26 protein-coding genes (1 of these 26 running past the window's edge) are annotated in these 57,671 nt (G+C 37.4%); 22 read left to right on the top strand and 4 right to left on the bottom strand.

The window, feature by feature from the left end; translation table 11 throughout:
* Nucleotides 1–203 precede the first annotated feature (203 nt).
* Nucleotides 204–1,835: a tetratricopeptide repeat protein gene (locus KEM10_RS18940; protein ID WP_212218076.1), complete on the bottom strand. Its 1,632-nt coding sequence runs from the start codon at nt 1,833–1,835 to the stop codon at nt 204–206.
* A 319-nt stretch (nt 1,836–2,154) separates the two neighbouring features.
* Between KEM10_RS18940 and KEM10_RS24585 the strand changes: the two genes are divergently transcribed.
* From KEM10_RS24585 to KEM10_RS18975, 8 genes are all read left to right on the top strand, one after another.
* Nucleotides 2,155–2,289: a hypothetical protein gene (locus KEM10_RS24585; protein ID WP_262897941.1), complete on the top strand. Its 135-nt coding sequence runs from the start codon at nt 2,155–2,157 to the stop codon at nt 2,287–2,289.
* Between the two features lie 20 nt (nt 2,290–2,309).
* Nucleotides 2,310–9,947, top strand: a complete 7,638-nt coding sequence (locus tag KEM10_RS18945; RefSeq protein WP_212218079.1) for a S8 family serine peptidase — start codon at nt 2,310–2,312, stop codon at nt 9,945–9,947.
* Between the two features lie 103 nt (nt 9,948–10,050).
* Complete coding sequence (locus tag KEM10_RS18950) at nt 10,051–12,183, top strand: T9SS type A sorting domain-containing protein (protein ID WP_212218082.1); 2,133 nt, start codon at nt 10,051–10,053, stop codon at nt 12,181–12,183.
* Nucleotides 12,184–12,348: 165 nt separating this feature from the next.
* On the top strand, nt 12,349–12,777 hold the full coding sequence (locus KEM10_RS18955) for a DUF4625 domain-containing protein (protein ID WP_212218084.1): 429 nt from the start codon (nt 12,349–12,351) through the stop codon (nt 12,775–12,777).
* A gap of 89 nt (nt 12,778–12,866) precedes the next feature.
* The gene (locus KEM10_RS18960; RefSeq protein WP_212218087.1) at nt 12,867–15,785 is read left to right on the top strand and encodes a SusC/RagA family TonB-linked outer membrane protein; all 2,919 of its coding nucleotides are present in this window, start codon (nt 12,867–12,869) and stop codon (nt 15,783–15,785) included.
* A gap of 20 nt (nt 15,786–15,805) precedes the next feature.
* Nucleotides 15,806–17,338 carry a RagB/SusD family nutrient uptake outer membrane protein gene (locus KEM10_RS18965; RefSeq protein WP_212218090.1) on the top strand — a complete coding sequence of 511 codons (1,533 nt, stop codon included), beginning with the start codon at nt 15,806–15,808 and terminating at the stop codon, nt 17,336–17,338.
* 16 nt (nt 17,339–17,354) lie between these two features.
* Nucleotides 17,355–18,167, top strand: a complete 813-nt coding sequence (locus tag KEM10_RS18970) for a DUF4843 domain-containing protein (protein ID WP_212218093.1) — start codon at nt 17,355–17,357, stop codon at nt 18,165–18,167.
* A gap of 80 nt (nt 18,168–18,247) precedes the next feature.
* Nucleotides 18,248–18,607: a hypothetical protein gene (locus tag KEM10_RS18975; RefSeq protein WP_212218096.1), complete on the top strand. Its 360-nt coding sequence runs from the start codon at nt 18,248–18,250 to the stop codon at nt 18,605–18,607.
* A gap of 397 nt (nt 18,608–19,004) precedes the next feature.
* On the opposite strand, the gene KEM10_RS18980 is transcribed toward KEM10_RS18975, so the two are convergent.
* Nucleotides 19,005–20,654 (bottom strand): tetratricopeptide repeat protein, encoded by a 1,650-nt coding sequence (locus tag KEM10_RS18980; protein WP_212218098.1) that lies wholly within the window; start codon nt 20,652–20,654, stop codon nt 19,005–19,007.
* Between the two features lie 307 nt (nt 20,655–20,961).
* Here KEM10_RS18980 and KEM10_RS18985 point away from each other — a divergent pair, with 307 nt between their 5' ends.
* From KEM10_RS18985 to KEM10_RS19025, 9 genes are all read left to right on the top strand, one after another.
* Nucleotides 20,962–21,108: a hypothetical protein gene (locus tag KEM10_RS18985; RefSeq protein WP_212218101.1), complete on the top strand. Its 147-nt coding sequence runs from the start codon at nt 20,962–20,964 to the stop codon at nt 21,106–21,108.
* Between the two features lie 8 nt (nt 21,109–21,116).
* Nucleotides 21,117–28,751 (top strand): S8 family serine peptidase, encoded by a 7,635-nt coding sequence (locus KEM10_RS18990; RefSeq protein ID WP_212218104.1) that lies wholly within the window; start codon nt 21,117–21,119, stop codon nt 28,749–28,751.
* A 62-nt stretch (nt 28,752–28,813) separates the two neighbouring features.
* On the top strand, nt 28,814–30,763 hold the full coding sequence (locus tag KEM10_RS18995; protein WP_212218107.1) for a T9SS type A sorting domain-containing protein: 1,950 nt from the start codon (nt 28,814–28,816) through the stop codon (nt 30,761–30,763).
* Nucleotides 30,764–31,400: 637 nt separating this feature from the next.
* Nucleotides 31,401–31,832: a DUF4625 domain-containing protein gene (locus KEM10_RS19000; protein ID WP_212218110.1), complete on the top strand. Its 432-nt coding sequence runs from the start codon at nt 31,401–31,403 to the stop codon at nt 31,830–31,832.
* Nucleotides 31,833–31,890: 58 nt separating this feature from the next.
* Nucleotides 31,891–34,815, top strand: coding sequence for a SusC/RagA family TonB-linked outer membrane protein (locus KEM10_RS19005; RefSeq protein ID WP_212218113.1), 2,925 nt, complete (start codon nt 31,891–31,893; stop codon nt 34,813–34,815).
* Between the two features lie 63 nt (nt 34,816–34,878).
* Nucleotides 34,879–36,321, top strand: a complete 1,443-nt coding sequence (locus KEM10_RS19010) for a RagB/SusD family nutrient uptake outer membrane protein (RefSeq protein ID WP_212218116.1) — start codon at nt 34,879–34,881, stop codon at nt 36,319–36,321.
* 17 nt (nt 36,322–36,338) lie between these two features.
* Nucleotides 36,339–37,157: a DUF4843 domain-containing protein gene (locus KEM10_RS19015; protein WP_212218119.1), complete on the top strand. Its 819-nt coding sequence runs from the start codon at nt 36,339–36,341 to the stop codon at nt 37,155–37,157.
* Nucleotides 37,158–37,388: 231 nt separating this feature from the next.
* Nucleotides 37,389–39,062, top strand: a complete 1,674-nt coding sequence (locus KEM10_RS24805) for a pseudouridine synthase (protein ID WP_212218122.1) — start codon at nt 37,389–37,391, stop codon at nt 39,060–39,062.
* A 236-nt stretch (nt 39,063–39,298) separates the two neighbouring features.
* Nucleotides 39,299–41,569, top strand: a complete 2,271-nt coding sequence (locus tag KEM10_RS19025) for an ATP-dependent helicase (RefSeq protein WP_212218125.1) — start codon at nt 39,299–39,301, stop codon at nt 41,567–41,569.
* A 9-nt stretch (nt 41,570–41,578) separates the two neighbouring features.
* Here KEM10_RS19025 and KEM10_RS19030 read toward each other — a convergent pair whose 3' ends face one another.
* Both KEM10_RS19030 and KEM10_RS19035 read right to left on the bottom strand, forming a co-directional pair.
* Complete coding sequence (locus KEM10_RS19030) at nt 41,579–42,676, bottom strand: methyltransferase (protein WP_212218128.1); 1,098 nt, start codon at nt 42,674–42,676, stop codon at nt 41,579–41,581.
* 269 nt (nt 42,677–42,945) lie between these two features.
* On the bottom strand, nt 42,946–45,639 hold the full coding sequence (locus KEM10_RS19035) for a DEAD/DEAH box helicase (RefSeq protein WP_212218131.1): 2,694 nt from the start codon (nt 45,637–45,639) through the stop codon (nt 42,946–42,948).
* 506 nt (nt 45,640–46,145) lie between these two features.
* Between KEM10_RS19035 and KEM10_RS19040 the strand changes: the two genes are divergently transcribed.
* From KEM10_RS19040 to KEM10_RS19060, 5 genes are all read left to right on the top strand, one after another.
* A complete protein-coding gene (locus KEM10_RS19040; RefSeq protein WP_212218134.1) occupies nt 46,146–47,822 on the top strand; it encodes a tetratricopeptide repeat protein in 1,677 nt (558 codons plus the stop codon).
* Between the two features lie 353 nt (nt 47,823–48,175).
* The gene (locus KEM10_RS19045) at nt 48,176–48,313 is read left to right on the top strand and encodes a hypothetical protein (protein ID WP_212218137.1); all 138 of its coding nucleotides are present in this window, start codon (nt 48,176–48,178) and stop codon (nt 48,311–48,313) included.
* 27 nt (nt 48,314–48,340) lie between these two features.
* Complete coding sequence (locus KEM10_RS19050) at nt 48,341–55,870, top strand: S8 family serine peptidase (RefSeq protein WP_212218139.1); 7,530 nt, start codon at nt 48,341–48,343, stop codon at nt 55,868–55,870.
* 64 nt (nt 55,871–55,934) lie between these two features.
* Nucleotides 55,935–56,360 carry a DUF4625 domain-containing protein gene (locus KEM10_RS19055; protein WP_212218142.1) on the top strand — a complete coding sequence of 142 codons (426 nt, stop codon included), beginning with the start codon at nt 55,935–55,937 and terminating at the stop codon, nt 56,358–56,360.
* A 142-nt stretch (nt 56,361–56,502) separates the two neighbouring features.
* Nucleotides 56,503–57,671, top strand: partial view of a subtilase family N-terminal domain-containing protein gene (locus tag KEM10_RS19060; RefSeq protein WP_212218145.1) — the 5' end (the start) only. The gene runs 6,433 nt beyond the window's last position; 1,169 of the gene's 7,602 nt are visible here — the first part of the coding sequence; it begins with the start codon at nt 56,503–56,505; its stop codon lies off the right edge, out of view.

Here is a 57,671-nt window from a genome sequence, read left to right on the forward strand (position 1 = left end):
CAAAGCTTGCTAATTTCCACTTACAAACAGCAATTTTCTTCGTGCAATCGACTCAAAATAGCCCGCTATTCTTTCGTCAATATACACTTGAAACTAACTATTTGTAAGCGTTCTGAGTTCAAAATTTTACGTCGAACTCAGGTTAATAAGCAATTGGTAAATTGCTGTGTTTTCAACTATGTGCGCATATAGCTAAGAGCGCATTATAAATCTGACAGATAACTCACCAGGTTAATATCAGTACCTGTAAGGTTTAACTTTTTACGTAGTCGCCCTCTGGCCACTTCTACGCTACGTACTGTTTGATGTGTTATGGTTGAAATTTCTTTAGAACTAAGGTTAAGTCGAAGTAATGCAGCCAGCCTTTCTTCCGATGGAGTAATGTCGCTATGTCGGTATCTGAGTTTTTTATAAAAATCGGTATGTACCATTTGAAAACGGTATTCAAACTCATTCCATATCTCATTGTCCGATTCGGCATTTAAATTATAAATAACTTCCTGTATACTTCTCTGATTTTCTTGTTTTAGATTCTTTTTTAGATTTAGCAGGCTTTTGGCCACATTGTTGATCAATTCGTTTTTCTGAACCAGGTACATTACGTTGGTGGTTAATTCTCTGTTTTTTGTGTCAATTTCCAATTCCAGATTCTTGTTTTCTAAATCAACTCTCTTTTTTTGATTTCTGTAGGTAATAGTTCCCAGCAGTGATACAATTAAAATGGCTGATAAGGCCACAATCATAATTGTATATTGACTCTTAAGTTCTGCTTTCTCCAGAATAGCTTGCTCTTCAATCTTTTCCAGTTCAAATGATATTTGCATCTGAGCCAGTTGATTCATCTTTTTTTCATTCAGAAGGCTGTCGCTAAGTGTTTTGTATAGTTTGTGTTCCTCCAGTGCTTTGGCCAATAATCCTTTGTCTTCATAAATTTGATATAAAAACATATGAGCCACTTGCTGCGATTCTAATAATCCACGCTGTTTAGCCAGTTCAAGTGATTGTTTGGCAGCCCACTCTGCACTATCCAATAAATTAATATGGTTGTAATAATCAGATAGAAAATAATAAGATTTGACAAGCCCTTCGGTTAAGCTCTTTTCTTTTCTAATTTCAATGGCTTTATCAAGATATTCTTTACCCAAACCAAAATTTCCATTCTGAACTTCAATTTTTCCGAGGTTATTATATATCGAACTTGTAATATCAGGAAAATAACCGGCTTCAGCCGCCTTTAATGCTTTCTCATAATATTCAATAGCTCTTTTGTCTTCACCTAACTTTTCATATGCACTGGCCAGGTTATTATATATTTGAGATAAATACTTGTAATATTCTGTTTTTATCTCTTCGGGTGTTTCGTTAAATAATTGAATACATAGTTGATAATAGTTGATGGCTTTGTGGAAGTTTTCTATTCGATCGTATACTGCACCTATGTTGTTAAGCGTTCGTAAACTGCCAATAAAATGCTTTTCCTTTTCAAATGCCGCTAAGGCTGAGAAATACAGTTTTAAAGTAGCATCGTAGTTTCCTAAAAAGTAATTGGTAATGCCTGATTCCAACTGAAATAAGGCAAATTGTATAATGTCATCGTTGTTATTGGCGAGTTCTTGTCCCTGATTACTATATATTATGGATTTTTTGTAATCGTATTTACGTGTTAGCTTCACAATCTGAGTAAGTATATCAACCTGTTTTTCGTATGCATTCGCATTCATCAGCAAATTACTTAAGCTGTCTTCTTTGATGATATCCGTGTTTTGAGATTGGATAAATTGAGTTGAAAACAGAAAAATCAGGATATATATAAATGCTTTGTATCGGCCCATCATCTGTAAATTTTAGGTGTACAAAAATAACGATTATTTGTCCATTTTAAGGTTGCGTTAAATATATCTAAAAGAAATAGAGCAATAGGTTAAAATCCAAAAAGAGAGGTGTTAAAAATCATATAACCAGTCTGTAAGAGTGTTAAGTGAGAGGTGGAATGTTCGATTATGTTATCTAATTATGCGTTATGTTGAGGTTTAATTGGAGGGGGGTGTGAGGTATGGTTGAGCTATAAAACCTTAAAAAATAATAAAAAATAAACTCATTTGCATTTAGTCTACAATCCTAAAATGGAGTACGCTGACATTAATCTGATCAAGTATGAAGGAAAATATATCTGAAAAAGAAATTAAGCGCCTTATAAAACGACGCGAAGAGGAGAACGAGGTTTTTAAGAAACTCTTAAAACGTTTAGATGAGAGTTCTAAAAAAGCAAAGGAAAAAGGGAAAAAATAACAATAAAATCCTATTAAAGAATGAATATTACTACCCAATTAAAACAAATTTTATGCCTTATCCTGATAATGCTGTTATCTGTAACAGCATTATCTCAGGAATTACAGGTATATAAAAACGGTGTACTTCAAGGCGAATTTAAAGTAAAAATTAAGCCACAATTGGTAGTATCACCTGTTGGATTAAAATCAACACAGATTAACGGTTATGCTAATACAGGTATACAAGGTATTGATGATTTAAATTATCAGTACGAAGCCGTTAGTTTTGAACGTTTAATTCCCTATTCCCCCAAGCACGATATTAAACATCAAAAACATGGTTTGCATTTATGGTACAAGGTAAAGGTAAATACACAAGCCGAACTTGATCAGGTACTAAAAGCCTATAGTAATACAATAGAAATAGAAAGGGTTGAACCTTTTTATGAGAAAAGTCTGGTGCCACACACACTTACAAAGGCTGATATTACATCTGCTGCAGGTTTGAAATCGACTTCCAGTTCGCCTTTTGATGATCCCCAATTTGATGAACAATGGCATTATCACAATACCGTTGATAACCCGGGTACGCCAGGAGCAGATATAAACCTGTTAAAGGCGTGGGAGCGTCAAACTGGTCATCCTGATGTGATTGTGGCAGTAATTGACCAGGGGGTTGATTATAAGCACGAAGATTTGGCGGCTAATATGTGGGTGAATGAAGCAGAGCTTAATGGCACGCCAGGTGAAGATAGCGATGGTAATGGCTATATCGATGACGTTTATGGTTATGATTTTGTGAATATGGATGGCGATGTTAAAGCATTACCACATGGAACGCATGTTGCTGGAACTGTTGCTGCTGTTAATAATAATGGTATTGGTGTAGCTGGTGTTGCCGGTGGATCGGGCAATGGCGATGGTATACGCATTATGTCCTGTATGATTATGTCGGAAAGTGCGACAGGAAGTGCTGAAGCAGCATTTGTATATGCAGCAGATAATGGTGCTGTTATTGCTCAAAACAGCTGGGGATGGAATATCCCGGGGGTTGTAGAGCAATCCATTTTGGATGCTATTGATTATTTTATTGAGGAAGCCGGTCAATACGAGAACAGCCCGATGAAAGGCGGGGTTGTAATTTTTGCTGCCGGAAATAATGGCGATGAGGGAGAATACTGGCCGGGTTGTTACGAACCAGTGATAGCAGTGGCTTCAACAGGACCAGATAATGAAATAACATCCTACTCCAACTATGGTGACTGGCTGGATGTGTCAGCTCCAGGAGGTAATGTTAACAATGGACAAGACCATGGGGTGTTAAGCACCATGCCTGATAATAGCTATGGATTTTATGATGGTACCTCAATGGCTTGTCCCCATGTATCGGGAATTGCAGCGTTAATTGCATCAGAATATAAAGGACCTGAATTTGATGCTGGTCAGTTAACAGCCCGCCTTTTAAGTGGAGTTAATGTAATAGATACCATGGAAGTTAATTCGTCATGGGTTGGTAAAGTTGGACTCGGAGCTGTTGATGCTTATCTGGCTTTACTGGAAGATAACGGGATAGCACCGGATGCCATCACAGATTTAAGCTATCTAGGGGTGTCTGGAGAGTTTGTATTGTTAAATTGGACTGTGCCAGCCGATGAGGATGACGATGCCCCTCGCTATTTCCATGTTTACTATGCTGATTACTCATTTGATAACAGCATGATTGATACAATCAGTTATGTGCGCGTCAACAGTATTCTGGATGCAGGAACAACATTTGCATATGAGCTAACCAAATTAATGCCTAACACCAATTATCATGTAGGTGTTACAGGTGTTGACCGCTGGGGTAATGAATCCCTGTTATCAAATATGGTTAGTTTTTCCACCAATGCAGGTCCGGAAATTACACTTGATAAAACCAGTATCAACTTCAATGTTGATGTAAATAATGATACTTTATCGCATCAGCAATTTACTATTTCTAACACAGGTGAAGGCTTGTTAAAGTGGAATATTGCCTCAAACCATGTTGAAAACATTGATATATACGACAATCAAAATGAGCGCGTGCTATATAAGGTCAATTATACCGGAGGACAAACCGGTATTGACTCGCAGAATCTCAAGGATAAAGCATCCATTGAGCCATTTGCACAAAAGCCATCGTTGCGCTATATGTATTATTATCATCCTGATTATTTAAATGAAACACTTGTTAAACTTGGTGAATCAAATGAAGAGCTGCCCAGCTCATCAGCAACCTATTTTAAAGTAGTTAATTCCGAAGGTTTTAACCTAACCAGCGTATTGGTAGGTGTGAGTTTTGATAAGATTACAGATGATCCGCTTTATGTTGAAGTATATAAAGGAGGTGACATTAACACTGCTAAACTGGTTCATTCGCAAATTTTTGAGATTGGATACGATAACTATTACATTGATCAAATTGTATTTGATAAGCAAATGCAGTTTAAGGAAGGTGAAGAATTTTTTATTGTATTTCATATGCCTCCAGGTCACAGGTATCCGTTGTTGGCCGCACAAGCCTATAATCTGGCCGGCACTGATCATTCTTATTTTAGTAATGACCAAGGAGTTACCTGGGTTAAATTAAAAGATATTTACTACGACTACACCAAGGTATGGGTGGTTGTAGCAGTTAACGATTTGGAACCTTTAGAAAATTATGTTGAATTATCTAATACTTCTGGCTATTTAAATCCAAATGAATCGGAAACAATTGACCTGACAGTTAATGCCGCTAAGTTAATTAATGGTGATTACGAAACTAACCTTCAGGTTTTCGGTCAAGGCTATACAAATTTATGGAAAGATGTTAATCTGAATTTTGATGTTACTGGCCAGACCAGTAAAATTGAAAGTGATGATGTGGTTAACTTTGGTAATGTATTTATAGGTACAGGAAAAGAGGAAACCATTACTATAAGTAATGTTGGACTAGGCGCATTTGATAATGGATATAATGCACTTAATATAGAAATTAGCCATCCTGACTTTAAGCTGGTCGGAACAGGTCCTAAAGTAATTCCGGCTGAACGTTCGGAAGAGCTACGCTTTTACTTCAAACCTACCACAGAGGGAGCCATTAATGCTACAGTTAAAGTCAGCGATAAAACAGGTAAAGTGCATACATTCAGTTTGTATGGTGCTGGAACCTGGCCAGCTAAGGCGGTTGTGAGTCCACCTGTATCTAACTATGCCGACATGAATCTGGGTGATTCCTTCGAAGGAAGTTTTTTCCTACGAAATGATGGAGATTATCCGCTAAGATATTATGTGCCAAAATTTGCCGATGGTTCTAATATGCCTGATTTTGACACAAAGTCGATTCATAACTTTGGCTATGTGTCCGGGGAAAATACTCCGGCACCGGGAGAAGAAGCTTTCGAATGGGACGATATTCAATTCACTGGCACAGATATAACAGATATCTTCCGATTGGATGGTAGCGTAATGTTAACCGATGCCCAGATTGGTTTCCGCTTTCCATATTTTGGTAATAACTACGACACCTGTTATATCTCCAACTGGGGAGCTGTATCGTTAGCCAATAATGGCTGGTTTAATGCCAAGCCGGCTGGTTATAAAAATCCTGCACAGCCTTCTAAGTTAATATCGGCCTGGGGCATGCCTTTTAGTCTTAATCTGGGCGGAAAAATTTACTATCAGGCACTACCGGGTAAGTTTGTAATACAGTATCAGGATGTTGTGCACGAAAGCTACATTTACGACAATACTATCAGTTCAGGTATTGGCTGGCTTGAGGAGCCAATAACCTTCCAGATTGTATTACATCAGAATGGTGATATAGATTTTAATTATAAGGATTTGGGAGAGGTGCTTGGTACCAGAGACCTGGGTTTTAACAGAGCTTCTACTTTAATTATGATCGAAGATCAGGCCCTGGATGACCGAATTGTGTTAAATGGTTATGGTACAATTGTAGGTAGAGATCCATTTATACTTGGTACATATCCAACTACCGGGCATCAGATATATTTTAAAAATCCGGGTTATGGAGTCTTGAATGAGTTAAGTAACTCGTCTGGAACCATAGCTGTAAATGATTCAGTTGAAATTCATTTTAAAGGATCAACAGAGAATCTGTTTGTTGATGATTTTGAAGAGCGCATTAATATTGTAAGTACCGATCCGGTAAATAATCCGGTGGCGCACACCATTAAAATGAATATTACATCTGGGGGTACCGTAGGCTACGTCTTTGTTCCTGAGGAATTGGATTTTGGCAGCGTATTTCAAGGTGCTATCACCGACCTTACGCTGCGCATCACCAATAATGGTTCGGCAGTGGGTACATTAACTAATGTAGTGTCGGAAAACGGAATGTTTACCGTAGACGGTTATTTGCCAGCGGAACTAAAGCCTGAAACTGTTTCCGACTATACAGTTACAGTTAATGCTACTGATCTTGGGGTTGTTTCTGATGTTATTGTAGTAATTGATGATAAGGGGCAAACATTCCGCATTCCTGTTACCTGCAATGTCGTGGAAGCACCTTTTATCTCATCCGGAAGGACTGAAATAGATGAATCACTTCAATATGGCACATCCAAAACTTTAAGCATAGATATTGTCAATGATGGGAATAACCCTATGGAAGTTACACCATCGGCTAACGAATGGTTATTTGCATGGCCTGATGACGGAACAGAAGTAAGTGGTGGTGCCGATTATGTATACACCATAGAGCATAATACAGAATCGCCATATTATAACTGGAGTAATGCCATCAAAGAAGGCACTAAGCTGGATGTGACGGAGGAAATATTTAATCCTGAGAAATTCTGGATGACTATACCTCTGCCTTATGAAATATCTTTCTATGGCGAGAAGTACGATACTATTTATGTGGGACATACAGGTGTAATTACCTTTTTGCATGATCAACCATCGCGTGAGTGGGGACCTGATCACTTTATACCCAATGAAGCATTAATTAATGGATACCTGGCACCTTTATTTGGGTTTAATGGGGTGTCGAATCCAAACTTTTATCCTGAAACAGGTATTTATACCATGGAATACAACGATAAGTTTGTGATTCGTTTTCAGGACTTAGGTTCAAATGGCGGTGGATCACCAGTATCAGTTGAAGTATGGTTGTTTAAAAACGGCATTATTAAGTACCTCTATGAAGTCAATGAACCTGAGACTGCCATGATTCTGTCTTCTTTAATTGGTATTGAAAACCAGGATGGGACTAAAGGTATTCAGGTATCGGCCCGCACAATGGGTATTATTCAGAATGGAACAGTAGTGACTTTCCTGCCTCAAAAGTCATTTACCATACCTGCTAACACTACACAAGCCTTTAATGTGTTCCTTAATGCAGAATCGCTGTATGATGGCGTTTATACTGATAAATTGATTTTTGCCAACAACACGCCTTCAGATCCTGAGTTTAGCATTCCGGTGAACCTGCAGGTAGTGGGTGAGAACAATGTGTTTGTTGAGGATACCCTGGAAATGGGTGAGCTGATGATGATTGATCACGACAACTTGGGTTATACCTCTCCTTACAAAAGGTACGACTTTGATTTTACAGTGAAAAACACAGGTTCGCGTGTTGTAAAGATCAGCAATGTAAAGCTGCAAAAAGGCTTTAATTATGGAATCACTATGGGTGATGATAATAAGTTTGGTACGGGTAATGCCGTTGATGGATGGGTTGATATCTCACGTAAATTTATCAACTATAATCTGAAGCCTTTGGCCGAAGAAACATTCAGGTTACGTGTATATCCCTTGGCTGAAGCAGAAGTGACAGATACCATACTGATCAACTGCGATATTGAAGGTGGTGTAATAAAAGTACCTGTATCTGGCATATTTACAATGCCACCAGTTATTAATGTGCAGACTGAACGCATCGATTTATATACGGATACAATCAACTATGTTGATAACCGAACTATTGTGTTTGATAATTTGGCGGGTTCAGCTAATCTGAATTACGAAATTGGCATTAGCTTTAAGCGTGGTTCATCGCCTCAGCCTGCAGTAGCCAGCGTTACGCCTATGGCCTTACCATCAGAGTATGCCGGGCAGCTTAAAATTAGCAAAGCCGAAGATAGTGCGCCTGCAGCAGTGTTAAAAGCAACGGCTAATGACTTTAACCGCGTGTTACAGTATGAAAATCTGGTTACCAACGAAAGTCTGGTGGGATTCGGAGAAAGTACGTTGAATTTTACGGCTGCTACCGGGTTTTATGCGCCTGAAGATGGTTTTAACCTGTCGCATGTACAAACCTGGTACGCCTGGGGTGATGTGCTGGAGAGTGAGATAAAGGTGCAGATTCTGGGAGGTGCTGAAAAACTCGCTGACTGTCAGTTGTTATACGAGCAAAAATATCAGCATATAGCCGAAAGTGGCTCGTCAGCCGGAGCGTTTATAACCATTCCGCTTGATGATAATGTATTCTTCTTCCCCAACGAGAAATTCTTTGTGGTATTTGTATTCGACTTTAGTATTACTTATCCCTTAGGAACTTTTACAACATCTGAGCCTGTTTCAAACCGCTACTACTTTGGCGATGGCGAAACCATGTTCGAAACCGTTGAAGCCGGATATACCACATTAGGATGGATGGTCCGTGCAGCCGAATCTGAAGCAGGTGGTTTAACCTGGTGTACTATTGAATCGGAAAAACTAGGTAAACTTATGCCAGGTGAGGAATCGCAAATCGACCTTTCGTTTAACTCTACCTACGCTGAGCAAGGCGTTAATCAGGCCTTTATTATTGTGAAGAGTAACGATCCATACACGCCAACTGTTGAAGTGCCTGTAACACTTAGCCGTAATAAAGGACCTCAATACGCTGGTGGTAACGAAAGGCGTTACAGCATCAATGAAGCTGATACTTTAAGTTATGTTCTGAAAATTCATGACGAAGAAGGCGACAGTTTCACCATTAATGTGCCAGAAGAGAAGGACTACTTCACTTATACTGTCTCGGAAGATAAGGTTTATATTGAATTTACGCCTGATTACGATGGAGAAGGGCAGCATACATTTTCTGTTGAAGCCACAGATAGTCATAGTAATCAAACAACATTCCGTTTAATTGTAGATGTCGCTAATGTTAATCGTGCTCCCTATGAGTCGGTCGAAATAGGAGAACAGGTTTTCCCTCTTGAAACCGAAGACGGTTACCTGATTCATTTGAGTCATCACATTATTGATCCGGATGGAGATGAGTTAAGTTATGAAGTGGAGGTGGATAATGAAGAAGTTGTGGAATTATTCCACAATGGTAATACAGCCATTTTTATGCCTATAAAACTTGGTTACACCACAATCAGGCTTAAAGCTACTGATCCGGAAGGAGCTGAATTTGAAATGATAGTGCCAGCCTTTGTTGAACACCGTGTTGGTATCGACGATGTTGAGCAAAATGCCATTCGCTTATATCCTAATCCAGCCGATAAGGAGGTGAGATTGACACTTGATCTTACATTGGATGTGGCAACGCGATGTGATGTATTGAATACTACTGGTGAATTGGTTAAAAGCTTTGCTTTAAAGGGTATTAATGGAACTAATATGCTTAATATAAGTGACCTTAATCCGGGACTTTATATGCTGAAGGTATATACCAAATCAACTTCTTATATGAAAAAACTCATTAAAAACTAATCATTTGGCTACCGGCTGATAAGCTTTGGCCGGTAGCTACATGTATAGCTTTATCACAAGGTTGCAACGGCAACAATTTTTGTTAACCATTAAATATTAAATCATGAAAAGATTTACTTCATTATTACTGGGAGCATGTTTATTCAGTTTCTCAACGATTGCACAACTTGCGCCACCAACTAGCGATGTATCAGCACCTGTTACTAAAACAGGTACTGTTAGTAGCGTGGCTAACTATGGAACAGGTCTTGTATTTGTATCGAACACAAGTACTAACGATGTTATTTCAATTACTACCGACGGCAGTAGTTTTACAGATGTTGAAAGTCTTGAGGCAGGAACCGTAAGCGGTATTAACGGCTGGTCTGATGGTAATATAGCCTTTTATCTGGGTGATGATGCTTCAGGAGTAGGTTTGCGCAAGCTGGAAGATGGGACTGTGACACTTATTGATGGTCCTAATCCAGTTAATCCTACCCAAAAACCCGGATCAGGCGTATTGCGCTATACAGGTGACAACGGGCCACTTTATTTTTATAATTACTATGATAGCTTTGATGCGATAAACGGTGATGTGTATTTGCCATCCTATACTGACGGTACAAGCCCAAGTACAGCAAACTACACATCTTATGATGCTTCAACCAGAAACAGTTTGCCATTAGGTGCCATGTTTAATGGTAATCTTTATTTGGCAGGTGCTACTGGTGGTTTCTTTCCAACCCCAAAACTTTATGCTTTTGATGGAACAAACTTAACCGAGGTTCATAGTGGAACTGAACTGTCTTTTTATAATTTTACCTCAACTTTTAAACACCTGTTTTTTCTTCAGGGGCTTTATGGTGATTTCTCAGATGCAGCATTATATACCTTAAATACAGATGGTGTTGTAGAACGCTTGACTATTAATGGCATGGACGTAATGGTTGATGATTCAATGCCATTGCAAGTTCTTAATAACAAAGTTTACGCAGTTGTTGAAGATAAGTTAACATCCATTGCCTGGGATATGGATTTCGCAACAATGTCTTGGGGATGGAAAATTGAAACTTATCATGTTAATGCTCAAGATGAATCAGATAATATTAGTGATTTTGTTATTTCTGGAGATAATATCTATGTATTGGCTGCTAAAACAGAAGGTGAAGCTGAATTGTATGCTTTAAACCCTAATGAAGGAGAGTATGTTAGTGCCATGCCTGATAATATTGCTCCAAGCGATGCATTTCACTCGTTAACAGCTATTGAAGGCGGTGTTGCCTTTTTAGGTAATAATGGTACATCAGATGTGGTATATGTATCGGATGGTAATGATGGTAATACTAAGCAATTGCTTTTTGAAGGACAACCAACTCTATCAATTAATGAAATGTACAGTGCTGGAGGTAAAGTATATATGTTTGCCGAAAACGGAACAGATACAGATATTTACCAATATACTCCTTCGTTTTCTACGCAAACGGTAACCGTAACTATTATTGATGAGGCAACTTCCAATCCAATTCAGTATGCAAACGTAGTATTTAATACTGGTTTAAAAAGGTATTCAGGAACAACAGATGAAAACGGACAAGTCGTTATCGAAAATGTACCAAACGGATATTTGAATGTAACTGTAGATGCAAGTGGAGCCGGTTCTTATGTTGCGATTAATGAAGAATACTATGTAGGTGCATATACCACAGAAGTAACCTATTCTTTACTAACAGGAAAGCAGTTTATGATTACAGTTCTGGATTCCAATACCAGTTCAGAAGTATACGATGTAACTCTTACTTTTGAAGATCAAACAGATGGCTCTACTTATAGTACAACTATTGTTTATAATAGTATGACATGGATGGTAATAGGTAACACACCTATTTTACCGATGGGTACTTATACTGTAACTATTGTATGTGATGGATATGATACATATACTGAAACTGACTTTTTAGTTGATGACAATATAAGTTCTGTCTCTTTTACAATTTCTGAAATATCAACAGGTATGGATAAAACCAAAGATAATGGTATATCAATTTATCCAAATCCAGCTTCAGATGTGATTAATATTACTACAGATAAAGAAATTGTATCCGTTGAAGTTATTGCTATTAACGGTGCAAAAGTGAAACAATTTACAAGGGGTAATATCACTCAAATCAATATTTCTGATTTAGCTAAAGGAATTTATATAGTAAGAACCACTGATGTAAATGGAGCTAAAGCATGGACAAAGGTTAATAAGCTCTAAGGAGTTATTGTGTCGGATTGAAGTACCCGCCAACGGGCGGGGCTTCTTTCTTTTATATACTATTGAAACAACATTCAAATTAACAATAACAGCCTAACGTGCCATCACGAACAGATTTGTCAACCCAAAAAAGAATTACAACCCATCAATAAATATCCAAAGAAGATGATAAAAGTGAATAGGAAATTAATGCTATTGGCAATGAGCCTTCTGTTATTTGTGGCATGTGATAAAGATGAAATAACAGACACTACTGCACCTGAAGCTATAGTTACGGCACCTCAGGCTCAAACCTATTACAGGGGAAATACCCTAATGTTATCAGCTACATTCACCGACGATACGGATTTGAAAGAATGTACTGTATATCTTACCCAACAACAAACAAAAAATACCAGGGGATGGGATGATCCCTATAATCCCGACGCAGTTACTTTTCCATTATCAGGAAAAGAAGATGTAATCAACAATCAACATTTATTTGAAACATCTATCCCTTTCGACATTATGTCGGGCGACTATTACGTGGTAGTTGTTACGTCCGATCAGAGTTTAAATTACAGTACACTTCAGATACCCATATATATAAAGTGAATCCAATATATTTAATAGCAAAGGCAAAGGCAGTTCATCATTTGAGGTGAACGATTATATAAACTCAAAATCTACAAAATTACATTATAATGAGGCAATTATTAATTTATTTGTCATTGGTTTTATTTATCTCAACAGGAACGGTTTGGGCGCAAAATACGTCTCTTACCGGTACTATAACAGATAAGACAACTAGTGAACCAATGATTGGGGTTACCGTACTGGTTAAAGGCACTACCATTGGTACTGTAACCAATTACGACGGTGTCTATAATTTACAGGTTCCTGATAATACTGAAATGCTTGTTTATTCTTTTATAGGATACCAAACGCAGGAAGTAGCCTATACAGGACAATCAGTTATTAATATTCAATTGCAGGATGATTCAGAGAATCTGGACGAGGTGGTTGTTACCGGATATGGTATTCAGAAGAAAGGTACTTATACCGGATCTGTAGAAGTTGTGTCAGCCGAAAAGATTGAACAAGTACCTGTAGCCAGTTTCGATCAGGCCCTTCAGGGACGTGCTCCAGGGGTTGTTTCAGTTGGATCATCAGGTCGACCGGGTGCAGCAGCCACCGTTCGTATTCGTGGGGTAAGCTCCATTAATGCGGGTAACGATCCTTTGTACATAATGGATGGTATTCCAATCACGGCCGGGCAGTTTAGTGCTTTAAATCAGAATGACATTGAAAATGTATCTATATTAAAAGATGCAACAGCTACATCTCTATATGGAAGCCGCGCAAGTAATGGAGTTATTGTTATTACTACAAAACGGGGTAAATCCGACGGGCGCACAAGTATACAATATCGTGGTCAGTTTGGTTTAAACACCATAGCACGCGATAACTTTAATATGATGAATACGGCTCAGAAAATTCAATATGAAGAAGAACTGGGTTTGAAAACCTATACTCCTGAAGAAAAACTGGATTTGATGAAAACAAATACTAACTGGTTTGATGTAGTCCTTCGTGATGCCTTAACACAATCACACGAATTATCAGCCAGAGGCGGGAACGAAAATACGCGTTTTTACATGTCAGGGGGCTATTATTTTCAAGAAGGTATTCAGTATCGCTCCGATTTTGAGCGTTTCACATATCGTTTGAATCTTGATAATAAAGTTTCTGACCGAGCTAATTTGGGTGTCAATCTATCGTTTGGCTACGAGAGTAATAACAATACAGTAAGCGGAGGTGCAGCATCAACCAATGTATATAATCCAATATTTGCAGCTCGTTTACTTAATCCTTATTTAGCTCCATATACATCTGATGGAAGCTATAATAATGAAGGTTTTCCGTTTGCAAATCCAATTGAGCAAATAATGCTGAATGAAAATAAGAATAATACTCTTAAAATTGTCGGTGGTGTTTTCTTTGATGTGGAATTGGCCAAAAATTTGGTGTTTAAAACTAATTTGGGAGCTGACTTCTATGATTATAGATCCTATGGTTTTCTTCATCCTGATTCGGAGTGGGGGCGCGGATTTAACGGTAAGATTACAGAAGGATTTCGCCGCAATTTTCGTCTAACCCCTACTAATACTCTAAGGTATAAGTTTCAAATTGCCGAGAAACATGATTTTAACGTATTGGCTGGTCAGGAAATAATTTCAAACACCAATAGAGGATTTAGTGTAGGTGCCAGAAATATTCCAACTGATAAGCTTCGAGTGCTTGCTGTTGCATCTGAGATTGACGGATGGGGAGGTGATGGGTATGATTATACCGTAGCTTCTTTCTTCGGTAATATGGCATATAGTTATAATTACAAATACCTGGCTGACTTAAGTATTCGTCGCGACGGTTCCTCACGTTTTGGTGTTGATAACCGATGGGGGACCTTTTGGAGTGCGGGTTTGGGTTGGAATATTCAGGAAGAAGAGTTTATTAAAGGTATTGGTTGGATTGATCAGTTGAAAGTCCGTGCTAGTGTTGGTGAAACTGGTAATTACAATATTGGTAATTACGAGCATCAGGCACTTTATGGTTATACTACTTATATTGAGCAAAGTGCTGCCTTTTACGCGCAGGCTGCTAATGATGAGTTAACCTGGGAGCGTAAGTTCAAAGCTAATGTTGCTTTGGAGATGGCTTTTTTGCGAAAATATAGAGCTAAGGTTGATTTCTATAGCGAAACCACAAAGGATATGTTATTTGTTGTACCCAGATCAATAACAACCGGAATAGGTGGCCGTTTGGAGAATATTGGAGAGATGAATAATAAAGGATTTGAAGTTGAGTTAGATGGTCAGCTTATTCAAAAAGGTGATTTTGGTTTTCACTTAAATGCCAACCTTTCGTATAACCTTAATAGGGTTACCAAGTTATACAATAATTTAGAAGAGATTGATCAAGGATATACTAAAATTACCTTGGATCAACCTTTAGGAACCTTTTATATGGCACGATGGGCCGGAGTGGACGAATCTACCGGGAAAGGATTGTGGTATACTGCCGATGGTGAGGTAACCGATACTTATTCTGATGCACATCGGGTACTACTTGAAGGTAAAACTTATTTACCACCATTAACTGGAGGTTTTACCGGCACTTTTAGTTACAAGAGTCTTCAATTATCTGCTTTTTTCTCATGGATGGCTGATAAATGGTTGATTAATAATACAAGGTTCTTTACAGAAAGCCATGGTATGTTTGCCTCGTACAATCAAAGTGCCGACTTACTTGATTACTGGAAACAGCCTGGTGATAAAGCTAAACATCCGAATCCTGAATATCAGGATAATGAGTTTGATACACGATTGTTGGAAAATGCCTCTTTCCTTCGGTTAAAGAACCTGACTTTAAGTTATAATCTGAATAAGAATTTTGTACAGAAAACAATGTTCTTTAACTCGTGCCGGGTTTATGCTCAAGGGCAGAACTTACTGACTTTTACCGGTTATAAAGGAATTGACCCTGAATTTTATGGTGTTATGGAGGCAAATATGTACCCGCATGTAAGAACAATAACTCTGGGTATTGATTTAGGATTTTAACAGTAGCAAAAATTAAATATATGAAACGAGCCAGATATAAGGCCTACATGCATAGACTGATAAATACTGACTTGTTGCATATGACAAATGGAAGAAAACATTACCATATGAAAAGGTTAATTTTAATATATAGCTTATTAATAGTGTTGATGTCTGGCCTGGTATCGTGCGAAAAACTGTTTGATACCAAACCGCTGGATAGCACACCTGCAGAGGATATTCTTACTAACGAAAATGATGCACAAACTTTGCTATACGGTATGTATGCTTACTTTGGTTCTGGTGCATCATATGGTCGATCGCTGACTACAATGCTTGATATTATGACGGATGCCAGCTTGGCATCAACTGGTTTTAGTAACCAGCTGGGGCAGATGTTTGCCTGGAAGATAAACCCTGGTACTAGCGAGGTGGGTGATTTATGGAGTAATCATTATGGTGCTATTTACAATGCTACCTATCTTATCAATAATTTACATACAATTAGTGGAGATTCAGTTAATCTTGATCGGATAAAAGGGGAAGCCTTTGTAGGCCGTGCTCTAATGCACTACAACCTGGTACGATTGTTTGCTAAATCGTATAATTCATCTACAGCTGCTAACGAAATGGGTATTCCGTATCGTTTAGATTACGATGATCCTAATCCGTCTCGCAACTCAGTAGGAGAAGTTTATGATTTAATAGTCAGTGATTTGGACAAGGCTTTGGAATTATTGCCAAATAACGAAAGTTACGATAATGAAGTATTTACTCTTGATTTTGCTAATGGCTTAATGGCACGTGTATTGTTGGATATGAAAGATTACGCAGGAGTAATTGAACATACTTCGCAGGTGATTAATAATCCGGCATTTAGCCTTACAAAAGATCAAGCTTTTACTGATATGTGGCTAAAAGATACCGGCTCTGAAATTATTTGGCGCGTTGGTTACAGAATAACAGATGCTAATTTGGTAGCTCCTGGGTACAACTTTTTTAATATGAATAATATGGAGTCGCCTCTCTTACCTGATTATATTCCATCAGATAAATGGGTAAACCTATTTAATTCAAAAGATATTCGTTTATCTACATATGTGGCTAGCGTTACAACAGGATATGGGTGGAATAGTAAATTAGTTATCAAATATCCAACCAATCCCGATTTTACTTCTCAGGTTGTAGGTATGAATATGCCTAAACCAATGCGCTTGGCCGAAATGTATCTGATGAGAGCGGAGGCTTATGCTTTTAGTAACGATGATGAAAGTGCCATAGCTGACCTTGATGCACTATTAGAAAATCGTATTGAGAATCATCAAGGTGTTAGTATTGAAGGTGATGCGCTTAAGAGTTTTATTATTCAGGAAAGACAGAGAGAATTGATGTTCGAAGGATTTTACTGGTTTGACTTAAAGCGAATGGGTAAAGGTTTCGCCCGAATACCTCAAGATAATACTTCTACAGCTAACGATCTTGATATTAAGGCTGATGATTATCGCTGGCAGTGGCCTATTCCAACTTCCGAGTTGAATGGAAATCCAGTAATTAAGCAGAACGAAGGTTATTAATTTTAATTGGCAAAGGATGAAAAAGATAAATGTGATATTGGTATTAACACTTGCTGTTTTAGGATTATCCTGCCAGCAAAACGAGATAGAGCAATATAATGGGCCGTCGCAAATACACTTTTTAGAGCAAAGTGGTAGTATGATTGTAAATGAAAGCAATCCGCTTTATACCATTGAGGTGGGGGTAAGTAAAGCTGTTGACACCGATCGTACCTTTGAAGTGGTTATCGATTCAGAAAAATCAACTGCAGAAGAAGGGGTTAACTTTGTTGTTGTGAATAATCAGTTGGTTATACCTGCCGGTGAAGTATTAGGCAGTATCGATGTACAAGGTGTTTATGAAGGATCGGAGCCCAATGGAGTGAAATTGGTACTTCAATTATACTCAGCTAATTCTAATGAACTGGCTGGTTATAACAATAGTTTTGAGCTTAACCTGTTTAAATTTTGCGATTTCGATAGAGATGCCTTTATTGGAACATATCGTGTGTATGAGCATTCTTATTTTGGAGAATTTGAATACGAGGTTGAAATAACAGCAGGAGATGATCCTTATTCGGTATTTGTTGATGGTTTTTGGGAAGTACCAGGTTCAAAGGTGCAGATTAGTTTTAATCGTAAGGAAACTACTTGTTCTATTCCATCACAGTATTTTTTCGAAGATCTTAACCTTGGATATGAAAATGTATGGATAAGAAGTTTAAGCAATGGTAATTACAATACCTGTTTAGGCACAATAGAAGAGCTAGAATATTTTGTATATCCGGGTGATACCCCTGATAACGGATGGGACAGAGGTACTTTTGATATGTATAAGATAACAGATTAGGTAGATAGCTGCCTGTAAGCAATGGGTTTCAGACCATAGTTGATTATTTCAGTTGGTTTGGAGCCCATTTTTTTAAGCCAATGATTGAAAATATAGCTATAGAGTTGACAAGTATTGTTATCGATAACACAGCTTTCTTAAATGGTATTTTAATAACTCCTTTTTTAGTTCGCTTTAAGATTGATGAAATTAAGGAGAATTTGCTTATTCATCTATCTTTTGATGATAGTAGTATTACCTTTGAAAATTTAGGTAACAACGTTGAAATATTAATGAAAAAACTGACTGGTATTGCATTAAATCAGGTTGCTTTTGTGTGTAAACAAGTTAGAGAAACAACTTTTGCCTATTTAATGTTGTTGCGTTTACAAAAGCTTGGTATTGTATGCAATGTTTTTTACGAAAAGGAAAACGCTATGCGATGGCTACGTTGCCAGTAAGCTCTTTAATGTTTTAGATATTCAGTTCCGTTATCCAGCTTACTTTTGAATTACTGTTGACAGACGCCCTTTCAGGGCTTAATAACCGTATTTCTTAAACACAGCACTCCACTTCGACAAGCTCAGTGTCGTACTGTGCTGCTACAGTCAGGGCTCCGCCCTTCTTTTAACTGCTGCATCATATGTACCAAGTCAAAAGTAATCAAGTCAAAATTCAAAAGTAATATGGCTAATTGTTTAAAACAGTCTCCGGATTTATAGCTCCGGACTTTTAATGTTAATTCGTAGAGTTGTATAATTGCCATTCACTAAGCACTGCGCACAAAGCACAATAAACAGAGCTTCTGCCTCTTCGGTCTCCGAGCTAACAGCTATCAGCTAATAGCCATGAGCTTTTCTAAAGCTCCGCCAAATACGTAACCAAATTAATATCAGTACCGGTTAAATTAAGCTTTTTTCGTAAACGGCCGCGTGCTACCTCAATACTCCTGATGGTTTGATGCGTTATGGTTGAAATCTCCTTTGAACTAAGATTTAGCCGTAATAAGGCAGCTAATCGCTCTTCGGAGGGTGTTATATTACTATGCAAACTTCTTAGTTTTTTGTAAAACTCGGTATGTACCATCTGAAAACGATACTCAAATTCGTTCCACAACTCACCATCTGACTCCGCATTCAGGTTCTGTACTATTTTCTGAATCATTAATTGGTTTTCCGATCCCAGGTTTTGCTTTAAGGTTAACAGGCTTTTGGCTACGCTGTTAATTAATTCATTTTTTTGCACCAGGTACATTACATTGGTGGTGAGCTCCTTGTTTTTGGTATCTATTTCCAATTCCAGATTTTTGTTCTCTAATTTAATTTTTGATTTTTGCTTTCGATAGATAATAAGCCCCATAATGGCAACAACCAATATGGCAAGCAGAATTACCAACACAATAAAAAAAGAGAATTTCATCCTTTCTTTATCCATTTCGGCCTCTTCTTCCACCTTATCCAATTCGTACGAGATTTGCAATTGAGCAATCTGGCTCATTCGTTGCTCATTCAGTAAGCTATCGCTCAACTGCTTGTATAGTTTATGCTCATTTAGCGCTTTGTAAGGTTGGTCTTTCTTTTCGTATATCTCATACAAAAACATATGAGCAATTTGTTCCGATTCAAGTAAACCTTTGTCCTCTGCTAATTTTAGCGATTGCAAAGCTGCCCATTCAGCGCTGTCTATCCGGTTGATTTTATTGTAATAATCCGATAAGAAATAATACGATTTGGCTAATCCTTCGGTGTCATTAATTTCTTCTCTAATATTAATAGCCTTGGATAGATATTCTTTGGCTGAGTCATAATTCTGGTTCTTAACCTCTAGTTTACCAAGGTTATTATAGATCGATCCAACAATCTGGGGGTAGTCGATCGACTGACCAACATCCAGAGCCTTTTTATAGTATAGGTTTGCCTCTTGATTGTTATTAAGCTTTTCGTAGGCACTGGCAAGGTTATTATAAACCTGCGACAAGTATTTTAAATATTCCTGCTTTGCATCAAAGGGCATTTCATTAAAATAGGCAATGCATTTATTATAATACACAATGGCTTTGTTGTATGCCTCAACTCTATCGTAAACAGCTCCAAGGTTACTTAAGGTTCTAATGATGCCTATTGAATGATTGTGTCTTTCGAATATGCGAAGTGCATAAAAATACAATTCCATCGTTTCTTTGTAATCTCCCAGAAAATAGGTTGTAAGTCCCGATTCCAGTTTAAATAAGGCACAATTAATATCATCATCAAAACTATCGGCCAAAGTAAAGCCTTTGTTACTGTATTCAAGTGATTTCTTATAATCCTTGCCACGAGAAAGAGTGCTAAGCTTAAATAGTATATCCAATTTTACATTGTATTCCTGCGTGTTTTTAAGCTGAGTAACCAAACTGTCTTCTTGTGTCATATTGTAAGGTGCAGCTTCGGCTTTTATACCACTTATAAGTAAAAATAGCATAGTACATAATAATGCAATAACAGATGATGATTTAAAGTCTGACTTCATAGAGTGTATAAATATTAATGTTTTTCTGGTCGTGCAGTTACTAATCAATAAGCATACCGAAAATTAGGCGAGAGTTATAAGAGATGGTAATGAGAGTTAAAAAGAATCAATATATCAGGTATATAAAGATCAAATGAGAGGTGATGTATCAGGTGTAAATTAGAAGCCAAATTCTGATGGAGAGGTTTTGTGCGTAATGTGAGAAACCAAGTAGCAGTGAAATATTTCTTTGATCACTATGCTTTTATGTCTTTTGTAAAATCATTGTTAACACGTGTACGAGGTACAAATAAGAAATGGTTAAAACATGATGAATAAGTATACATGGAAAGATTCTATTAAGCGCGATATCAAAAAGCGTGAAGAACAAAACCAAGTGTTTCGAAAACTGATAAAGATGTTTGGAGAGGTTTGTGAGAAAAGAATCAACGGTAAGATAAAAAGTAAAAATTAATAGTATATATGATTATTTCTACCTATTTAAAAAGCTTGGTTTGCTTTTGTTTTATATCTATTATAACAGTAAGTGTTGTTGGTCAACAACCCGCTGTATATAAAAATGGTGTATTACAAAGCGAGTTTAAAGTAAAATTAAAGCGCGAAGTATCGCTTCCTTCAGCCGGATTAAAATCAACACAGGCTAATGGTTATTCTACTGTGGGGTTGACTGGCGTAGATAAGCTTAACTTTCAGTTTGAAGCCATTTCATTTGAAAGACTTTTTCCGTATTCGGCCAAATTTAATGCAAGGCATCAAAAACATGGTCTTCATTTATGGTATAAAGTAAGAATACAAGCCGATGCCGATATTGCTGATGTTCTAAGAGCATATGCCGATGTAGCTGAAATAGAATACGCAGAGCCTTTTTATCAACGTAGTCTGATGCCTTATAATATAAGTGAGGTTACAGATGAAGTAGTAAAGAATATACGTAGCACAAAATCGGCGTCACCTTTTGATGATCCACGATTTGATGAGCAGTGGCATTATCATAATACCGAAGATAACCCGGGTATTCCTGGAGCTGATATTAATCTGTTACGTGCCTGGGAAAGGGAAACCGGACATCCTGATGTTATTGTTGCTGTTATTGATCAGGGAGTTGACTATTTACACGAAGACTTAGCTGATAATATGTGGATTAATGAAGCTGAGTTAAATGGTACTCCGGGTGAAGACTCTGATGGTAATGGTTACATCGATGATATTTACGGATTTAATTTCGTTAATATGACCGGAAAAATTGAACGCTTAGATCATGGTACCCACGTAGCTGGTACTGTGGCTGCAACCAATAATAATGGTATTGGTGTTTCGGGTGTTGCCGGTGGTTCGGGTAATGGCGATGGTGTGCGCATTATGTCGTGTATGATTATGAGCGAAAATGCAAGTGGTGATGCTGCTGCCGCTTTTGTATACGCTGCCGATAATGGGGCTATTATTGCTCAAAATAGTTGGGGGTATAATCAACCCGATGTATATGAACAGTCGGAATTGGATGCGATTGACTACTTTATTGCTGAAGCCGGACAATTTAGAGGCAGCCCAATGAAAGGGGGAGTAGTTATTTTTGCAACTGGTAATATGGCCGATGAAGGTAATTACTGGCCTGGTTGTTATGAACATGTAATTTCAGTGGCAGCTACCGATCCCTATAACCATCTATCCAATTACTCAAACTATGGAGAGTGGGTTACTGTATCGGCTCCGGGTGGAGAAGTTACAAAAGGATCAGAATATGGTGTTTTAAGTACCATGCCAAATAATAGCTATGGCTTTTATGATGGTACATCAATGGCTTGTCCACACGTTTCAGGAGTTGCCGCACTTGTTGCCTCTCAATACAGGGGTGGTGATTTCGATAATGAGCAATTAATTGCCCGCTTAATCGGAGGAACCATTCCTTTAGATACCATCGAATTTAATAAAGGATATGAGGGTAAAATGGGTATTGGTGGTGTTGATGCCTACCTTGCACTGCAAAAAGATAATGGTATACCACCCAACCCTATTACAGATTTAGTATCGGAAGGTACATCCTCTAATTTTGCACGATTAAAATGGACCGTGCCAGTGGATGAAGATGATGATGAGCCTCGTTATTTTCATATTTATTATCATACAATTCCTTTTGATACAGCTACTATAAACAATGCTGAGCGTAAAAGAGTAGGTTCGTCTTTACGAGCTGGTGAAGAATTTGTGTATGACTTAAACGGTTTAGAGCGCAATACAACCTATTACATAGCTGTTTCGGGTGTTGATCGTTGGGGAAATGAGGCTGAATTGTCTGATTTAATAAGTGTTAGTACTAATAATGGCCCAATAATAGAACTCGACAAAGAATTGATTGAGTTCGGTATTGATGTAAGAAGCGATTCTGCCTCTCATCAGTCTTTTACTATGTTCAATAAGGGTGACGGAATATTAAAGTGGAATATTGTACCACGTCATATAAAAAATGTTGACACGTATAACACCACGCCGTTAAAATCCAACTATCAATTCCATAATAATGGAACACGTTCGGGAGTAGTTAAAACCCAAAGTGTAAATGAAGGTAGTATTACTCCTTTCGAGCAGGTTCCATCCGAAAATTATATTTATTACTTCGACGTGGATGTTATGGAGACTTCCATGATTAGATTGGGTGATCAGGAACGAACCAGTCCGAATAGTACAGCTACCTATTTCAAGGTAACAGATGAGGAAGGGTTTAACTTAACGGGTGCTGAAATAGGTGTTTATTTCGAGAATATACCAACGGATTCAATGCACATTGAAGTGTATCAGGGACATGATATTACTACAGCTAAACTCTTACACTCTCAAGTATATTATGTGCAGCACGATGGAGTTACCTTTGAAGAGGTATTCTTTTTAAAACAAATGCATTTTAATCAAGGCGATGGTTTCTTTATCGTTTACCATATAGGACCTGGATATCAATATCCTGTGTTAGCATCCGATGCAGAGGATACTTCCACATCGGACTATTGTTACTTTAGTACCGATTTTGGAAATACATGGAAAGTACTAAAAGATGTTTATGATGATGAGCTAAAGGTTTTTAATGTTATTGCAATTAGCGCTTTAGAGCCATTGGGCGAGTACATTAAACTTTCAGAGAGTAGTGGCTTATTAGCCGCCGGAGAATCGAAAGAAATAGATTTAACCGTTAATGGCCATGAATTAATTAATGGTGAATACGATGCACAATTGCAAATATTTGGTGAAGGCTATGATGAATACTGGAAGAATGTGGATCTTGATTTTAAAGTAGATGGACATACTTATAAACTAGAGAGTGATGATTTACTTGAGTTTGGTAATGTATTTATTGGCGAATATTCTACCGAATCAATAGTAATACATAATGTTGGCCTGGGTGCATTTGATAATGGTGGTGCCATTGATATTAGTATTTCCAACGAAGAGTTTACTCTTATTGGTGAAATGACAAGTGCCATACAGGCTCAACGAGCCTTCAAAATTGATTTAAGATATACTCCGGTAAAAGAAGGACCATCAAATGCAACAGTAACATTAACAGAGAAGAATGGAGGTACCTATGAATTTAAACTTTTTGGTGTTGCCTCAAAACCTGCTAAAGCAGTTTTAAGTCCTACTTATAAAGAATATTCTGATTTAGATCTTGATACCATTGTAAGGGATCATTTTTACTTACGTAATGATGGTGACTATCCTTTACGTTATTACGTACCTAAGTTTGCCGATGGAAGTAATATGCCCGATTATGATGAAGGAATGATTCATCGTTTTGGTTATGCGGGAGGACGACTTGAACCTGAAACCGGTGAAGATTTCGCTTTTGAGTGGAATGATATTTCTATTTCAGGAAAAGAAATTACCGATGCGTTCCGTTTAGACGGAAGTGTGGTATACAAAGAGGCACTCATTGGTTTTGCTTTTCCATATTTTGGTAACACTTACGATACTTGTTACATAACAAACCAAGGAGCTATTGCCCTAAGTAATAATGGTTGGTTTAATGCCAAACCTGCAGGATACAACAATCCTACGCAATCGCACAAATTAATTAGTGCCTGGGGTATGCCTTTCGATTTAAATATTGGAGGACAAATATTTTACCAGTCCTATCCTGATAAATTTGTTTTACAATATGAAGGGGTTGTACATGGAAGTTATATATGGGATACCAATAGTAATTCAGGTATTGGTTGGTTAGATGAACCGATTACATTTCAGATCATACTCCATCAGGATGGAGATATTGATTTCTTATATAAAGATTTAGGTGGTGTTATTAATGACGAGCGGATTGGCTTTAACCGATCTACAACATTAATAATGATCGAAGATCAAACGATTGAAGATGCTTTGGTGCTGAATGGATTTGGTACAGAAGAAGATGAACCACGTATTTATAATATAGTTCCTACCACCGGACATAAAATATACTTTAAAAATCCGGGATATGGTGTTGTTACTTCACTAACGAATCCATACGGACTTGTTCAGGTAGGAGATTCTATACGCTTAGATTACGAGTTTGATACTGATGGACTATATGTAGGAGATTTTGAGGAAAATATTAATGTTATTACTAATGATCCTATTAATACCACTTTATCTTATTCAATTAAAATGGATATTGAAAGTGGTGGCGAAGTAAACTATACATCTAATGTTGACAAAGTAGACTTTGGTGATGTGTTTCAGGGTGGCGTTTACGATTATAAACTAACCATAGGTAATGATGGTAAGGCCATTGGCTTTTTAACATCTGTAACAACTAAAAATGAACTATTTGAAGTATCGGGTTACATGCCTGTAGCTTTACGTCCTAATATGTACTCTGATTATATAGTATCAGTTAATGCTAAAGATTTAGGTGAGCTTAATGACGTGGTTGTATTTACCGATACATTGGGTAATAAATTCGAGCTGGATGTTAAATGCAACGTGATATATGCCCCTGAAATAGGTTCAGGTAAAGATAGAATTGAAGAAACTTTATCTTTTGGTGAAACAAAAACGGTACAGGTCTCCATCTCAAACAGCGGATTAAGCGATATGGAAGTATCTCCATCGGGTAATGAATGGATGAATGTGTTACCTGCAGGGCAAGATAGTTACCCAGAAGGTTTTGATTATACGCATACCGTTGAATATGATGCTGATCATTTATTTAACCCTAGTGATGTTATTATTTCAGGCGAAAAACTAGAAATGCCTGAAGATCCATTTGATGAAGAAGCTTATTGGGTAGGTGTACCGTTGCCATATCCAGTAAATTATTATGGTGTAGATGCCGATACCTTATTTATAGGTCAAAATGGTGTTATTACAACCATAGGGGGGCAGGATGCCATGATAAACGGGCCGGATTACTATATTCCTAACGAAAATGGATTACAAGGCTTTTTGGCACCCGTCTTTGGATTTAACGGTTTGTCAAACCCTGAGGATTACCCTCTAACAGGTGTATATTGCAAAGGGTATGAAGATAAATTTGTTGTAAGGTTTCAGGATATTGCCTCCTTTGGAGGGGGAAAACCTATATCTACTGAAATTTGGATGTTTCGTAATGGATTAATCAAGTTTATGTATGAAATTGATGATCCTTCAACTGTACATTTATTATTGGAAAGTACTTTAATAGGTATTGAAAATCATGACGGTAAAAAAGGAATTCAGGTTTCGGCTCGTACCAATGGTGTAATCAAAGATAAAACAATAGTAACATTCATTCCTAAAGAGACATATACAGTTAAATCAAATGGTTCAATGGATTTTGATGTCTATCTGAATGCCCGTTCAATATATGGTGGAGAATATCAAGATCAAATTGTATTTGAAAACAATACACCTGATAATCCAGCCTTTTCTATACCGGTTGATTTAAGTGTAATTGGAATAGACAACATTGTAATTGAAGATACTTTAGATCTGGGCGATGTATATATTGTTGATTACGATGGCGAGGATTATCAATCTCCTTATAAACGATATGAATATGAATTTACCATTAGTAATGAGGGTAGTAGAGCTCTGTTTATACGTAATCTGGCAATGCAAAATGGTTTTGCAACCTATTCAATAATGGGGGATGATGATAAATTTGGTAATGGTAATTCAGAAGACGGTTGGATAGATATCTCACGTTCGCGTATCAACCATACTCTTTATCCTAATGAAAAGGAAGTCTTTATGTTAAGAGTTACTCCTTTAGAACAAGGTATTATTGCCGATACATTGTTGATCATTTGTGATACTGAAGAAGGTGAAATAAGATTGCCTGTTGATGCTCATTTTACTATGCCTCCTCGTATCAATATTCATTCAGAAGGACTGCATGTGTATGCTAATACGGCCAATGAAACAGATAGTAAACAGTTTACCATTTCAAACGATGGGCCGGTTGACTTAGAATATCATATGGAGTTTGTATTGTATCGTCAACAAGTTGAAAATAACTTTTTAGCACAAACTTATTCGCAAGGTTATAGTGCTTACAATGCGGGAGCCGCTTTACAGGTTAATAATTCTATCGATTATTCGTCAGCTGCATTTGATGACTCTGATATTGATTGGGACGATTTTAATAATATACTTGAGCACGAAAACGATGAAACATCAACCAGTGCTGTTGGTTTTGGTGGAAGTTACGAGTTTTATGCCGCCACAGCTTTTGAAGCTCCTAGTACAGGATTTAATTTATCACATGTAATGGTGTGGTATGCCTGGGGCGAAATTCTTGAGTCTGATATTCAAGTAATCATTAGAGGTGGTAGCGACGATTTTTATAAAACCGAAGTTCTGGCAGTAACTGATTACAAGCATACGGCCGAGACAGCTTCTTCAAAAGGAGAGTATGTTACTATTGAACTCGATCAGTCAACATTCTTCTTTCCATACGAGAAGTTTTATGTGATGTTTAAGTTTAGCGAAGATGTAACTTTTCCTCTGGGTACAGCCCAAGTGCAAACATCTCGTCTTGATCGTTTTTACTTTGGTGATGGTCAAAATTTTTATGATGCTGTATCACAAGGATATGGTACCATGGCATGGATGATGAAAGCAGCAGAGATGGAATTAGGTGATGCTGTATGGGCAAGTTCAGATGACGAAAAAATTGGTGAATTAACACCCGGAGCTGAACAAAGTTTCACGGTTAACTTTAATTCTGTTTACGCAGGACAAGGAGTTAATACCGGAGCTGTTGTTTTTAGAACCAACGATCCATATACTGAAAGAGCAGAGTTGCCTATTAGCTTAACACGTAATAAAGGTCCTCAATACGAAGATGGCAGTGAAGTTAATTTTACTATCGACGAGATGGAAGTATTAGAATATACCTTCAGGGCATATGATGAAGAAGGAGATAATTTTACTTTATCGTTAAAAGAAGAAGTTAAGTACTTAACATGTGAGATTGATGGCGACCAGGTATCTATTGTTTTTGAACCCGACTATGATGGAGCTGGTAATTATGATGTTGTTATTTCAGGTATGGACTCCTGGGGTAATCAAACGGAATGCACTATTAAGATTACTGTTAATAATGTAAACCGTGCACCGGTAGAAGAAATAATTATCGGAACTCAAAAGTTTGATCTGCAAAACGAAGATGGTTACGTAATACAACTTACAGATTATATTATAGATCCGGATGGAGATGATATTGAATTTGATGTAAGTTACTCTAATCCTGAGGTAATGGATGTTTTTCAAACAGGAGAAACAGTTGTATTCATTCCTCAAGCCCTTGGATATTCAGAAGTAAGTATTGAAGCCACTGATGAACACGGAGCAACCTTGGAAACAGCTTTTGATGTGTTTGTTGAATATCGAGTGGGTATTGATGATAATTGGGAATCGACCATAAGAATGTATCCAAATCCGGTTCAGGATGTTTTATACCTCGATTATCAGGGTATCAATGCCGAGAGATATGATATAATTGATGCCAGCGGATCAGTTCTTAAAAATGGGAATTTGTTACATGGTAGTCATGAGCAGATCTCAGTTACAAACCTGATGTCGGGAATATATATTTTAAAGATTTATACCGATCAGGGAGTTGCCATTAAAAAATTCACAAAACAATAAAATATAAAGCTTTCCTGCACTCATCGCAGGAAAGCTGATTTATAAACTTATAAAATGTAATTATGAATAAACTTTTATTCTTCTTATTTACTTTCGCATTTGGCCTTCAATCTGTGTGGGCGCAAGGACCTGTTCTACCAACGCAAAACACCGACCTGGTGCATACCTTCAACGGGACAGTAAAAGAGGTAAAGGCGTTTGATGCTGGTATTATCTACATAATTGATGATGCAACAAATGATATAATTGAATATTCACTAAATGGTACGGATTTTAGCGAGTCTGAGCGTCTTGAATATGGAACCGCTTCTAATCTTTCGTCATGGGCAGGTAGTTCACGCGCTTTCTATTACGGAGAAAGTGATGATAATCTTTTAGGTGTTGAATTACGTGTTAATAATTCTGGTAGTTCCTCGTTATTGTTAAGTTCAGGTCATGGCGATCATCCGGGTTTAACAAATGTTATTAGAAATCAGGTTAATAATCAGGATGTTTTCTTTTACATAGGTAGAGGTTCTGTAAATCCTATTTATGGCGAAGAAGCCTTCGTATACGAAACAGATGGAACCGATGGCGGTACATGGAATATTAACAGTGGTGGTTCTGGATACAAACCCGTAATGTTAAATGGATTGCATAAAGATGGCATATTTAAAAGTTATGAAATGGATGGTGCAGTTTATTTTGCAGCCACTGTATCCGGAATTGGCTTTCCAAACGGTTTATTTAAAATAGAGGTAGATCCTGTAAGAGGAAGTGAAATTGTGAATGTGCTCGATCCTCAGGCCATGGGTAATACCTGGGCTGATGTATATATTAATGACAAAGGTTACTATGTAAAAGATGAGGTGTTGTTGGGCGAAAACCCCTTGAGTGGCGCCATTAACTTTTATCCGGTAGAAAATGTAAATAATGTTTCAACTCTATCGGGAGGTCATTTTTGGGAAGAAGAGTTAATTGAGTTCGGTAATAAAGTGTTTACTATTGTCGATCCTTTTAATGCGGGTTCAGATAAATTATTAATCCGAAAAGTGGGCTACATCAATCTGGATGATAACACGGTTCATGCCATTGATGTTACGCTTCCAACTACCGATGATGAGGCAGCAAACCTTTTAATAAGTGAGGATAAATTGTATTTTACTGCTTACTCGTTAGAATATGTTCAGGGTATTTATGCTATTTCGGCAAATGATAACAATCCTGAACCAGTTTTAATAAAAGAGTTTACAGATAGCGAATTCAGAGGCATGACAGCTGTAGAAGGGGGTATTGCTTTTGCCTATTGGAATGAAGCTGATAATATGGGAGTTGTTGAAGTTACTCAAGGATATGCCGAATCGGGTTATATGCTTTTCAGAGGTCCTGATAACGGATTCTACACCTGGGGTAAAGTAACCAATTTACTTTCAAACGGAAACGAACTATTTGTGTTTGAAGAAACAGGTAATGGTTCTGAAATGAATATATTCAAGCACAATGTTGCTGAAGATGGTGAATTTAAACTAAGTACCGTCAATTTTACAATTGAAGATAGTGAGACAACAAATACGATTGCTAATGCAACGCTAACTCTTGAAACAAATTTGGATGCATTTGAATTTCAAACTGACGAAAATGGTCAAACTATTGCTGAACAAATACCTGCTACCTGGTATAATTATACATTAAGTGCTGAGGGGTATCATACAAAAACAGGTAGCCTGTTTTTAATGCAGGGTGCTTCTGAGGAAACATTAGTGTTAGAAGCAGATGAGGCTACTAATATTCCTGATTTTGAGACTGTAGAAACAACTGCTTATCCAAACCCTACTGACGGATTAATTAACATTCAGTCTGATAAGGCAATTGTTAAGGCTCAGGTTTATAATGTTGCCGGAAGTATGTTACTGACTGAACTAGGTAATGATATTCAAACATTAGAATTAAGTCGCTTGAGTAATGGTGTATACATTCTTGTGCTTACTAATGAATCTGGAGTTACACAAACTATCAAAATCACTAAAAATTAGTCAGTATTTAGTAGAAATTAGTCAGTAGTGATTAAATATTTATAGCCCCGGATGATGAAGCGTAGCGATTGAATCCGGGGAATATCAAAATCCGCTGACTGTCGCACTCACAAGCTTGTTTTATAGTTCGAAACTTTCTGCGACAGCGAGGAAAGGTTAGAAAGAAGCTTAAGCGATACTGACATAAGAGATACTAAGCTCGCAAGAGTTATAAAAGAAATAAAGTTCTCCGTGTAAAAGCGGAGGCTTTACTCATCAACCAACTAAATCCAATGTTTTTAGGTGAATCCTTACAACATCATCTATGATTAAAGTCGTAAAGAGATTGATTTTATTGTGCCTTTTCGGCCTCAGTAGAGATGATTAATGATTTGAAGTATAGCTTTAGTAAGACCGGGAAGCTGATCCGGCAACTGCCGGATCAGCTTCCCGGCCGCACTTAAGGAATACAAAAAGCATAAAACATCTCTAATGCAGCCTTGACTTTCTTTGTTTCGTTTCTTGTGTTAAGACAAGAAATGAATTGAAAATCGGCGAAGCCAAAAGCCTCCGCGACTTGAGCGGAAGTAGAATAGGAAAAGATAGAACAGGTATAATATTGGTCAGCTCAATATTGAACAAATAAAAACAACATAAAATGTTAAAAGTGCTAAGAAATTTAATAGTGTTGGCAATGGGCCTGCTGTTGTTAGAAGCATGTGGAAAAGATGATATTGCTGATACTACAGCACCAGAGGCATTTATTGAAACACCTGTTGCCAATACAAAATACTACAGGGGTAATACCTTATACTTAAATGCTGCATTTACCGACAATACAGCATTAAACGAATGTGCCGTTTACCTAACTTCTCAACAATCAAAAAATACCAAAGGATGGGATAGTCCCTGGAATCCTGATGATCATATATTCAAGTTGTCAGGTAAAGAAGATGCTATAACTGATCAGTATCTGTTCGAAACCACTATTCCATTTAATATTATGTCGGGTGATTATATCCTTGTAATTGTAACCTCAGATCAAAGTTTGAATTACAGTCAAACTGAGATTCCAATATATATTCAATAAGCATTCAATCAATCATACGATTGGTTATTTAAACTAAAAAATCAAAAACTACATTATAATGAAGCAATTATTAAATTACTTGCTCCTGATGTTTTTTATCTCATCCGGTTCTGTATTGGCACAAAACAATGTGCTTACAGGAACCATTACAGATATAGCAGATGGAGAACCCATGATAGGAGTAACCGTAGTAGTGAAAGGTACTACAGTTGGAACCGTAACAAATTTTGAAGGTACATATAACCTTAAGGTTCCGGCTGATGCCGAAGCCATTGTATACTCATTCATTGGATACAAGGCAGAAGAAGTTGCATATGCCGGCCAGCAGGTTATTGATATTGTGTTGCAGGATGATTCCGAAACCATTGATGAGATTGTTGTTACCGGTTACGGTATTCAAAAGAAAGGAACTTATACTGGTTCGGCAGAGGTAGTAAGTGCCGAAGCGTTGGAGCAAGTTCCGGTGGCCAGTTTCGATCAGGCATTACAAGGACGTGCTGCAGGTGTTGTTTCGGTTGGCTCATCGGGTCGTCCGGGAGCGGGTTCTACAGTGCGTATCCGTGGTATGAGTTCGATTAATGCAGGTAGCGAACCATTATACATTATGGATGGTGTACCTATTACAAGTGGACAGTTTAGTTCATTAAATCAAAATGATATTGAGAACGTAACCATTCTGAAAGATGCAACAGCCACATCACTTTACGGTAGTAGGGCGAGTAACGGGGTAATTGTAATTACTACCAAGAAAGGACAGGCCGGCATGATGAAAGTTCAGTATCGTGGTCAGTATGGATATAACCAAATTGCACGCGATAACTATAATATGATGAATACCGAAGAGCGTATTTGGTATGAAGAGGCCATTGGGTTAAAATCATATACCCCACAAGAGAAGATGGTATTAATGCGTACCGATACCAATTGGCTGGACGAAGTATTAAAAAATGCAATGACACAGTCGCACGAGATTTCATTTAGTGGAGGTAACGATCGTACGGTGTTTTATGTGTCAGGAAGTTACTACTATCAGGACGGTATCCAGTACCGATCAGATTTTGAGCGTTACAACACGCGTATTAACTTAGAAACAAAGGTTTCGGATAGAGTTATTTTTGGTACCAACCTTACCATTGGCTATGAGCAAAATAACTTAACAGTTTCGCCCGATAGTGATGCCGGTGCTGCAACCAATGTATACAACCCTATTTTTGCGTCGCGTTTGTTACTGCCGTATCTGGAGCCGCGCAATGCCGACGGAAGCTATAACAGCACTAACTATCCGTTTGCCAATCCTATTGAGCAGGTAATGCTGAATGAGAATAGCACTAACACAGTAAAAATTGTTGGTAGTGCTTATATGCAAGCCGAGTTAGCACCTAAACTTGTTTTCAAAACTAACTTAGGTTTTGATTTTTATGATTATACAGCGCATAGTTATCTTCATCCCGATTCTGAATGGGGTCAACCTTATGGTGGTTTAACATCGCGTGCCTTCCGTCGTAATTTCCGATTTACGCCAACCAATACCTTAAATTACAATTTCTCGATAGATGAAAGGCATAACTTTAATTTGTTAGGTGGTCAGGAATTAGTAATTAATAATTTCGAAAACTTTGGTGTGGCAGCCCGTTCGCTACCAAGCGATAAAGTGGGTAACCTGGGTAGCGCAGCCGAAATTGACAGCTGGGCCGGTGGATTTGAAGATTATACTTTCGCTTCGTTCTTTACCAATGTAAACTATAATTACAACTATAAGTATTTGGTTGATTTTAGTGTTCGTCAGGATGGATCATCACGTTTTGGAGCAAACAATCGTTGGGGTACTTTCTGGAGTGCCGGTGCAGGATGGAACATGCAGGAAGAAGAATTTATCAAAGATATTCACTGGATCGATCAATTGAAATTACGCGGTAGTATTGGTACTACAGGTAACGCTAATATTGGTAACTACGAGCATTTGGCATTATGGGGATACGATACTTATATGAACAACAGCGGTGCAATATTCTACCAGTATGCAAATGAGGATCTGACCTGGGAGAAAAAGCTGAAAACCAATGTGGCTATTGATTTGGCATTCCTACGTCGCTACAGGGCAAAAGTGGAATTGTATAGCGAAACAACCAAAGATATGTTGTATTTCGTACCAACCTCACTTACTTCCGGTATCAGCGGTCGTATGGAAAATATTGGTGAAATGAATAACAGTGGTATTGAGTTTGAATTTGAAGCTGATGTTATTCGCACAAAAGATTTTGGTTTTACCGTAAATGCTAATGTGGCTTATAACCGTAACAGGGTAACTAAACTGTATGGTGATATTAACGAAATTGATAATGTAAGTACCATTATCGAAGTAGATCGATCATTCGGAACATTTTACCTTGCTGAATGGGCCGGTGTAAACACAACCAATGGTAAAGGAATGTGGTACACAGCCGATGGTGAGGTAACCGAAGAATATTCAGATGCTCACCGTGTAGTGCACGAAGGCAAAAGCTTTTTGGCCCCGTGGAGTGGAGGTTTTACAACCTCATTCTCGTACAAAAACCTTGAATTATCAGCTTTCTTTACCTGGATGGCTGATAAATGGATGATTAATAACACTCGTTATTTCACCGATAGTAATGGTATGTTTGCTACTTATAACCAAAGTGCCGATATGTTGGATTTCTGGCAAAAACCAGGTGATGTTTCTGCCAATCCTCATCCGAAGTATCAAGATAACCAAATGGACACTCGTTTGTTAGAAGACGCTTCATTTATGCGTTTGAAAAACTTAACATTAAGTTACCGTTTCAATCCAGAATTAGTCGGAAAAACAAACTTATTCACAGGGTGCAGAGTGTATGCTCAAGGTCAAAACCTTTTGACTTTTACTAAATACTCAGGCTTTGATCCTGAATTTTTTGGAGCATCAGAAGCTAACATGTATCCGCATGTACGAACCTTTACATTCGGTATTGATCTTAGCTTCTAATAAACAAGTTTAGTAATTATCAAAAATGGTTAGCAGGCCTTTTTGAGAATTAAAAAGAAAGAAATGAAAATAAATAAAATAAAATATCTGGCACTTCTCATGTTAATGATGTCGCTTACATCGTGCGAGAAGTTTTTTGATCTCAAGCCGGGAGATAGTACTCCGGACGAGGATATTATAGAGAATGAAAGAGATGCTCAAAATATATTGAATGGTTTCTATTCAGGCTTAAAAAGTTCTGCTATGTATGGGCGTTATCTAACCATATTAGGCGATTTGATGACAGATGCCTCATTGGCAGCCAGTGGTTTCTCCAATCAAATGGGTGAGATGTATTCGTGGAGATATAATCCGGGTTCAGCTGATGTGTCGTTAGTTTGGGGAGCTCATTATTCAACCTTGTATAATTGTAATTTCCTTATTAATAATCTTCATAATATTGAGGGTGATTCAGCCAATATTAACCGCATGATGGGTGAAGCATTAACCGGAAGGGCATTATTGCATCATAACCTGGTTCGCCTTTATGGAGAGGCTTATCAACCGGGTATGAGTGAGAGTGCTTTAGGTGTACCTTATGTAACCTGGAATGATGTACGTGAACCTTCGCGCAATACCGTTGTGGAAGTATATGATTATTTGATTGAGGATATTGAAGAGGCCATTGAGCTTCTTCCAGATGAAGAAGAAAACCAGAGTACGAGCTTAACGAAAAGCTTTGCCTATGGATTGCGTGCCCGTATAGCATTGGATATGCAGGATTACGAAACGGCTGCAGAGTATGCTTCTAAAGTGATTGATAACTCGTTGTATTCATTAACATCTGGTGCTTCTTTTACAAATATGTGGAAAGAAGATGAAGGAAATGAAATTATCTTCAGAGTGGGTTATACCATTAGTGATCCGGGTGCTGCAGTGGGATATAATTTCTTTAATCGCGAGAGCTTCGATCAGTATCCATCACCGGATTATATTCCGGCAGATTCTTGGATAGACTCATATGAGTCGGACAGAGATATCAGAAAAGAGACTTATATAACTTATTCGCAAACCCGTTATGGATGGGCCGGTAATTTAGTTTATAAATATCCAACAGCCACCGGTTATGTGCAACAAGGAATGAATATGCCTAAACCAATGCGTTTGGCCGAAATGTATTTGATTAGAGCCGAAGCAAATGCATATCTTGGAAATGCTGATGATGCCAGAGATGACCTTCAGGAGTTAATTGAAACTCGTATCAGTGGTTATACAATAGATAACGAATTGGATGGTAATAATCTGATTTCATTTATCGAAAACGAGCGCAAACGCGAGTTAATGTTCGAAGGCTTTAACTGGTTTGATTTAAAGCGTAAAGGAAAAGGATTTTCCCGTATACCGCAGGAAAATACAACTTTGGCTAACGACCTTGTGGTAAATGCTGATAACCACCGATGGATTTGGCCTATTCCAACGGTTGAGATGAACGGGAATTCAAACATGGAGCAAAATCCTGGATATTAATTTTAATACCAACAGAGATGTATAAAAATCAATTTATATTAAGTCTATTGGCAATTGTAATGTTGCTATTTAGCTGCGAAACCAATAAGGTGGAACCTTACGACGGTCCATCACAGTTGCATTTTATATCGGAGACCGGTAGAATCATAATTGGTGAGGAAAACCCCAATTACTTATTGGAATTAGGGGTTACTCGTCCGGCCAATTACGACCGTACTTTTAGTTTGGTGGTTGATGCAGAAAAATCGGAGGCCGAAGAAGGAGTTCATTACGCTATTCCTGAGTATAACTTTACCATTAAAGCCGGAGAAGTAATGACTCAGGTACCCGTTCAGGGATTATATGAAAATTCTGATTCTTTAGGTTTAGCCTTAAATTTAACAGTGCAAGGAGAAACTGACGCGGACATTGCCGGGTTCAGAAACGAGTTTGAGTTAAACCTTTACCGATATTGCGATTTTAATCGCGATGAGTTTATTGGTGATTTCAAGGTGATTGAAAAATCAAACTTTGGTGATTTTGAGTATGAAGTAAAAATTAAAAAAGGCGATGATCCGTTTTCAATTAAAGTAACTGGATTGTGGGAAGTATACGAAGAGGAAGTGATTATTCGTTTCGATCCTTCTACATTGGAGTGTAGAATAGACAATCAGTTTTTCTTTGATAATCCGTCAATGGGATATTACAATGTTTGGATTAAAAGCTTAACACCGGGCGAGTACAACTCATGTCTCGGAACTATTCAGGATTTGGAATATTTTATTTATCCATCAGAGACACCTGATTTCGGTTTCGACAGAGGTACCTTTAATTTTTACCCAATTCACGAAGAATAGGATAAGAACAATATAACGATACAACTAAATCCTCATTAAAAGGGTTTCATCATCAGTGTATACATGTGTTTGAAGCCCTTTTTCTATTTATAAAAGTAGAGATTTGAAATCCTTGTAAACGATTAACTTATACTAAGGTTGTAAAAACAAATCACTTTGTATTGAAAGTATTTAAGCATATTCATAAACGATAAAATTATCTCTACATTTACGCTCTGAAAAATAAATAGGGTGTATCCGAATCAATTTACAACTTTTAATACAGATATAAGTGGGATTGAACTTCCTGAGCAGTTTCCTTTTCCTTTTAGTAACGAACCACACGAATTGTGCCGTATTGCTGCGTTGGAGTTGCAGAAACGTCTGAGTAATAAGTCTGAGTGGAATAAGCTGTTTGGATTAGCTGAAGGGAGTGCTTCTATAGGTAAAATGTTTGGAGTGCTTGTAGTTGAAAGCGAAGAGTGTGTTTTAGGTTATCTGTCGGGTTTTTCAGGAGCTATTAATGGATGTAATAGCTTCCCCGGTTTTGTGCCCCCTGTTTATGATCTGTTAAACCCACAAGGCTTTTTTAAACAGGGCGAACAGAAGCTAAGCGAAATGAATGTTACCATTAGTAGATTAGAATCTGATGAGAATTTAAGTTCTGCTAATAATGCTCTTAAAGCTGCCCTGTTGGAACAAGAAGAGCTTCAGCTAAGTTGGAAAAAACAATTAAAAGCAAGTAAAAAAGCTCGGAAGCAGCAACGCCAGGATGCTCAAATAAAATTAGAAAGGGAAGCCCTTGAGAACAGGCTTGAAGAATTAAATCGAGAGAGTCAATTGGAAAAAATAGCCTACAAAAAGGCTATAACTGAACAAAAAAGGAAGGTTGAATTATTAGAAAAGCAACTCAGTGATTTAAACAAACCCATTGAAGAATTAAAGCTTGAGCGTAAAAAGAAATCTACGCAATTGCAGTATGAAATATTTAGCCAGTTTAAATTACTTAATGTCAGGAGTGAGGTTAAGGTAGTAACTGATATTTTCAAAGAGAAAGGGGAGGATTTTCCTCCTGCCGGAGCAGGTGATTGTGCCGGTCCAAAGCTTTTGCAATATGCTTTTCAATACAACTTAAAACCTGTTGCTTTAGCAGAGTTTTGGTGGGGAAAATCACCCAAGTCAGAAGTACGGAAACATCAACAGTTTTACCCGCCATGTACCAGTAAATGTGCACCCATCATGCAGCATATGCTGAAATATTTGGATGTGGCAGCAGATCCTGTTCTAAATCAAATTGAAGATCCGGGTGAGCTGGAAATAATTTTTGAGGACGATTGGTTGTTAGTGATAAATAAACCACAGCAATTTCTTTCTGTTCCCGGCAAAGAAATTTCAGATTCTGTTTGGCAGCGAGTCAAGCAAATGCGTCCTGGAGCTGAAGGACCATTATTGGTTCATCGATTGGATATGGCTACATCCGGTATTCTGCTTATAGCTAAAGATTCGGAGACTCATAAGGTTCTGCAGAGTCAGTTTATTAAACGAACAACAAAAAAACGTTACGTGGCAGTTTTATCCGGACTAATAAAGGAAGAAAGAGGAATTATTGATTTGCCCCTGCGTGTTGATTTAGATAACAGACCGCAACAATTGGTATGTTACGATTATGGTAAGTCAGCTCGTACCAGGTGGGAGGTTATTAGTAGGGCAGATGGTATGACTCGTGTTTATTTTTATCCGGTAACTGGTCGCACGCATCAATTACGAGTACATGCGGCACACCCCGATGGATTAAATTCGCCAATAGTAGGTGATGGCTTATACGGCCAGACTGCTAATCGCTTACATTTGCATGCCGATTTCTTAGAGATTATCCACCCACAATCAGGCGAACCAATTACTTTTCTTTCTCCGGTACCTTTCTAGTTTAGCTGACCAGAAAGTTTCTGATGGTGTCCAGATAGATAGTGAAGTTAACCAGATAGCTTCTAATTATCTCCGGATTGATAGTAATGACGATTGGATAGCTTTTGATCATCGCCAGGATCGAAACAAAGGCGCTATTCAATAAACTGTATTACCATTGATGCCTTTATGATCAAATTCAATTATTAAAATAGTAATTTTGTAGTAAGGTTAGGTTAACTGTATCGATAAGCAGAATGAACTATAAACGATTAAATGCAAAACTAAAGAGTGCTTCTTCCCATGGTTGGGGGCAAATAGAAAATGCTTTTGAGGCAGAAGGTAGAGCATTAAATCCTGTTTTTAAGGCCGAAGTTAATCATCCCCAATCCGATTACACCTCCGATATTGAAGCTATTCGAGCGAAAAATGCCAAGCTGGGAATTACTTTTGAGCGTTTAAACCAACATCAGCGTCATGCGGTTTTTCATTCCTCGCAGAATACCTTGTTGGCAGCAATGGTTGGGAGTGGGAAGACAACCGTTCTGATAGCTAAAGTATTTTATCTACACTTTATTAAAGGGGTAGATCTAAGTCAAATGGTAGTGCTTACCTTTACCAATAAAGCAGCCCGTGAGATAAAAGAGCGTATTGCTTCTTTTTTAGGTGAAATGGACGAGGAAATGAATCACCAACTTCGCTATTTTGGGACCTTTCATTCTGTTGCACGTCAATTGCTAGAAGAGCATCCAAAGCTTACATCTTTAGGTTATCAGCCTGGATTTATGATTATGGATGAGCAGGAGAAACAAGAATTTTTGCAACGTATCATTACGCAGGAAGGCTTAACTGTAAAGTATCAAAATCAATTAACTAAACGGTGGAAAAAGTATAAAGAAACGGGCTCTGCGATAATGGGTAATATGAAGTCGGAGGATGATTTGGTACCATTGATAGAGCTGGCTGAAACCGAGAAGCGTGCTGGTAACAGCATGGATTTTGATGATTTATTAACCAATTGTAATAGCCTTTTAAATAAACATGGAGGACAATCGCCTCAATGGATTATTATTGATGAGTTTCAGGATTGTAACTCTGTTCAGTTAGACCTGATTGAGAATCTTAAAGATTCCGAGACCAATATTTTTGCAGTGGGTGATCCCAATCAGAGTATTTATGGATGGCGCGGTAGTAACGAAAATATCTTCAGGGAGCAGCTATCACTATGGGATGCAACCTGGATGGAGCTACCACATAATTACCGTAGTACCGAAAAAATTCTGTCAGCTGCAGAAAGTCTGCTTTTGGAGCAGAATAATTCGCTGATTGCAACACGCTCGGTAGGTACTCCCATTGAATTGGTTCGTCATTTTGATGATCAGCAGGAAGCTTATTATTTGCGCGAAAAGATGATAAGTATGAAGAATCAATCAGTAGAACTTGATTCGGTGGCTATTTTGTTTCGAACCCATGAGCAGATTAAGGTGGTGGAAACTGTTTTTTCTCAGGCTGATATTCCTTTTCAATTGGGTAAAAGAATGGAATTGTACGATGATGTTGCCCAAACTTTTTTATTGCGAATTTTCAAGCTTTGTTGCAATCCCAACGATCTGGATTCTTGTTTGGCCATTATTTGTGACAAGACTTTTGGTCTTTTAAACAGATCGCAAAAGTTAATTAGGTTTGTACAAGAGAGTGGGGATGATACATCTGTTCTTCAGGCTATGAAAGATTATCTTCAGAATAATAAAAAGTCTTCATCCGATCATCTCAACCTTTTAAATAAAATTGAAGTCTTTTCGAGTGAATTTCTGGAAGAAAAAGAGACAAATACGCAACAGTTAATCGATTATTTGGGCTTGCAAAATCTGTTAAAGCCCACCTCTATTCATCACAAAGATTATTTAAAATCGGTTGACAGTGCCTGGAATCAAGTGAAACGTTATATAAACGAAAAGGGTTGGGGGGATAGGAAAGATATCTTTCATGTAGCTATTGATCAGGTGGTGTTGGAAGGAACCTTTATGATTAATGATCGCATCAAGGAAAAAGGATCGGGAGTGCATTTGCTTACCATTCACGCTGCTAAAGGTCTGGAGTTCGATAAGGTTTATATTGCCGGGGCTAATACAGGAATTATTCCCTTAACACAGCATAGAGGAAGTCAGAACTTAAAAGAAGAAAAGCGACTATTGTTTGTGGCTATCACCAGGGGCAAAAATGCAGTGGAAATAGGTTGGCACGCTCAACCTTCATTTCGAAATGCTGAGTCGGAACCTTCTTATTTTCTAAACGCCATTCCAGAACCATTATTGAAAAGACGCATATCGGGCGAAGATCAAAAGAATGAGAAAACATCAGCAGAGAATGAAGAATGGATAGTCAACCAAACTATTAAGCATAATAAATATGGTAAAGGTATTATTACTTCAATTTTAGATGCAGAATTGATTTGCACCTTTGAAGCGGTTGGTGAAAAATCCTTTTCAAAAGCGTTTGCCAGGGCTCTTATAACTAAAGTTGATTAATCCATACAGCTAGATAGAATTCCTACACTCTATAATCTGAAATTTCTTGTTCTCAGCTGTAATATCTACTTGGTTATAAATCTTGCGTAAATGAGTGCTGTAGTTCAAATGCTTATTGGCCACAATAACAAATCGGCCTGTAGTTTTCAAACACTTACATGTTTGTTTAAACAGATTAAGCGAAACTTCAATATTGATTTCGTGTCCAAAATGAAAAGGCGGATTGGTTATAATCAAGTCAAATAAGCCATCTTGAAAATCACTTAGGTCGTTATTGAAGTGACAACTGGCTTTGGGTAAATTCGTTTTAGCAGACTCAATTGCCAGGTAAAAATCATCCACCAAATGAAGTTCAGCATGCGGGTTTTGTTCTGCTATCTGATGAGCAATAATACCATTTCCACATGCCAGGTCAAGAATCGTATTTTCATTTTCTCCAATGGTTAATTGTTCAAGCAGAAAACGGGTTCCAACATCAATCTTCTTCGATGAAAATACACCTTTATATTGAGTTAGTTGCTCTCCATCAGGTAATGAAACGGTTTCGGTTAATGATTCATCTTGCTTTTTTACAGGCTCGGAAAGAATCAATAAGCGGGATTTTTTCCAGGCTAGTGATTGCTCTACTTTACCAAAATACCGATTGGCAATCTCCAGCATTGATGAGGTAAAATATTTGGTCATAAATCCGCAAAGAACGGTTCCGTTATTGTTTATCATTTGTGATAGCTGATACAAATACAGCGAAAACAGTTCCATTGACTTAGGAACTTTTACAATGCCCAGATTCAAATTAGTATTTTCAGAAGACAGGATGTTAGAAAAGACAAAGTTATTGGTGTCTATATTATTAGTTTTCAGGTTTTTTACGATGGCTTTTTCCTGACTTTTATAATCAATTATGATGGTTGGATTTAAATTCTGAAGAGCAAGGGGCAAAAATCCAAAACGATCGTTAATGATGATTGCTGGTGATTGTAGTTTATTTTCCTCAATAAAAGAAACAATGTATTCATCGGCAGCATTCCATGGCTTCAATGATGATAGGGTGGTTTCGGGGTATCGATCTATTTTAAATGAACTATTATTGTTTGAATATATCTCCATGATAATTATATTCTTTATTACATGATTTCTGTGGCCTCATAAAAGATAGGTGGTGATTAGAAGTGGAATTTTAGTAAGACCGGAAAGCTGAGAACTTGTTCGAAGATCACCCGGCCGCACTTAAATCCTACGAAAATCATCATTTATCTTTTGTGTAGCCTTGATTTTCTTTGTTTCGTTTCTTTCATCAAGGAAAGAAATGAATTGCAAATCGGCGAAGCCAAAGGCTTCCGTGGCTTATGCGGGAGTCTATTAGTTGTATAATGTTATTATTCCTCATCCTTATTTCCCATCATTCTCCGGATCTTAATTTCTTTTCGTATATCTGTTTCAGTTCCGGCACGCATACTGATCGTAAAGACATCCGGTGTTTCTGTTATTAATGCAAATTCGTTTTTCAAACCTTTAAGAACCGTATCGTTATTGGCAATTTTAAGGATGCTGGCAGGTAAATATAAAACCAACATTTCGGCAGTTTGATCAACCTTAATTACCTCTTTTAAAAACTTGGCTCCAAAACGGTCTTCCTTTTGAAATCGATCTAAAACATCAGCCCATTTTTCCTGAATGTCTTTCCAGAGTATTTTAGGTAATGCTGATTGCTGAGGACGATTAATACGCTCACCAATCACACCCGACAGAGGAGATGATAATTCTTTATAAAAGTTACGAAGAGCCCATAAAATTAGGTTTTTGTCGATGCGGTGATCTCCCACGCATACCGGGCAACCATTTTTACACGAACAATCCTTTAGCAAACTCCCGGCATTTTTTATAATGTCATCCATATAATCGAAGGTTTTCTCTGAAAAACCTAAACCTCCCGGATAACCGTCATACAAAACAACGGCATATTTATTTCGCTTGGTTTCCACATCATTAAAAGAAAAAATACTGCCTTCCAAATCGCTGTCGGTAGCCATTACACGCATAGCTGCAGCAGCTCTCAGGCAGTGAGCCAATCCTTCACTATAATCGTAGCGTGGCACTTTATTGGGCGATTTATCGGGTTCTAAGGCCGGAGCCTTGCCGGTAGCAACAAAAGTGCGAACTACAATATCCGGTATTTCAACCCAGCATGCTTCTGTATCCATTCTGGTTCGAAGTATTTCAGTTAGATCGGTAAAGCCCAGGTTCTGATGCGTGTTAAACTCAATCATCTTATAGCCTGTAACATTCACCGTTACACGTACATCGCCAAAAAAGCGATTGATACGATGTTGTTCTTCGTGTTCATGCTCTGTCAGGACTACAATATCACCGGGTTTGTGAGGCTCTGTGTAATAGTTGGAATCAACTTCCTTAATAAATGCAGTTTTCGATTCCAGATCGAGCTGGATAGATTTATACTGAACACTGTCGTGCAGATAAATAGCCCCCGGATAAAATTCTTTTTTAGCCTGAACAATATCAACAACGGTTACCGTTTCCTGCTTATCCATATCAACAATCTTAATGGTATCGCCCGAAACATTTCGGAGGCTGATTTCATGAGCAGGAGAGATATCGCCACTCCATTGATAAGTGCTGTTTTGTTCCACTAATTCGCCTTCCTTCACCAGTAAAGGAATGATTTCACCGAGATCGGGAAAATAGGCTATGTCATCAATGGTTAATGGTAACTCCGAAGAGGCAGCCCTGATGTGAGATAATTGTATATATAAATTATTGCGGTCGATAATTGCATTTTCCGAATCGGCATGTAAAAGCCAGTCGGGATGCTTACCTACGTATTGATCCAGCGGTCGTTCTTTCAGCATAACAATGGCATGAGCCTCAGATCCACTTCGACCGGCACGACCGAGCTGTTGCCAAAAGCTAGCTCTGGTACCGGGAAAACCACCCATAACTACTGCATCCAGCGTACCAATATCAATACCCAGTTCCAGCGCGTTGGTCGATACAACACTTAAGAGAGCTCCATCCACCAAATCTTTTTCAATTTTTGCTCTTTCTAAAGGAGTATAGCCACCTCTGTAAGCCGATACTTTATCTGAAAGATTAATTCCATATTCCATGGGGTCTGAGGCCAAAATATCGCGAGATTCTTTAGTGACAACTTCTGTTTCGCGGCGCGATTGACAGAAGGTTATAGATCGTATACCTGATAAAACCAATTCGGGTAAAATCACTTTTAATTCTTCACTTACAGCTTTTTTTCGTTGAGCTTCCTCTAAATACTCGGGTTGAAAAAAGTGGATGTGCTTGGCCGGCATGGGTGATCCATCCTTTTCTATAATATCAAAAGTGGTGTGGCAAATGTTTTCTGCCAGTTCTTTTGGATTAGCTATGGTAGCCGAACTGCATAAAAAGCGAGGACGATTGCCATGATATTCGCAAATACGCAATAAACGACGAAATACATTGGAAACATGAGAGCCAAAAGCTCCACGATAGGCATGTAATTCATCAATAATAATAGTATCGAGATTGGCAAAAATATGCGGAAATCCGTATTTGTTATGATTTGGAATAAATCCGGCATTAATCATATCCGGATTCGTTAAGATGATATTAGCCTGTTCGCGTATTCGGCTACGTTCATTGGGCGATGTGTCACCATCATAAATACCTGCCTGAATGCGGTTTTCTCCAAAAAAAGCCACAAACTCTTTAATGTTTCGATACTGATCTTTCGTTAATGCCTTGGTTGGATAAATAAATATGGCTCTGCGCGATGGATTCTCTAGAATGCGCTGCATTACCGGCAGGTAAAACGACAATGATTTACCACTGGCTGTACCGGTGGTGATTACGACGCTTTTGCCCGCATGGGCTTTTTCAAACATCTCGGCCTGATGAGAGTAGAGCTGTTTGTACCCATTTTGCTTCATCCACTTCTGCAACTCAGTATGCAGTTGATGAGGTGGATCTACAAAAACAGCATCACGTGCTTTAATGCTGCGTGTAGCTATTATACGATCGTTGTGTTTGGCTAAAATACGGGAAACAGCACTACTCATTCTTTCGTTTTTTACAATTGCCAAAGATACTATTTTGGATGGTTTCTGATTTGTTGAATGGTTGTCTTTCTATAGCAAAAACCGAATCAATTCAATTGGTAACTATCACTGAAGATAAAGGGAACAGTAATGATTGATGTTTTATAAAGGCTTAGATAGGGGGTAGGATATATGATCAGTAATGTTTCATTAATATTAAATTGTGGAAAGGATCAAAACATTCAATTCAATAACCTCGGACTTTGTAATATGGTTATAATAATGATTTGAGAAAAAATCGTTTCAGAAGAAGTCTGTATTATATTTGCATATTTATACATGATTAAAATCAATGTTAGTAATGCTGCATGTTATTTGATTATCTTTGAAAACCTTTTCAGTAAAAAATGAAATGCACTTACTTAGTGAATAAGTTTTGTTTTATTACTCAAGTAAAATGAATTAACTTGGATAAGTAAGTGAACTAAAATTTTTTAGTTGTAAATTTTGTAATTAAAAACTGAATTTTGAACACGAGACATCTGATAAAGCCTATTATGCCTGCCTTACAAATAAAGGTGAAGTTAACCTTTGTATTTTTATCCATAGTATTCATTTCTTTTACAAACTCTACTGCTGTTTTATCGCAAGAGTATTTTAAAGAGGATAGTCTGCAATCTGTCTATAACTCAAGCCGTGATGCACAGGTAAAGGTTAATGCTTTAATTGAAATGTCGAGGTTATATGAGCTGTCAGATATTAAAAAATCGTTGCATTATGCAACACAAGCACTCGATGAAGCACTGAAAACAGATAATTATCTAATTAAAGCTCATGCATATAGTAACTTGGGCGTTTCGTTTATGGTTTTAGGCTCCTATGATAAGGCAACCGAATTATTTCTAGAAGCAAAGACTTTAATTGAAGAAAATGATGATTTTAAACGGTTAGTGGGTGTTGTATTAAATGTTGGAGCTGTTCGTTTCATGCTTGAAGATATGGAGGGTGCTCTGAAAGAGTTTAATGAAGCTTTGGATCTAAATAATCGTTTGATGGCACAGGGCGATTCTGTTTATATGGAACAGATACAGATCTTTTATATTAACATTGGAAGTGTATACATGCAGAATGAAAACTATCAAGCTGCTATCGAATACATGAATAAGGCTTTGGATGCTTCATTATTAAATAAAGACGTTGTTCAATTAGCTAAGGCAACCAATAACTTAGGTGAGATTTATTTAAAGTTAAAAGATTATAAAAATGCCCGAAAGTTTATACTTGAAGGCATTAAGTATCGACGTGAAATAAATGATCTGATTGGAATAGCCAGATCTAATGTAAATCTGGTTGATTACTATATTGCAATTAATCAATTGGATAGCGCTGCTATTATAAATGATGATGCCATTGAGATTGGTCAGGAATTAAGTGCTTTAGAAATATTAAAAGACTCTTATGAGCAGAAAGCTAAGATTTATGAACTACTTAATGATTTTGCTTTAGCAAATCACGCACTTAAAGATTACTATCTGATTAAAGACAGTATTCAAAATGAGTCGGTAATAGAAAAAACTACCCGACTACAAATGGAATATGAATACAATAAATTGGAAGAAGTACGCAAGCAAGAGCATTTTCAATTTCAAATTAAGGTATATTCAACTATAGCCTTACTGTTATTATTACTGGTTATTTTTATTTTGCTGTTTTATTTGTGGAGAAGTAAAGCTCGCAGGGAATTTGTTGAAAACGAAAATCTTAAAAAGGATTTGGAAATTAAGAATAAGGAGTTGACAACCAATGTAATGTACTTATTAAAGAAAAATGAGTTAATTACAAATGTTTCCAATCGCTTGCTTAAAATTAAATCCAAGCTGAAAGTGGAAGAAAAAGATGCGATTCAGCGGATTATTTTTGATTTACAAGCAGGAGCAGATTCTGAGGTATGGGAAGAGTTTGAACTACGATTTCAACAGGTTCATACAGGATTTTATAAAAGTTTACAACAACATGCCCCAGATTTAACACCATCAGAACTTAAAATATGTGCTTTTCTGAAACTGAATATGAATAGCAAAGAAATTTCAGCATTAATACACCAAAGTATCAAAAGTGTGGAAGTTAAAAGGTCAAAAATTAGAAAGAAATTAGGCTTGACCAATACAGATACTAATCTGGTAACTTTCTTAAATGAACTTTGATATTAGTATTACAATTGTATAAAAATCATCCAATTTTTTATGCCCTCATGAGTATTCGTGAGGGTTTCTTTTTGCCTTCTAATATCTCTTACCTGAAATATTGTCTGATTATGTGATTTCTATATTGTAAGGATTTAAATAATTGATCCATAGTGTAATGAGGTTTATGTGTAGTGGTCGTATTAAGGCATATACCCCCTTAGTAGTAGTTATTCTATGGCACATTATAGCTGTGTAGTATTTTCGGTATGTTCTTCTTCTTTTAATAATAATCAACCTCGGTTAAACTTGTCTTTCTGAATTGTCGAGCTTCGAAAAACACAATTATTGGTTGGATCAAAACTGTTTGGAAGATGAGTAAAAAGGACCAAAACATCTCAGATCAAAAAATTAAGCAACTCATGGAGCTTAATAAAGATAGATCTGAAGCCCTTAAAAAGATTTTAGATTCTATGAATGAGAAGGATCAGAAATCAATAAAGAAAAAATAGAACTATACAATATTTAAATCTGTTCGAATGAAATGTAAATTACTACTAAGATTTTACCTGTTACTTCTGTTAGGCTTGATTATTAGTCAAGTGGCATGGGCACAGGATTTAGAAAAAGGAATCGTAAGAGTAAAATTAAATCCTACAAAGTTGACCTCTTTTGCAAAGCTTAAGTCAACTAAAAATGGAATTGAAACAGGGGTTGTAGCTTTTGATAAAATATCATCTAAAGTAAAAGCTTTTAATCTAAAAAGAGTATTCCCATATTCTGAGAAGTATGAAGAAAAGCACAAGCAATATGGCCTGGATTTATGGTATGAAGTTGAATATTCTGAAAACCTGGATCCAAATGACGTAGCCAAAGAATATGGTAAATTGTCTGAAATATCCAATGCAGAGATTGTTCGGCCTGTTTCTTTTGGGGAAGCCAAACCAGTAAATATATACAGTGCTTCACAAGTTTCTGAAATGCCCTTTGATGATCCAAGATTAAATAAACAATGGCACTATAATAATGATGGATCGATCTTAGAAACTGCTGTTTCTGGAGCAGATATTAATTTGTTTGAGGCGTGGAAGACTCAAACCGGTTCGCCAGATGTAGTAGTGGCTATTATTGATGGAGGTATCGATTTGACTCATCCTGATTTAACAGATGCAGTTTGGGTAAATGAAACTGAATTGGATGGAGAAAATGGCGTTGATGATGACGGTAATGGATACGTAGATGATATCTATGGTTATAATTTTGCACTGGATCGATCTTCAGTTGATGCCCATTTTCATGGTACTCATGTAGCAGGTACGGTAGGTGCTATTAATAATAATGGTATTGGTGTTTCAGGTGTTGCCGGGGGAGATGGAATCAATCCAGGAACAAGATTAATGTCGTGTCAGATTATGACAGAGTCGGGAACAACAGGAGGAATGGCCGAAGCTCTGATTTATGCAGCTGATAACGGTGCAGTAATTGCACAGTGTTCGTGGGGGTGGACGAAGTCTGACTTTTATGAACAAGTGGTACTTGATGCAATTGATTACTTTGTAAAAGAAGCCGGATCGTATGCTGGAAGTCCAATGAAAGGAGGATTAGCAGTTTTTGCAGCTGGTAATGAAGGAGTGGATGAAAAGCTTTATCCTGCAGCTTATGAGTCTGTTATTGCTGTGGCGGCAATAGATTATTCTAATAAGAAAGCATCATATTCAACTTATGGTGATTGGGTAGATGTTACTGCTCCAGGAGGATATACAGGAGATGCAACCGAAGGAGGTGTATTAAGTACGTATCCTGGTGGTCAATATTCCAACCTAAATGGTACTTCTATGGCATGTCCTCATGTGTCAGGTATTGCAGCTTTGGTAGTGGCTGAATATGGAAGTAGTACTTTTACTGTTGATCTACTTAAAAGACATCTAATTACTTCAGTCCATGATATTGAACCATTTCTTACAGCCGATGTGTCAGGTAAGATGGGGAGTGGATTTATCGATGCAGCCTTAGCCTTACAGTCTGGTTCTGTAACAAAAACTCCATCAGCTGTTAATGATCTCTTAGTTCAAACTTCTCAGGATGAAGCCAAGATAGAATGGAGTATAGTTCCGGATGAAGACGATAAAATTGGTAGTAGTTATACATTATATTGGAGTAAAAATCCTTTTGACGCTGGCACATTATCATCAGCAGCATCTACTATAATTAATCGTTACTTCAGTAATGTAGGCGATAAAGTAGAATATACATTAGAGAATCTGGATTCTAAAACTGAATATTATTTTGCCGTTAAGGCATTTGATAGATGGGGTAATGAATCTGATTTATCGGATGTAGTGAAGGCAGCCACCAATAATGGACCAGCTATAAATGTATTACTTGATAATAGTGAAATAGCTATTGATGAGTCAACTCAGTTTACTAATACCAGTATTGTTCAGTTGAATAATAATGACGAAGGATTATTAAAATGGAGTTCATATATTGGTTTAACAGGTACAGATTTAGAGAATTATAGCGAAGAAGTATTTCAACCAGTAAATGCTGATACTTATACTGGTAATGGTATTAAAGGGCAGTCGCTTATTTCCTATCCTAATATAGAAGCTCCTGTTTCTATGTCTATGGATGATCGTCTAACCTATAACTCACAGGCTTCATATGTATACATAGGCGAAGATGATGTGTCTCTTACAAACTCTTCAGCAACTCGCTTTTATGTTAATAATGCTTTTAATGTTACTAATTTTTGGGTAGACCTTCATCTAAATCCTGAATTTGGTCCTGCCACAGTAGAGTTTTATAAAGGTTCTCAGATAACAGATGCACAGTTGATTACCTCTCAGAAGATTGAATCGGTAGGTGATTACCAAAGTGCCTACTATGTAAATATGGAAGAACAGCTATACTTAGAAGCTGGAAATTATTATTGGGTTGTATTCCATACACCAGCAGGTAACCTTTATCCATTAGGTTTAACCAAAGAAAGTGAAGAATTTCAGTCAGATAATTGTTTGTTCAGTACAAACGGAGGTCAAAACTGGATGTTTGTTAATGATGTTTATGGTGATACAAATGACTGGATTTGGAAGCTTACTTTGCGAAGTTTAAATGCACATCTGGGTGATTACATAACACTTACACCTTCTGAAGGGGAATTATCAGGCAATAGCACACAGGATTTACAATTGGATGTAAATGCCGAGAAACTTATTGATGGTACTTACAGTGAAAATTTAGTATTTGCTTCTAATGATCCAGAAAATAAGATAGTTAAGAAATCTCTTCAGTTAAATGTTGATGGTCATCACCCTGTATTAAAGTCTCAGTCAATTGTTGACTATGGAAATGTTTTTGTTGGTAAATCAAAAACCTACGAAATTGAAGTTGCCAATGAAGGCTATGCAGGTTATTACTTAAGCAAATGGGAAGTTTCATCCTCAGATCCTAATTTTATTGTTAATAAAGTAAGTGCTGATTATATACCGGCAAGGGATATAGCTACAATACAAATTATTTATAAACCCACATCTGCCGGATCTCATAGTGCACTGATCCAGATGAACAATGGTGCTTATAGCCATAGTTTTAAAGTTACCGGTGTTGCCGGAGACCCTGCTAAAATTAGTTTAACTCCTACTACATCTCATTTGGGATCCGGACTGACAATTGGTGAACCTGTTGATTCTATTTCATTCGATATTACTAATATTGGTAACTATCCACTGAATTATAGTATACCTGCTTTCTCTGGTGATTATGTTATTGAGGATCTGGATCGACCAGTTAATAATTTTGGATATACCTATAATTATGCTGTTGAACAGGGACCCGATTATACGGGTGAAATTCCGGCCTCTCATGGATGGGTTGATATGTCAGAATCTACTGGAGTCACAAATATTAATGACCAATTGAAGGGGAGCGATTTTGCAGTACAGGTAGACTTAGGTTTTACATTCCCGTTTTATGATCGTTTTTACGATAAAGTTTGGGTGAACGAACAAGGAGTGTTGATTTTTGAAGAAGATGGAAATTTAAGAATCAATAATAGCTTTCAAACCAGTCTGGATAGAATTCGTCCATTTGATATGATTTCAGCAGCCATGATGGATACAAAATTTGAGAGTGCTCAAACTGCGATCTATTACCAGAAATCAGATGGCGAGTTTAGAGTAGAATATAAATATCTAACTATTGGCAATCGATTTGTAGACCTGCAAATTGTACTAAAAGCCAGCGGTGATTTTGATGTTTTGTTTTATCAGGTTGAGAAAAATCAAAACGAATTGCCTGATTTTTTTGTAGGTATAACAGATAAAGTGAAAGGTGATCATGCTTATGCATCAAACAGTGATTATCAGTTAAGGTTTGCTGAAACAACAGATTACGGTCATTACTTCCATTTTAGCCATCCGGGGGAGAATATGGTTGTTGCAGCAGAAAATGCATTTGGTACATTGTTGCCAAACGAAACGCAAACAGTAACCTTGGCATTTAATACAGAAAGTGCTTTGCAGGGTGATGTATTTCAGCGTGTTCCTATTATTAGTAATGATATTGATATGCCAATGTCGGTATTTGAGGTTACAGCTAATTTTACTTCAGGAGGATCAGCTGAGTTATCAATGGCGAAAGATACCATTGACTTTGGTAATGTGTATAAGACTTCGGTACAGGAGTTACCATTACAAATTATTAATAAAGGAACAGCTCAGGATCAAATAACCAGTATTGAGTTTTCTAATCCTATTTTTTCGACGACGGCTGAATTACCTTATACAGTTGGAGCCAGACAATCATCGTATTTGCCCATTATATTGAATACCGATGCAGTTGCAACCCCTGAAGGTAAAGCTACAATAACACTTGCCAGTGGTAAGGTATTGGTTGCTGCACTGAGCGCCAATGTTGAGGAGAATCCAATTATTGAGGTTAGTCCAGTAGAAGGCTATAACAAATCTATCGATGCTCGTACCTATACTGATGTAGATGTCACCATAACTAATAGTGGTTTAGGTGATTTGGAAATGGCAGTTATACCAAATGAATGGTGTTACCCATTAAGTGAGAATGTGAGTGGTGGAGAAATTTCTGACTACGAGTATACTTATTCAAAGGGGAATGGTGCCGGATGGATCGATATATTAGATATTGCAGCAGACTCTAATTTACGAGACTTCTTTTGGTCAAGAACAGCGTCAGGGGTATATAAGACACTTGAGTTGCCAAAAGCCTTTAAATTTTATGGTAAAGAGATTGATAAAATTTATGTTGCAGCAACAGGATGGTTATGTGTGGAAGAGCCTGTTGAGATGTCAAGTATTTTTGATTTTCCTCACGATTTTCCTAATGAGGATATGTTTCATGGAGTAATTGCACCAATGGCAGGTTTACATTCCAATGCATCACTGACAACAGCCAAAGATGCAGGTATTTACTATCATGCCTTTGATGATAAATTTGTGATTACATATAATAAGTATGTTGATATGACCAGTATGAGTAGACCATATGATTTTCAGGTGGTATTATATTATAATGGCCGTATTGACTTTAACTATCGCAACTTCAATACTATTAAAGCTTACGGAATCATTGGCGTAGAAAGTCCTGATGATAAGCAAGGTGTTATTATACATCATGATTTATTTATGGGTACTTACGATCCGTTTTCGTATACCTTGTTTCCTGTAAAGACAGAATCTATTTCTGCACAATCATCAGAAGTTGTTAAGCTACGACTCGATGCAAATAGTTTGTATGATGGAAGCTATCACTACGATGTTAAGATTAAAAACAATTCTGTAGATCAACCATTGGTTCAACTTCCTATAGATTTGACTGTATTGGGGAAACCTGAATTGGTAGCTGAAAATATAAATGACCAGGTGTGGTATGTTGCTGATTCGGTATATGTTCAAAAATTTAAAATAAAAAATACAGGAACCAAAGCTATTGAATTGTCTGGTGCGATCACAACAGCTAGCAGTGACTTAAAAGTTGAGTTTTATTATCCTGCCGGTGGCTCCGGACCTAATATCTATAAGGAAGGTTATGTGCGTTTAGATCAATTTGTTGGTGATCAGATATTGACTACACCATTCTTTGGTGATCCTATTGTGATTGCTGATGGAAAGAAAATGGAACCCGGCGTTGAGTGGATTTGTTATGTAACTTATTCTCCTGCACAACCAGGCTCATCTACTGCTACCACAGTAATAAATGATATAAATGATCAACCGGTTCTAACATGGACTGCTAATCTTAGTAGTGCATTACCTCCAGTGGCTACTGTTGGTAGCGATGTTATTGTGTTGGCTGATAATGCAAATCATACAGAAACGCGAACCTTAAAAGTTGGTAACATTGAAGGTGCCAGTGAGCTGGAGTGGACTGCAGAATTGAAGTTTATCAGAGGAAGAAAAGTGCCTGAGACCGTTTATGAGTCTGTTTCAACAACCAGTATGAATGTACTTCTTTCGGAGCCTAATAGCGGAACAAAGGATAATACAAACGCAAGTTTAAAGTCAACAGAGAGCTATAACCGAACGTTAGAACATAACTCCAGAACATTAGTAGATAACTGGTTAGGATTTGGTTTTGATAAGGCTTTTACATCAGCTACTAAATTTACTGTTCCTGAGACTGGATTTACGCTGTCACATATTGAAACATGGTACAGATTCGAAAATCAATTAGAAGGTACTTTGTATGTTGAGATACTGGCAGGTGGATCAATAGATAAGGCCAGCGTAGTAGCCAAAGGTTCTTTAGCTTATAAAGAAGATGAGTCTGGCGATATTGGTAAATTCTTTACCATACCACTAGATAACCCAACTTATCTTTATCCTTCTGAAGATTTTTATGTTGTGATACATTATCCTTTAGGAGTCAGCAATGCACAGGGTATTGTAAATGATTATGCAGAAGCTGAGCCTGATCGTTATTATTATCAGTATGATGGAGAATGGTTTGATTTGTATGCCGATCCTCAATTCTACGATAATGCCTTTATGGTAAAAGCACATGAAGAAGTATTTGAAGAAAAAACCTGGGTTTCAATTAACAATCTATCAGGTAGTATTACAAAAGGTGAATCATTTGATATCTCGCTTGATTTCAATGCTGCAAATGTTCAGGAGTATGATAATTCAGCTGAATTAACTTTGCATACAAATGACCCTCTTAATAAGCAACTGTCTGTTAACCTTTATCTGTTAATGAATAAAGGGCCACAGATAGAGCTTGCCCAAGGTCTGACAGTAGTTGAGGAAAATGATACTTCAGTTCTTCGCTACGAGATAAAAGACATGGAAGGGGACCCATACACCGTTGAGTTAGCTAATGAATTGGAATGGGCTCAAATAACGAAAAATGAAGATGGAGTATTGGAAATAACCCTCACTCCGGATTATTATGCACAAGGTTTCCATGATTTACAATTAGTTGGAGTTGATGAACATGGCGAAGAATCAAGTTATGTTACAACAGTGGAAGTGGTTAATGTAAACCGTGAACCGATATTTACCAACGGGGTGCTTAAAGATACAATAATGGTTATTGAGTATGGAGCGCAGGAGGTTCTTTTTGAAGAATGGATTATGGATCCTGACCCAGATGTTGTTCAATATAACATTGCTGTGGATAATGAAGATGTTTTAGATTTATTCATTGGTGATGAAGGGGTAATATTAACTCCATTAACTATTGGAGTTGTAAACGTAACCATTTCTGCTGTGGATGAACATGGGGCAAAGCTATCAGGTACATATACCATAACCGTTAAAAATAGAACAGGTATAGATGATTTACAATCTGGTGGTTTGGATATTTACCCAAATCCTGCAAGTGAATTAATAAATATTGAATGGAATAAGAATCTATCCGGAGATACAAGAATAAACCTATTAAGTATTGATGGATCAATTGTTCAGTCGGTTAATATTGATGTGATGGGTGCTGGTAACTATACATTTAATGTAGCTGATTTACCAAATGGTATTTACATCATTGAGATAGTATCCGGAGCAGAAAATTATTCTAAAAAAATAATCAAACAATAAGTAATAAAAGAATAGTCTGTGCAAAGCCGTTAAGGCTTTGCATGGGCTCTAACATTATAGCATCATGAAGAACATAGTAAAAATTTTGAGTATTTCGTTGCTTATTACAAGCCTACTATCTGCTTGTGGAAAAGAGGAAGAATCAGCTGATTTGACAAAACCCACAGCAGTTATAACTCTAGACAGAGATAACCATTTTTTTTCGCCAATGTCATCCATTGTAATAAATGGATCATTTAGTGATAACAAAGAATTAAAAGAATGTCAGGTAACCATTTCTTCACTTAAATCATCCAGAGGTTTTGATCTGGATTGGGAGCCGGAAACATATAAAATTCCATTAAGCGGAACTGAAATGACTATTACAGGTCAACAGATCTTTACAATTATACCTGTAGATATTAAATATGGTGAGTATCAAATAACATTTAAAGTATTGGATACCTCTGATAACTACAATTTTTATACGCAAGATATTGTAATCCAGTAGTTCTAATTAGGATTATAATTGTTTGCGATCATTTATAATCTTTTAAAATCAATACCGGGATTGTAGGGAAGAAAACACCTTTTCTATAAGCAGTTCTGTCTATTTGTTGCTGTAAATAAATGGAAAATCAATTTAGTACATAATGAATAAATATATACATAAGTTTCTCATAGCATTATTTATAATTGTTGGTGTGTCAGGGGAAATCCTTGCTCAGAATTACATTGACGGTAAAAAAAAGGGTGCTATTCGTGTTAAAATGAATGCTACTCTTCAAGCTAGTTTAAAGAGTATAAAATCAACCCGGAAAGGGGTAGAAACGGGTATTGTACCGTTTGATGCTGTCTCTAATCAGGTTTCAGCGAAAGAAATGAAACGTGTTTTTCGTTTTTCACCTAAGTTTGAAGAACGTCATCAGGCAAGTGGACTTCATTTATGGTATGAAATTGAATTTGATCCAACACTTGACCCCAAAGAGGTAGCTAAGCAATACGCGCAGCTTGATGAAGTAAAAGTAGCAACTGTTATACCGCAGGTTACGCTAATAGGCTCAGAAGCAATTGTTAATTCATCTGTATCAAGCACTGAATCAACATTTAATGATCCCCTTTTGGGTGATCAGTGGCACTATAATAACGATGGATCCCAGTCGTGGGCAGAAGCCGGAGCTGATATAAATTTAGCTAAGGCATGGGAAATCGAAACCGGTTCATCCGATGTAATTGTGGCTATTATTGATGGTGGAATAAATGTAGAACATCCTGACTTAATAGATGCTTTGTGGACCAATGATGCCGAGCTTAATGGTATTGAGGGCATTGATGATGATGGTAACGGGTTTGTTGATGATATATACGGATATAACTTTGTCTTAGGACAGGGTAACATAACAACGCATTATCATGGTACGCATGTGGCCGGTACAGTTGGAGCGGTCAATAATAATCAAGAAGGTGTTGCTGGTATTGCTGGTGGTAATGGATCCAATCTAGGTGTTCGGTTAATGTCCTGTCAGATATTTACAGAAGAAGGTGGAGCTGGCGGTTATGCTGAAGCCATTGTTTATGCTGCCGATATGGGTGCTGTTATAGGCCAAAACTCCTGGGGATGGAGTACCGATGGAGCCTATGATCAAGCTGTGCTTGATGCTATTGATTATTTCAATGCTAATGCAGGTTCGTATGCAGGAAGTCCGATGAAAGGCGGTGTATCCATTTTTGCTGCCGGTAACCTTGGCTATGAATTAGATATTTACCCTGCTGCTTATGAACCATGTATTGCGGTTGCAGCTATGGGGCCTGATTTTAAAAA

This window comes from Carboxylicivirga linearis (assembly GCF_018271995.1).
GTDB lineage: Bacteria > Bacteroidota > Bacteroidia > Bacteroidales > Marinilabiliaceae > Carboxylicivirga > Carboxylicivirga linearis.

Coding starts and splice junctions, on each gene's coding strand:
- KEM10_RS18940 (WP_212218076.1), bottom strand. CDS start 1,835: ATGATGGGCCGATACAAAGCATTTATATATATCCTGATTTTTCTGTTT.
- KEM10_RS24585 (WP_262897941.1), top strand. CDS start 2,155: ATGAAGGAAAATATATCTGAAAAAGAAATTAAGCGCCTTATAAAACGA.
- KEM10_RS18945 (WP_212218079.1), top strand. CDS start 2,310: ATGAATATTACTACCCAATTAAAACAAATTTTATGCCTTATCCTGATA.
- KEM10_RS18950 (WP_212218082.1), top strand. CDS start 10,051: ATGAAAAGATTTACTTCATTATTACTGGGAGCATGTTTATTCAGTTTC.
- KEM10_RS18955 (WP_212218084.1), top strand. CDS start 12,349: ATGATAAAAGTGAATAGGAAATTAATGCTATTGGCAATGAGCCTTCTG.
- KEM10_RS18960 (WP_212218087.1), top strand. CDS start 12,867: ATGAGGCAATTATTAATTTATTTGTCATTGGTTTTATTTATCTCAACA.
- KEM10_RS18965 (WP_212218090.1), top strand. CDS start 15,806: ATGAAACGAGCCAGATATAAGGCCTACATGCATAGACTGATAAATACT.
- KEM10_RS18970 (WP_212218093.1), top strand. CDS start 17,355: ATGAAAAAGATAAATGTGATATTGGTATTAACACTTGCTGTTTTAGGA.
- KEM10_RS18975 (WP_212218096.1), top strand. CDS start 18,248: ATGATTGAAAATATAGCTATAGAGTTGACAAGTATTGTTATCGATAAC.
- KEM10_RS18980 (WP_212218098.1), bottom strand. CDS start 20,654: ATGAAGTCAGACTTTAAATCATCATCTGTTATTGCATTATTATGTACT.
- KEM10_RS18985 (WP_212218101.1), top strand. CDS start 20,962: ATGATGAATAAGTATACATGGAAAGATTCTATTAAGCGCGATATCAAA.
- KEM10_RS18990 (WP_212218104.1), top strand. CDS start 21,117: ATGATTATTTCTACCTATTTAAAAAGCTTGGTTTGCTTTTGTTTTATA.
- KEM10_RS18995 (WP_212218107.1), top strand. CDS start 28,814: ATGAATAAACTTTTATTCTTCTTATTTACTTTCGCATTTGGCCTTCAA.
- KEM10_RS19000 (WP_212218110.1), top strand. CDS start 31,401: ATGTTAAAAGTGCTAAGAAATTTAATAGTGTTGGCAATGGGCCTGCTG.
- KEM10_RS19005 (WP_212218113.1), top strand. CDS start 31,891: ATGAAGCAATTATTAAATTACTTGCTCCTGATGTTTTTTATCTCATCC.
- KEM10_RS19010 (WP_212218116.1), top strand. CDS start 34,879: ATGAAAATAAATAAAATAAAATATCTGGCACTTCTCATGTTAATGATG.
- KEM10_RS19015 (WP_212218119.1), top strand. CDS start 36,339: ATGTATAAAAATCAATTTATATTAAGTCTATTGGCAATTGTAATGTTG.
- KEM10_RS19025 (WP_212218125.1), top strand. CDS start 39,299: ATGAACTATAAACGATTAAATGCAAAACTAAAGAGTGCTTCTTCCCAT.
- KEM10_RS19030 (WP_212218128.1), bottom strand. CDS start 42,676: ATGGAGATATATTCAAACAATAATAGTTCATTTAAAATAGATCGATAC.
- KEM10_RS19035 (WP_212218131.1), bottom strand. CDS start 45,639: ATGAGTAGTGCTGTTTCCCGTATTTTAGCCAAACACAACGATCGTATA.
- KEM10_RS19045 (WP_212218137.1), top strand. CDS start 48,176: ATGAGTAAAAAGGACCAAAACATCTCAGATCAAAAAATTAAGCAACTC.
- KEM10_RS19050 (WP_212218139.1), top strand. CDS start 48,341: ATGAAATGTAAATTACTACTAAGATTTTACCTGTTACTTCTGTTAGGC.
- KEM10_RS19055 (WP_212218142.1), top strand. CDS start 55,935: ATGAAGAACATAGTAAAAATTTTGAGTATTTCGTTGCTTATTACAAGC.